This is a genomic window from Dactylosporangium sp. NPDC005572, from assembly GCF_040605515.1.
Taxonomy (GTDB): domain Bacteria; phylum Actinomycetota; class Actinomycetes; order Mycobacteriales; family Micromonosporaceae; genus Dactylosporangium.
This window is the reverse complement of sequence record NZ_JBEXCY010000086.1, coordinates 1-45,489: the sequence shown is the minus strand read 5'-3', so window position 1 is coordinate 45,489 and position 45,489 is coordinate 1. Positions and strand designations below refer to the sequence as shown.

The window sequence follows — 45,489 nt, the reverse complement described above, 5'->3', positions numbered from 1 at the left end:
TCGGCCCGCAGCGCCGCCTCGAACCGGTTGGGCCCCAGGCGAAGCAGGTCAGGGCACTCGGGATGCAGGGAACGGTGCACGTTCTTCTCCATGATCTGCGCCTACCGGAGGTGGTGGTGGGGAGTGGCGAACAGGGCCCGCACGACCGCGGCGATCGCGCCGTTGAACGTCGCGTCGACCGGCGTGGCGGCCGTGACGGTCGGTCCGGCGATCTTCAGGATCGCGTTCTTGCGCGCGGTGTCGAGCGTGACGTTGATGAGCTTCTTGCTCAGCGCATCGAGGTACGCGCCCGCGGTCGCCGGCGGGTTGGCGACCAGCGCCTCCGGCTTCTGCCAGGTGAACTGCCTGCGGCCGCCGACGACGGCGTTGTAGGCGTCGTTCCACTGGTTGACCATGGTCCCGGCCGAGGTCCACGCGACGTACACGTCGGCGTAGCCGTTGGGGGTCGGCAGCTCCATCGGCGCGTGCCCGTACTCCTCCAGCTTCCGCATGACGTCGGCCAGGCCCTGCACCATCGGGCTCACGTTCATGTTGTTCGACGTGAAGCCGGCCGGCGCGTCGGGGTTGACCTCCAGCGCCCGGTAGGTGGCGGTGAGGTACTCGCCGGGGCGGCGCACCTTCTGGCCGACGGAGGCCCAGAACTCGGTGCGGTTCAGCATCGTCATGAGCACGGCGGGGATGTTGCTCTTCTTGTCGATGTAGGTCTTCGCCATCGCGTCGACCAGCGTCTTCGGCGGGGTGTCCGAGACGAACCGGGTCGCGAGGTTCTGCGCCATGTACCGCGCGGTGTTCGGGTGCAGGGCGATGTACCGGAAGTACGCCTCCTGCACCGCCTCGCCGCCCTCGGCGGTGGGGTTGGCGTGGGAGAAGCCCATGATCTTCACCGGGCCGACGTAGTGCTGCTCGGGCCGGTAGACGTACTTGCCGTCGCGGATGCTGCGACCCGTCTGGAGCATGGCGGCCTGCCGGACGTCGACCTCGGTGTACCCGTTGAACGCGCCGACGGTGTAGAGCTCGAGGTTCTCGCGGGCCAGGTTCTCGTTGATCTGGTCCTTGGTGGAGGCCTGCTGGTCGAGGTACCGCAGCAGCGCCGGGTGGCTGTTGGCGGCGAGGAACATGTCGACGTAGTTGCCGAGCGCGTGCTTGCGGATCACGTCCCGCTCGAAGGCGGCCCGCACCAGCTCGTTCCCGTCGTGGAAGGCGGAGACGTGCAGGTAGTCGCCGAAGAAGTCGACCATCATCTCGAACAGCTGCCGGTCGGAGAACAGCTGCTTGGCGATGGTGTACTGGACGTTCTGGTTGTCGGCCTTGACGCCCTTCTTGTCCAGGTCGCTCTGCTGCGCCTTGAGCTGCTCGTACGTCATGTTCCAGGTGACCAGCTCGGCGTCGGCCTTCTGCTCGCCGCGGGTCAGCGGGATCGTCTCCGGCTTGAGCTGCTTGGCGATCCAGCCGTTGATCCCGAGCTTGTTGATGTCGCTGATCGTCTTCGTGTTCGGACCGAAGGTGAGCCGGCTGGCCAGGTGGCGGACCGGGTCCTTCTTCGGCAGCACGGTGTTGCCGACCACGACGGCGTTCTTGGCGGCGTCGGCCGGGGTGCCGAACGTGGTGCCGGTGGTCGGGGTGTTCTTGCGGACGCCGAGGCCGGCCTGGCCGTTCATCAGGCTCTGGTTCTGGTCGACGTAGGCGGGGGCGGCGGTGTCGACCGGCGTCTCGGCCTCGACGGGCTCGGTCCGGGTGCCCTCGCCGAAGAACTGGGTGACGGCGTAGGCGCCGCCGCCGATCAGCGCGGCCGCGCCGCCGCCGATGGCGATCATCGCGGTGCGGCGCCGCCAGTTGGAGGGCTCGTCCTCGTAGTCGGCTTCGTCGTCGATGTCCGGCAGCGGGCCGCGACCGCGGGACACCGGACCCGGGTCGTAGAAGTGCGGTCCGGAGCCGCCACGGTCGGCGCGCATGTAGCCGGTCTGGTCCTCATAACCGGACTCGTAGTACGAGTCGCGGTACGGGTCGTGGTCACCGCGCCTTCTGGGCACGTCTCGCTCGTTCATCTAGCAATCCCGATTCCGACGAGGTGGGGGCTCACGTGCGTCGATAGCGGAAGCTAGTAGCCGGTCCGACCAGGGACAACCCACGTCTGAAGCGCTCTGACCGGGACTTAAGGCGCCCGGGGGCGGGCAACATGCGCACATGCCTGTGCAAGCAGGTCTGAGCTGCGAAAACTCGCTCCGGCGGAGATCAAAAACGCGAGATCAGCACAGGTACATTTAAGGAGTAACACAAGGGCACGGCAGTGCGGAAATCATGCGAAAAGTCCGGCAAGTCGGATGTCGTGGGATGCGTCCGCCTGGCACGGCGGACCGGGCGTGATCGTCATGCGACGCTCGTCGAGATCCAGCAGTACCCCGAACAGCGACTCCGTCCGCTCCGCATCACTAGGAGCGTCGATGTCATGGCGGCAGATCGACTGTGGATGACCGCCGTGATCGGCCAGCACCGCCTGCAGGTGCTTCTCGTCGAGCGGCTCGCCGCCGAGCAGTCGGCGCGCCCGCGCGCTACGGAAGAACGTCGATCCCCCGAGGTCGCGCACGACATCGAAGACCGGCAGCGTCGCCTCGATGTGGTTGGCGTGCGTGATCACGCCGTCGACCGGGTTGAGCACGCCGACGTCACCCGGCACGACCTCGAGGTCCAGCACCTCACCCGGTACACCTGCGGCAAAGGCCTGACCGACCAGCAGGTTGATGCTCGAACAGCGTGGCGTCGCGCAGGCGACCTTGACCGCGTCACCGAGCAGGCGCGCTTCGAGCACGGCCCGGAGCAGCACGTGGTACGGCACGCCGCCGGAGCGCCGGTCGCGCGACGACCCGAGCAGGTTCACGCAGACACCGAGGCCGGCGTCGTTCAGGCCGGCCTTGGCCAGCATCCCGGCCTCCGTCAGCGCGAGCACCTGGGAGCCGCGCTCGTCCCGGGTCGCGAGGAGGAGGCTGTACGGGCGCTGCGCCGGATGCCAGTCCCAGTTCTGGGCGAGGAGTGTGTGGCCGGTGACGGTGCGTGTATCGAGCACCCCGATCGCCGTGCACTCCGTCCCGGCGTACATCAGCTCCGACCGGCCGTTCAGCGCGTAGATCTCGTTCACGTCGACGTCGGCACCCTCGGCCACGCCGTCGAGCATGTCCGCGACCCGCGGCGCGTGCTCGTGGGACGCCTCCCGGAACAACACGCCGTACCGCCGTACCGTCGAGCGATCGAGACCGGCGAATGACGCGAATCGCTCCAGATAGTTCGCCGTGTTCAGCCCGATGAGGTCGGCCGCCGCTTTGCCGTAGGCGACACCACACTCACCCGGCGTGCCCGACACGACGACCAGCGGCAACGGAAGGCTCATGCGAGCACGCTAAGCGTGACGACGCCCTGTCCGCGACCCTCGACCGCTTGACCGGGGCTGCCCGCGAACCACGTGGAGCTGTCGGGTAGCCGTCACTTCTCGCCGCAACGGGACCCTTCGCTGCGGTGTGTATGGCGCGTCAGTCAACGACAAGGAGGAGCAGTGTTGCGACTCACAAAAGTGGCGCTCGCGGTCGGCGCCACCGTAGGAGCGCTCGCGTTCGCCGGCCCGGCAGCGGCCGGCGAACCACCGGCGTCCGACCTCACGGTTTCGGCGGGCACCGCGCAGCTGACGCTTGCGGAGGGCGGCGGCTACGCGGGGGTGTTGCCGGTGCGGCTGAAGTACCGCGGCCAGGCGGCGGCCTCGGTGGACGTGATCGTGGCTCAGCCGGCGGGCATCCGGTTCGCCGGCGAGGAGGCCCTGCAACTGCAGACCTGCTTGCCGGACGCCGCGTACGGTGCCCGGGCGCTGCGGTGCGTCCTGATGGGCGGGATGACCAACGGCGAGGTGCGCGACCTGCGCATCAGGTTCACCTCGCTGGCCGGACCGCAGGCGAAGAGCCGCCTCAGCGAGCCGGCGACGATCGCGGTCGAGAACGTCGGCGGACCGGCCGATGCCTCGCCGTCGAACAACCGGGCCCAGTTCCGGGCCAGGTTGCGGGGCACCGGCTCCGGTGTCGAGCCGGGCACCTACCAGCCGGCCCCGACGCCGGACCTGTCCGTGCAGGCCGGGCCGACGACGTTCACCTCGAACGGCGACGGCACGTACACCGGTGAGCTGGTGGTCACCGTGAGCGGGGGCACCGACGCGGATCACGACGAGGTCGGCATCGCGTTGGCCGGGGTCGCCGGCACGCCGCGGGTGGTCGGCCAGCCGATCGGCTGCTTCGGCAGCCCCGAGTGGCCGTGCCGGATCGAGCCGGTCGGGAAAGGCGCGCAGCGGGTGGTCACGATCATGATCTGGACCAGCCAGCCGCCCGCGGACGGTGCGCAGCTGACCGTGTCGGTCACCGCGATGCGGAGCCTGTCCGCCATCGCGGACGCGAACCCGGCCGACAACGCGACGACCAGTACCGTCCACGTGAACTGAGCGCTGCGAGCGATGTGGCGGTGGGCACCGACGGGGGGCCCGCCGCCGTGCGCCTCTTGAAGGACACGATTTGAATACCGCAGCCTCGACGGCCTCGGCCAGTGCCGGCTTCGACGAGTTCTACGCCGCCAACTTCCACTCGTTGACGCTGCAGCTCTGCGCGTACACGGGTGACCTGGCCTATGCCCAGGATCTGGTACAGGAGGCGTTCTGCCGGGCGCTGCCGCGGTGGAGCACGATCGTGCTGTACGACAACCCGGGCGCCTGGGTGCGCCGGGTCGCCTGGAACCTCGCCAAGAACCGGTTCCGGCAGGCGCGCCGAGCGCTCGCCGCGTTCGCCCACCTCCGGCCCCAGGTCACCGACGGGCCGACGCCGGATCGCGTGGACCTGATCCGCGCGCTGGCAACCGTGCCGGCGAACGCGCGCCGGGTCTTCATCCTGTACTACATCGGCGATCTGTCCATCGCGGACATCGCCAGCCAGGAGCAGGTCGCCGAGAACACGGTGAAGTCGTGGCTGCACCGGACCCGCAAGATGCTGGCCGAGCAGCTGTCGGACACGTGGAAAGAGGACGACGATGCCCGAGCGTGAAACGCCCCGCGGGCTGCAGGACGCGCTCGACGACTTCCACGCCGAGTTCGCGCCGCGGGTCATGCCTCCGGGCTCGGCCGCCGTGCACACCATGGTCCGCCGTCGCCGGCGTCGCAACCGGGTCGTCACCGTCGCCGCGACGCTGGTGGCCGCCGGGCTGGGCAGCTACGCACTGCTCGGTGCGCCCGCGGAACGCGCGGTCGACCCGAGCACGTCGAACGACGCGTCGACGCCACCGGCGGCGTCCGCGTCCGCCTCCGCAACGTCGCCCTCGGCAGCGCCGCCGTCCGCAAGCGAGTCGGCGTACGGCCGGATGAGCCGCGAGGAGCTGGCCGCCGCGACGGTCGACCTGCCGGCCTGGTCGCAGGACGGCTGCCCGTCCGGCCGGTTCACCTTCCACGGCGAGTCGACCCGATCCGGGACATGGACCGTCAAGATCGAGAAGCTGGTGTACCCGGACGTCGACGGTGACGGGTCTGCGGAGACCGCGGCCCTGTTGAGCTGCACCGGAGGCGAGGCCGCCGGGCAGGTCGTGGTCTTCGACCGGGACTCGTCCGGCGCGGTCACCACGGTCGGCCGGGTCGTGCGCACCGGCGGCGCCGTCAAGGCGCTGTTCGACGTCGCGGCCTCCGGCGCCCAGGTGCAGGTCGAGCTGGGCGACTACCGGGGCTGCTGCGGCGAGTCCGAGCAACTGCCGCAGCACCAATGGCGCTCGTACACCTGGTCCGGCACGGCGTTCCAGCAGGTCGACGGGCCCAGGTCGTTCCCGCCCAACCCGAACGTCGCCGATCTCTCGGTCACCGCGACCGACCTGGTCTGGGGCACGCCCGACAGCAACCAGTCCGCGTACGGCACCGTGACCGTGACGATCCGCAACCACCGGGGCGGGACGCCCCAGAAGGCGGTCATCACGTTCCACATGAGCGGTGACATCTACCTGACCACCGAGCTGTACAGCGGCCTGACCGGCTGGAACGGCTGCACGTTCACCGACCCGCAGACGGCCCGGTGCCCGGTCACCCCGCCCGCACCCGGCGCCACCCGCGAGATGACGTTCGAGTTCCGGCACGGCGCGGTCCACGGCGGCGGATTCACCGAGTCGGTCCGCATCGACGCCCGGCTGCCGGACGGCACGACGGCTCCCGACCTCGACGGCGCCAACAACCAGGACCAGTTCATGACGCGGTAGTTTGGCCAAGATCACATGACAATGGGCCGGTCCGCGCTGAACAGGCCCTACGCTGAGCGACATGAACCCCGCGGTCGACGACTCCTGCGTCATGATCGACGGGCCGTGGTCACACCGGTTCGTCAGCGCCAACGGCACGAGGTTCCACGTCGTGGAGGCTGGCACCGGCCCGATGGTGCTGTTCCTGCACGGCTTCCCCGAGTTCTGGTACGCCTGGCACCACCAGCTCGCCGCGGTCGCCGACGCCGGCTTCCGCGCGGTCGCCATCGACCTGCGGGGCTACGGCGCGAGCGACAAGCCACCGCGCGGTTACGACGGGTACACGATGGCGGGTGATGTGGCGGGTCTCATCCGCGCCCTCGGCGAGCGCAGCGCGTTCCTGGTCGGCGCCGGCTACGGCGGCATGATCGGCTGGACGACCGCCGCGTTCCACCCGAAGCTGGTCCGCCGGCTGATCGTGCTCGGCGCCGCCCACCCGCTCCGGCTGCGCGCGGCGCTCGCCACCGACCCGCGCGGACAGCTGGCCGCCGCGAAGCCGGTGCTGCGGTTCCAGGTGCCGCGCTTCGAGCACATCCTGACCCGCGACAATGCGGCACTCGTGGGTGATTACTTACGGATGTGGGGTTCACCCGATTGGGTAGCTAGCGAGGCATTTTCCGACTACGAGCGCACCTGCCGCGAGGCGATGCGCATCCCGCAGGCCGCGTTCTGCGCGCTGGAGACCTACCGGTGGGCCGTGCGGGCGACGCTGCGCCTGCAGGGCTACCGCTTCGTCAAGCTGCTCCAGCAGCCGCTGACCGCGCCCACGCTGCAGCTGCACGGGGCGTTGGATCCGGCGGTACTGCCGAGGACCGCGCAGGGATCCGGGCGCTACGTCCTCGCGGAGTACGAGTGGCGGCTGCTCCCCGACGCCTCCCACTTCCCGCACCTGGAGCAGCCGGAGCTGGTCACCGGCGAGATCCTGCGCTGGGTGAAGGGGCTGTAGAACGTCCTAGACGCGCTGTTCGCGCAGCTCGGAGACCTCGGCCCGGGGCGCCCAGCCCTGGTACACGCCGTAGTCGAACTCCTCCAGGTTGAGCTCCGCGGCGACCGGCGCGCGCCCGCCGGTGTACTCCACGCGCAGCCACCCGTCGTGCTCCCCCAGCACGATGAACGGCTGACCGCGCCAGAAGCAGGTGGTACGCACGTACACGAGCTCGTCGACCTCGTTCAGCGCGACGATTCTGCGGTACCGCCCGGGCCGCACCTCGTCGAACCCGTCGGCCTGATCGGGCCGGTACAGGCGGACGTCGTCGCCGTCCGGGCTGGCCTCGTACTCGGCGCCCCGCCACCGGGCCGCGTAGCCGTCGCGGATCACAGCGCGCCGCCCTTGCGCCAGTTGGGGCCGTCGGCGTCGAGCCGCGCGATGAGCTCCTGCCGGCCGTCCCGGCGCAGCCGCCAGAGCTCGGCGTCGTGCGGCAGCCGGGCGCTGTCGACCTTGAACTCGGCGATCACGTCGCTGGTCTCGCTCGGCGCGAACCCGTTGCCGCGGAACGGCGGGCGCTCGATGACCCAGCCCTCCATGGCCCGCATGGCCTCCTGCGACGACCCGCCGTACGGGATACGGTAGAGATCACCGCGGTAGGCGATCCAGCGCAGCACGTAGGACTCGTCGGCGTCGGGCTTGAAGCTCGACCCCGCGTAGCCCAGGCCGAGCGCGTTGTACAGCTGCTCGGGCGTCTGGAGGTGGGCGACCTCGCCGGCGCGGTGCACGAACCCGGAGACCCGGTCGTAGTTGCGCTCCAGGTAGTAGCTGAGCTGCTCGGGCGAGATCGGCTTCTGCATGACCAGCTGCCCACCGGACGCCGGCGGCTCGAACGCGGGCCGCGGCTGGGCGGCCTCGTGCGGCTTCGACGATGCCTTCGACTCCTCGGGCTCGTCGACACCGAGCCCCATCTCGGCCGCCCAGGTGGCGAGCTGGATGACCTCGGAGCCGGGCAGGACCGCCCCCGCCGGCGACTCGGGGTTGATCGCGAACGCGAGCTGGTCGCCCGGCGGCCAGTGGCGGATCAGGCGGGTGAACTTGATCCAGCTGCCGAGCGCGTCCTCGCCGAGCCGGTCCTCCATCCGGTCCTGCGACGAGAACACGACCAGGTGGGGCACGCCGTTCATGTGCTCGGTGCGCCAGTTCTGCGGCTCGACGGAGCCTTCGCCGTCCCAGTAGGGCACGAGCACCTTCGCCAGCAGCAGGGTCGAGAGGAACCGGTCGGTGCTGTTGGCCTGGACGGCCTCGAAGAGGTCCTGCTCGGTGCTGTTGGCGGACTGGAAGTTCGCGATGGCGGCCGGGTCGGGCCGCTTGGGCGCGGTCTCCCGCTCGGCCGCCGCGGGGCTGCTCGCCGGGGCGGGGCTCGCGGCCGGCGGCTCCTGTTCCGGGGTCTGCCAGTCGGCGGCGGGCTGAGGCTGCCACTCGGCGACCGGCTCGGGCTCGGGCTGCCACTCGACCACCGGCGGCGACGCGGACTGGGGCTGCCACTCCGCGACCGGTTCCGGCTCGGGCTGCCACTCGACCACCGGCGGCGACGCGGGCTGAGGCTGCCACTCCGCGATCGGTTCCGGCTCGGGTTGCCACTCGACCACGGGCGGCGACGCGGGCCGGGCCTGCCATTCCGCGAAGGGCTCGGGCTCGGGTCGGACGACCGGGGCGGGCTCCTCCCAGGGGGTCTCTTGGGGCGCGGTCTGCCGCCAGGCGTTCGCCTGCCAGGACCCGACGGGCCAGCTGCCGGTGTCGGAGTCGGTACTCGGGACGACCACCTCGGCGTCGACGATCTCCCCGTGCAGCCGCACGGGGGCACTGTCGACGATCTCGGGCTCGTACACGGGCTCGCCCGGCCGGCTCGGCGCCTCCGGCTCCTCCTGCACCAGCTGCGCGCGCTCGGTGGCCCCGGCCTCGAAGAAGGACCGCAGCTCGGGCGAGGGATCCCGCCAGTCGCCGTCACCGTCGGCACCGCTGTGGGCGAGGGTGTCGACCCCGGAGGCGAAGGAGACCTGCCCCGGGTACTCGACCGGCTCCGTGGGCCCGTCCAGCTCCGCATCGGCCGCCGGCTCACGACGGCTGCCGAACAGCGACCCGCCGCCCGACGCCCCCGACTCGCCGCCGTTGCCGAAGAAGCTTGAGTCGCTCCCGGACGAGAAGAACGACCCGCTCTCCCGCTGCTCCGGGGCGGAGGTTTCCGCAAAGTACGGCGGCTCCTCGGCCGGGGGCTGGTCGATCGGCGAATCCGCGAAATACGACGACCCGGCCGACGGCTCACCAAAACGGGACGGCTGATCTTCGGGCTGCTGCCCAAGGTACCTCGGCGGCTCGGCAAGACTCGACGGCAAGCCCGAGGACTCGGCAAGATGCGGCGGCACCGCGGGTGGCTCGGCAAGACGGGACGGCAGGCCCGACGGCCCGGCGAGGTGCGCAGGCACGTCCGGCGGCTCCGCGAGGCGCGACGGCAGGCCCGCGGACTCGGCAAGGTGCGCAGGCACCGCAGGCGGCTCGGCGAGGTGCGCTGGCACCTGGGCGGCGGCCGGCGGTTGCCCGCCGCGCGGCGGAAGGTCCCCGAAACCGAACGCCCCGCTGTCGCCGCGCTCAGGCTCGGCGTCCGGCATCGGCGGCGAGAAGAACGACGACTGGCCCTCGACCCGCGGAAGGTCGGGCTCGTCGGCGAAGAACGGATGCTGATCGAGGTCGCTGTCGACGAACCCGGCGGCCCGAGCCCGCGACGCCACCTCCCCGAAGTCCGCCGGCTTCGCCGGTTCGTCAACCTCTGGCTGCTCGATGTCGAGCCGGTTGAACCCGGGCCGGTCGAACACCGGCCGCTCGAACGGCAGCAGCTCGTCGGCCGGCCGCCCCTCGGGCGCGCGGCCGGCGGGCTTGGCGAGGCTGGAGGGCCGTGCGTCGCCCGGGCCGTTCCATCCGATCGGCTGCGTCTGCTCGCTCGCCGGCGCCTCTGCGCCGGCCCCGAAGAACCCTCCGGCCGCCAGCGCGTCCTCGCCCCGCGCCGACCGCGAGGGCAGCCCACCGCGGGACGCCCCGAACCCACGATCACCGTCTTCGGCCTGCCGGGGCACGAACGCGCCCCCCGCACCGAACCCGCGATCACCGTCGTCACCCGGCCGCGCCGAGGCCGCACCAGCTTCACCGAAGCCAGGCCGGGACGGCAGCGAACCACTCTCACCAGGAGCGGAGCGCGGCGGCAGGGAACCACCTTCGGAACGGAACGGCAGCGAACCGCTTTCGGGCCGGAACGGCAGCGGGTCGCCTTCACCAAGACCCGGACGGGACGGCAGCGAACCACCGTCGCCAAACCCGGGACGCGGCGGCAGCGAACCACCCTCGGAGCGGGACGGCAGCGGACCGCCACCCTCCCCCGGCACCGGCTGAGCGGCCGGCCGCGGCGGCAGCGGACCACCGCTGCCAAGCGTCGACGGACGACCAGGCAGCCGCCCACCCGCCCCGAACGGCCGGTCCTCACCGGACCGGGCCCCGAACAGCCCGCTCTCCGAGGGCCGCGAGCCCTCGGCAGGACGCGACGGCAGCGGCGGCTCGGCAGGTCGAGACGGTAGCGGCGGTTCCCCCGACCGGAAGGCGGCCGGCGGCTGCGCCTGAGGCTGGCGGGTCGGCAACGGTGGCCCACCCAGGTTCGGCAGGTCCGGCGGCGGCTGCCAAGCGGCGGGCAGCACCGGCTCGGCATGCTCCGTATACACCTCGCCGAGGCTCCGCGCCGGATCCCGGCGAGGCCAGTACCGCCGCAGGTCCGCTTCCTCGCCCGACGACCCAGACGCCCCCGCCGGCCCGGACGACCCTGACGGCCCTGACGAGCCGGCAAACCGGGGCGAGTCAGACGATCCGGGCGTACGCGAAGGCAACCCGCCGGAATGCAGCCCACCCTCACCGGCACCGGGCCGGCGCGGAAGGTCACCCTCCCCGCCCGGCCGCCGCGGCAGGTCGGCGAACAGCTCCTTCTCCCCGGGCACGTCGATCGACCGGTGATCCTCGTCGTCGAACAGCCCGCGGCGCGGGAAGGTCGCCCGCCCGCGCGCCGGACTGTCGGCCGGAGGCGAGACGGGCGCCTGGGGTGGCGGCTGCGGTACCGAACGAGCACCCATCGTCCGGTCGAAGTTCACGGGACGGTCAGCCCGCGTGGGCAGGAAGGCGCCCGGTGGAGCCACATCCGGCGGCGGCACCTCGCGGCGTGGCGGCACGGCCGGCGGGACGGACGCGGGCGCCGGAGGTGGCGGGGGCGGCTGCTCGGCGGCCTTCATGCGCTGGCGCTCGATCGGCGTCGGGGCCGGCTGGTTGGGCACGGAGCGCAGCGGGACCTGGGCGACGGCGCGGGTGCGGTTGGTCGCCTGCTCCATGCGCGCCCGGGCGCCGAGCGTGCGACCCGGGAGGCGCGTGTCACCGCGGCTGATCTGGGTGACGAACCAGCTCGGGAGATACCCCTCGATGGGAAGGCCGGGATTGACCGCGAGCCACCAGTCGACGTTGGGCCAGATGGTCGCGAGGTCGCGGAACGGCACGCGCCGGTGGGTGCCGGGGTGCCCGGCCAGGCACTCGTGCAGCGCGCCCGGCGAGGTGAACGCGAGCACGTGCGTGCGGCCGTCGGTCGTCCATGTGCCCCAGCCGGCATCGCCGGGCCCGATCTGCTGCGGCGCGTCGGGCGCGATCGGCAGCAGCACGTCGGTGCGCGCGAGGATGCGGAAGTACTGCTCCTGGTCGTTCGCGCGCAGGGCATCACGCATGGCAACCTCGGCCTCGGTGGCCGGCTCCCACTCGGTCACGGCCACCCCCCTTGTCGGGCTCGAAACCGCCGCGTCGCCGAAACCTAACCTATATGGCCACGGCAATTCGAGGGGAGCGACGCGGGCAAGCGCTGCGGCCAGCATAGCGATCCCCCGGCGCTCGCTCACAACGCTGTCTCATTCGCGGCATCAGCACGAGGTCTGTGGTGGAGCGCGACCAGCACCTACGATCGGCTCATGCCGCGGGGGCGCCGAATGTCCGGTTCGGCCGCCCTGCTCAGCGCGGCTGCGTGCCTCATGGCCCCACCCGCCGGCGCCCACGCCCCGACCGCCTGCCCGAGCGCTTCCAGCCGCCCGGGACCGTCCGGAACGGCGTCGGTGCAGCAGCGGTACGACCAAGGGACGCTCGGCCGACTGGCCGACGGCCACGGAGTGATGATCGCCGTGATCGACTCCGGCGTGGACTCCGGCCACCCCCAGCTGCGCGGCGCCGTCGAGCCCGGCCCCGACCACCTCGACGGCGGCCTTTCCCGGCTGGATTGCGTCGGCCACGGTACCGCTGTGGCCGGAATCATCGCCGCCCGTCCCACGGATGGGGTCGCGTTCCGCGGCCTGGCACCGGGCGCGACGATCCTCGCACTGCGAGTGAGCGAACTGGTCGAGCTGGAGAACGGGGCCACGGCCGGCCGCCGGGGCACCGCCGCCGACCTGGCCGCCGCGATCCGCGAGGCGGTCGAGCGCGGCGCCCGCGTGATCAACCTGTCCCTGGTCTCGTACCGCGACGACCCGGCCGTCCGCGCGGCCGTCGCCTTCGCGGTGGCGCGCGACGTGGTCGTGGTCGCGGCGGCCGGCAACCGGTTCGCGGAGGGCAACCCGGTGCCCTACCCGGCCGCGTACGACGGGGTCATCGGGGTCGGCGCCGTCGACGAGGCCGGCCGGCGCCTGCCGTCGTCGCAGGCCGGGGACTATGTGGACCTGGTCGCGCCGGGAGCCGGGATCGTGAGCACGGTCCCGCCGGAGGGCCTGCGGGCGGGCGACGGCACGAGCTTCGCGACACCGTTCGTGTCCGCGACGGCGGCGCTGCTCCTGCAGTACCGTCCCGAGCTCACGGCCCGCGAGGTCGGCGAGCAGCTACGGGCGACGGCCGACGGCGGCGGGGCCGAGGGCTACGGCGCCGGCCGGCTCAACCCGCTGCGCGCGCTGACGGAGGTGTCCGGCCCCGGCACCAGGCCGCCGACGGTGGTCGGGCCGGCGGCCCGCCCGGCGGCGGGGGTCGGCCCGCCCGGGCCACTACCGCTGGCCGGTGCACTGCTGGCGGCCACGCTCCTGCTGGTGGCGACGGTGATCGCGCTGCCGCGGGCCCGGCGCCGCCGCTGGCGCCCCGGCGTTCAGCGCGCGCCAGGGAAGAGCTGACGGTTGCGGTGCTCGGTCTCGAGGTACCGCTGCATCGACTCGTCCAGGGCGAGCTTGATGTCCTTGAGCATGAGCGCCAGGTCGTTGCCGGCGCGTTCCCAACCGGCCTGCCGGGCCGCGTACGCCTCCCGGGCCTCCCCCTGCCAGCCGCTCGTCAGCCGCCGCCCGAGCTGGGAGACCTCGTCGAGCCGCGCGTTGAGCGTGTTGAGCGCGGTCTGGATCGACTGACCGGCGTGATCCATCGCGCCGAAGTTGACCACGAGCATGTCGTCCATGGCAGCCTCCGGATTCAGCCGAGCGCGGACAGGTCGGTGCGCGCCACGCGCCGCAGACGGTCATCGGCCTCGATGTCGGCCGCGGCGTAGTTCCGCCCCGCGGACCTGAGCCCGGCCGCGGTCTCGAGCAGGTTCTTGTGGAGCGCCTCCTGGTCGATCCGCCACGCCTGCTTGACGGCCTCGAACGACCGCCCACCGGCCCCCTGCCAGCCGCCGCGGGTGACCTCAAGCTCGCGCATGAGCGTGGAGAGCATGCCCTGCAACTCCCCGTTGACCTGCTCGAACCGCTGCGCTGCGGCATTGAGCTCGGCCTGCTGCGCCTGTGTGGTCTGCGCCATCGATACCCCCATTCCTCGATTCCGATCGATGCGAGGACCGTACTGGCCGTAGCCGCGCACTCACCAGACCCTTTCCGAGCCTGTGGATAACTTAGGATGTCGGCGTGGCGGAGGGCCGGTCGTTCATCAAGTGGGCCGGCGGGAAGACCCGCTACGCGGCCCGCCTGGTGGCGATGGCGCCCCCGTTCACCGGCCGCTACTGGGAGCCGTTCATGGGCAGCGCGGCCGTGTTCTTCGAGCTGCGCCCGGCCAAGGCCGTCCTGTCCGACGCCAATCCCGAGCTGGTGGCCTGCTTCCGCTCCGTCGCCGCCGACCCCGAGGCGGTCATGGCGCGCCTCGACACCCTGCCGAACACGCCGGAGCAGTTCGCCCGCGTCCGCGCCCAGCAGCCCGACCGCCTCGACGACGTCGGCCGCGCCGCGCGGGTCATCTACCTGAACAAGACGGCGTTCCGTGGCCTGTGGCGGGTGAACCGGCGGGGCGGCTTCAACGTCCCGTACGGCGCCTACGATCGCCCGTACTACAACCGCGAGACGCTGCTCGCCGCCTCCAAGGCGTTGATCGGTGTCGACATCCGCCGCTGCGACTTCACCGAGCCGCTGCGGGAGGCGACGGCCGGCGACTGGGTGTTCCTCGACCCGCCGTACCTGCCGGAGGGCGGGTTCGCGGACTTCAAGCGGTACACGCCGGGCCAGTTCCACGAGGCCGACCACGAGCGCCTGGCCGACGCGATGCGCGAGGCGTCGGCCCGCGGCGTGCTCCTGACGATGACCAACAGCGACACGGACGCGACCCGCCGCATCTACCGGGACTTCACCGCAATGCGGATGGCGACGCGACGGGACATCAACCTCCGCGCGGCTGCCCGCGACTCCGCGGATCTGGTACTGACCAACTACTGAGACCGGCCGGCCAGGGCCGGATCGAGCGCAGGCCCGGCCGGCAGCAGCCCGAGCAGCGCCGCAGGCACGGTGACGGGCTCCGCATCGGCGTACCCGAGCGCGGGCAGCACGCCGTCGTCCGGCACGGCGTGGCGCCGCCCGAGGTCGGTGACCAGGCTGAGCACCCCGGTGTCGGTGCGCACCAGCGCCCCGCCGCCGGCCGGCACGACGACGGTGTCGGCGAGCGCACCCCCGGCGGTGGACACGCCGGCGGAGACGTCGGGGAGCTTGACCCCCATCGTCACCTCGTCATCGACGCACATCGTCGCCGGGGGATCGTCCACGGTCGCCGGCGGCACGCTGTCGACGTCCGCCCCGGACGGGATCGCGTGCAGGAACGCCTGCGCGACGCTGACCTGGGCGCGGGTGCCCGGCTGACGCACGAGATGCTTCTGGTTGCGCCAGATGAGGTACACCTGATGCGCCGAACTCGTCGCGAGCACCCCGCGCTCGCCGAGCGGCTGCCCCTTCCCCGGCCGGCTCCCGATGAACAGCACCGACCCGCCGGGCGTCGAGCACACCGTCCACGGCTCGCCGCGCAGCTTGTCCTTCGGCGGCAACGACGCCGGCGCCCCGGGGATGCCGAGCACCGCCCCGCGCGGCGCGCCCCGCAGTCGCGCCCGGCTGACCGTGACGGTGTGCGCGTCGGGCGTGTTGAGCAGCAGCAACGCGGACGCCTGGTTGAGCACGGGGTGGAGCTGCGGCTCCCGGTACACGAACAGCGCCCCGGACTCCTGCTCGACGATGAGTGCCCTGTCGTCCCGCCAGTCGCTCGTGTCGCCGGGCCGGAGCAGGGCGTACGCGGCCGCCCCACCGACGCCGAGCGCGGCCAGCAGCACTCCGACCAGCGTGGCCCCGGCGAGCCGGCGAAAGGGCGGCTGCGCGGGGTCGCTCTCCTTGGCGACGAGCGCGGCCACGACTCGCTGCACCCCGAACTGGTACGACTGCACCTGCTCCTGCCGCGCCACCATCCGGCCCTCCGAAAGTGTCGTACCGGGGACATACGATAGGCGCCGAAAAACATCGGTGGGGGGCGATGTAATTGATGCGCACGAAGATCGTGTCGGCCCAGCTGGCACTGGCCGCCGTGGCCGCGGCATGGGCGGCCGCCTCACTCTGGCCCCTGCTGGCCGTCCCGGTCGCCGCGGCCCTGCTGACCCCACGCCCGCTGTCCCGCCGCCGCCCGGCACCGCACGACACCGCGGCGCTGCTGAGGCACCTCCATCCCGGCGGAGCCCTGACCGCGACGACGTTGGACGGCACGGAGCTCGCCGTGCTGGAGGACATAGACGGCCTGGCCGCGGTCCTGGAGCTGGGTGACCCGGTGACGTTGGCGAGCGAGCCGTTACCCCCGCTGCCCTTGCCGGCGGCGCTGCTACCGACGACGGCCGGCGACGCTCCGGAGATCCGGGTGCAGCTGCTGATCACGGTCACGCCCCCGACGGAGGACGCCGCATACCGCTCGTTGACGGGCGGCCGGGTCCCGGCCCGCCGACGCGTCCTGCTCACCGTCCGGGCCCGCCGGTCGGGCGGCTACGCGCGCGCCACCCTGGAGCAGTCCCTACTGGCGGCGGTCAAGCGCGCGACCCGCCAGTTGCAGCGCGCCGAGGTCCCGGTCCAGGCGCTGTCGACGGCGTCGGCGCTGGAGGCTGTGGAGGAGTCCGCGGGCTACACCCCGGATTCGCCGACGCCACTCCACGAGACCCGCTCGGCGGTCCGACTGGGCCCACACGACCACGCCGCCTTCGCCCTGACGTCCCCCGGCCACGCCGCGCTGCTCACGAAGCTCGGCGCCCTGCCGACGTCGAGCACGACGCTGGCGGTGACGGCCACGTCCCGCTCACCGGCCGTGGAGACCGCCGTCCGCCTGACCGCCCCGGCCGACACACCGGCGGCTTTACGTCAAGCAGAGGAGGCCCTACGGCAGGCCGGCGTGAGCCTCCACCGCCTGGCTGGCACCCGGCTGGAAGGCCTGTCCAGGACCCTGCCGTTCGGCGCCGCCGCCACCGGCCCGACAGCCGCGCTCACGGGCCTGCTGACCGACGACCGCCTGTTGGCCAGTGACCGCCTACCCAGCGGCCTGCCCAACCGTCGCCGCCGGAACGCGACTGATCACGGCTCAAGGACCGGACGCCCGCCGACCGGCGACCGACCGCCGACAGGCCCGGCGACGGCGTCCTCCGGCGAGTCGGCCGAGAGCGATGCCGGCCCGACGAGCCTGGACCTGGCGCTGGGTGGCGACGGCGTCGTGCTCGGCCTCGACCGCCACGCCGCCCCGATCCCGATCCGCCTGTTCCGCAGGCTCCCAACCCGGGTCACGCTGATCGCCACCCTCCGCTGCGCCCGGCTCCTGATCACCCGAGCGGCCACAACCGGCGCCGAGGTGGTGATCCAGTCCACCGACCCGAGGGCCTGGGCGCCGCTGCTCCAGTCGGGCAGGCCGACTTCGATCACGGTCGTAGACCGCGCCACCAACCTCCGAACGCCGACGCCGACCCGCCCGCAACTGGTCGTATTCGACAGCGGCCCGGCGCCCGCACCCCACCCGTGGCGCACGACCCTCCTGGCCCGCCCGCACCTGAGGCCCTCCGACGTCGAGGCCCTGCACGAGTCCGACCTGGTACTCCTCCAGTCCCTCCCCGAACCCCAGGCCATCCTCGCCGCCGACGCCCTGGGCCTGCACGAGTCGGCAGCCTGGCTCCCGAAGGTCGGCCCCGACATGCTGGCGATCGTCATCACCGGTCGGTCGATCCGCTGGGCCAACCTCGCCCCGCCCCGCCACAAAGGCCACGTCGCAAACCGCTGACGCCCACCACCCCGAGCCCCATGATCAAGGGAAACTTCTGGTCGCCATGACAGCCACCTGCTCCCCTCGATCATGAAAGCGGACCACCCGAGGGTGAGCAGCGGCTCGGGAAGTGGTGATAGTGGGGTGTTCTGGGCGGGGTTGTCCATGGCACGATCACCCGCATGGGAATCCTCATCCGGCTCGCCGTGAGTGCTTTCACGGTCTGGCTGGCCACGCTGGTGATCCCCGGCATCACCGTCGAGGGTGACACCGGGCGCAAGGTGCTCACGGTCATCGCGGTGGCAGCGATCTTCGGGATCGTCAACGCGGTGCTGCGTCCGGTCATCAAGACCATCGGCTGCTGGGCGTACCTGCTCACGCTCGGGCTCGTGTCGCTCGTCGTGAACGGGGCGCTGCTCCTGCTCACCAGCAAGATCGCCGACTGGCTGGATCTGGCGTTCAACGTCGACAAGTTCTGGCCCACGGCCATCCTCGGGGCGCTGTTCATCGGCATCGTCAGCTGGCTGATCAATTTCCTCATCCCCGACGGCGGCGACCGCGACCGCAAGAAGAAGGACGACTACCGCCGTCCGCAGCCGCCGCCCCGCCAGCAGTACGGCGGCTACCAGAACTATCGCTAGCCCGGTGAGGGGTGGACGGCCGTCCACCCCTTACGGTTGAGCCGTGGATCCGCTGCGCCGAGGGTATTTGTCCGCCCTGACCGCCAATGTCCTGTGGGGCGTCTTCCCGCTGTACTTCCGGGCGCTGCGCCCGGCCGGTGCCGTGGAAGTGCTCGCGCACCGGATCCTCTGGTCGCTCGTGACCGTCGCGCTGCTGCTGACCGCGCTGTGGCGCTGGCGACCGCTGAAGGCGATCCTCAGCGACGGCAAGCGGATGGCCGGCATCGCGGCCGCGGCCGTGTTCATCGCCGTGAACTGGGGCGTCTACATCTACGCCGTCGACACCAACCGCGTCATCGAGGCTTCCCTGGGGTACTTCGTCAACCCCCTCGTCGTCATCCTGCTCGGCGTGCTCGTTCTGCGCGAACGCCTCCGCCGCCTGCAGTGGATCGCGCTCGGCATCGGCGCGGCGGCCGTCGTGGTGCTCACGATCGACTACGGACGGTTGCCGTGGGTGGCGCTCACCCTGGCCGGCTCGTTCGGCGGCTACGGGCTGTTCAAGAAGCGGCTCGGCCTGCCGGCGGCCGATGGGCTGTTCCTGGAGTCCGCGGTCCTGACGCTCCCCGCCATCGTGTACCTCGGGTGGCTGACCAACGACGGATCGTCGACGTTCGGCACCGTGTCGACGTGGCACACGGTCTTGCTCGCCGGCAGCGGCCTGCTCACGGCCGTGCCGCTGCTGCTCTTCGCCGAGGCCGCCAACCGCGTGCCGCTGTCGGGCCTGGGCATCCTGCAGTACCTCACCCCGACGCTGCAGCTCATCCTGGGCGTCGCCGTCTTCCACGAGGCGCTGCCCCCGGGCCGGCTCGCCGGCTTCGTCATCGTCTGGTGCGCGCTGAGCATCTTCACCTGGGACGCGATCAGCGCGACCCGCCGGTCGCGGGCGGCGCAACGAGAGGAGGCGGCCGCCGTCGTGTCGACGGCGACCGCCCCCACCCGGTGAGTGAGACGAACGTTTCCTAGGTGGCGAGCGCCAGCAGCGGCGTGTCGTCGCCCTTGCGGATCTCGACCCGCGCGATGTCCGCGCGCGGGATGCTGGTACGGGCCTTGAGGTCGTACTCGTCGCCGTACCCGGCGGTCCACGAGTCGATCTCCTCCGGCTGACCGGACTTCGGCACGACGACGAGCTTGTACGTCCACTTGCCGTAGCCGCCACCCTTGTAGGCGCACTGCATGCGGACCACCGTCCCGTCGGCGGCGGGCTCGAGCGCCAGGCGCGCGGTCACCGGCACCGACTCGGCGACCTCCTCCATCGCGACGAACTCCGGCGTGTCCGGCTGGCCCACGCCCGCGGCCCGCACGCCGAGGACGCCCACCACGCCGAGGCACGCCGCGACGAGCGCGGTACCCACGGTCTGCCACCGCCGACGCCGCCGATCGGCCCGCTTCTGGTGCGCCGCGCGGTCAAGCACCCGAGGCAGCAGGGGGTCGGCTCGATGGCCGCTGGTTTCGCCGGAAGCCTCCATCACCGGCCCCGCCCACGACGGCCCGGCCCACTTGGCCCCGTCGACGGCCCCGTCGACGGCCCCGTCGACCGCGCCCGTAGCCGTCGTGCGGTCCAGGCGCCCGAGCAGGCCCGGCAGGTCGGCGAACTCCGCCACCTCCGCACGGCACTCCGCGCAGTCCGCGAGATGCCGCTCGTATGCCGCGCGCTCGGGCGGCGACAGCGCCCCGAGCACGTAGACACCCGAGTCATGGAGGTGCTCACACCTCATTGCGTCACCCCCAACTCCTCCAGTACGACCTTCAGCGAACGCAGTGCGTAGTAGGTCCGCGACTTGACCGTGCCGGGCGGCACGCCCAGCCGGTCGGCCGCCTCGGCGACCGAGCGCCCCTGGTAGAAGCACTCGACCAGGACCTCGCGGTGCGGTCGGGAAAGCCGCGACAACGCCTCGGCGATGACCCAGGACTCCACCGCGCGCTCGGTCTCGTCGACCACCACCGGAGTTTCCGGCAGCTGGTCGGTGAAGACCTCGCCGACCCGCGCGGTGCGCCGCCGCCACGCGTCGATGGCGAGGTTCCGCGCGGTGGTGAAGAGCCAGGCCCGCACCGAGCCACGGGCCGGGTCGAGCGCCTCGGGGTGCTGCCAGGCCCGCAGCAGGGTCTCCTGCACCAGGTCCTCGGCCCGTTGACGGTCGCCGCCGGTCAGTCGCATGGCATGGGCGAACAGTGCGTCTCCGTGCTCCGTATGGAGCGCCTTCAGCAGGTCAGCATCGTCTCTACTCACGCCTCAAGATGTTTCCGATCCCTTCCACCTGCTTCTACGCACTAATACGCAGAGCGGTTCAGCCGCACACCACATGTCGCGGATGTGACATGGCTTCAGATGGCTCGGGTCCGTGCAAGGCTCGACCGTCGCTCCCGCCAGACACCGCTCTTCTCGGCGCGACATCCGTCCCGCCGAGAAGACGCTGCCATCGCCGTCGTCCCAAGGACCCGCGACCTCCGGCCGCGCCGGACGTCCGCGCCCGGTACGCCCCGAGGTCCCGTAGCGGCCTACTCGGCGAGGACCGTCGCCAAGTGGTGCGCGGTGGCCAGCAGACGGGTCCGGACGACCTTCGCCGACGACATCAGCTCGGCCGGCGGCATGGCGCAGGCGAGCACGACCCGCCGATCCGGGTCCCGGTCGTTGATCACCATGACGGCGGCACACGCGAGACCCTGCCGGAACTGGCCGATCTCGATCTGCATGCCGCGCCGCTCGCCGGCGGCGAGGTCGGAGTCGAGCGCCTCGGGCGACGTGAGGGTGGCCGACGTGTACGCCTCCATGCCGGACTCCTTCAGGAACCGCCAGCGCTGGTCCGGGCTCAGCGTCGCGAGCAGCGCCTTGCCGAGCGCGGTTGCGTGGGCAGCCTCGTCGTAGCCGGGCACGAGGTCGTCGAACGGCGGCGTACGCGGCCCCTCGGCCGAGGCCGTGACCGCGATGCGGCCGCCGATGAAGCGCCCCAGGTAGTGGCTGTAGCCGGTCTCGGTCGCCGCCCGCCGCAGACGGTCGGTGACCGCGCTCGGACCGCGGAACGCCAGGACCAGCTCGCGGTAGCGGTCGGCGATCTCCAGCCCGACCACGTACGTGCCGTTCTCGCGGCGAATGACGTAGCCCTCGTACGCAAGGGTGCGCACCAGGTGATAGGTGGTAGCGACGGTGAACTCGCACCGCCTCGCGATCTGCTTGACCGTCAAACCGCGAGGTGATTGCCCTACCGCCTCCAACACTCGCAGTGCTCTCGACACGCTCCGGATGAGATCCGAGGGTTCGGCCTGTGGATCCCGCACCGCCGCCCTCCCCAGCCGCAGCAGTAACTGGAGTCACACCATATGAAACTGGAGAGGGTCAAGGGAACACTTTGATCATTTGTGCGGTGAGGTGGGGGAATGCCACGCGCCAACACATGGCGATGAATGGCCCAATCTGGACACCCCGATCGTGCAGCACCTCTCACGACACGCCGGAAGTCTTGAGTAACTATCACCATCGGTCGCAGGAGTCTGTGTAAGTAATGCCCAATCGAGTGAGTAGTCGGAACGCTGCCACCAAAACGCCGCTTCGGCCTGTTATCACCCCGTCGCGACTTGTCGCCAGACCGGGTACCGCCGCCACATGGCATTGAGCAAAGTGCCCCCTAGCAACAGCATGTGACGGTTGTCGCGGCAATCCGGAAATTTCCACGCCCACACCTTCACGGCCAGTGCTCGCCTGAAGAAGCGGAGAAGACGCTCTGCACGTTGCGGCCGCCCGGACCGGTATCGTCGGCGCACGGCAGCCTCGACGACGGCCGCTGCCCCACCCCACACCTTGGCGCGCCCCACACACTCGGTAGTCGCGCCGTTCGCCGATTTGGCGGCGGCGGGTACGTTGATGAGGCAGTCACGTCGACGGACGTAACTCACCTGTGAGGTCCGAGCCGGCAACGGACGACCACTCCGCCGACGCCAGTGGGAGCAGCTCGCCCGGGGTGAGGGTCCAACCGGCCGCCAACGACGCCAGCAGGAGCACCGCGTGGCGTCGAGACAGGTTTGGGCCGGCGCACGACCGACGCCGCCGAGCTCGCTGGCCACCCCACACCCGCACGGCCAGCGCTCTACCGGGAACACGCGCCACTCAGGCCCACAACGGCCCCTCACAGCGAAGGAGGGACTCCCACACGCACAAGCCCGCAACCCGGCGCCCGCACCGGCAACGCGCGTCACGCAGGCCCACACCGGCCCCTCGTGGCAGCGGAGCGATACCCCGCGCATCCGGCGCCCGTAGCGCCGCTCAGGGCACCCGGCGCCGTACCGGGAACGCGCGCCGCTCAGGCCCGCATTGGCCCTCGTGGCAGAGAGCGACGCTCCCGCGCCAAGAGCGCGCCTCGCCCGGGCCACACCGGACCGTCGCTGCGGTGGTGGAGACGAAGGTGACCGTGGAAGTCTTCGGTAGCTAGCGCTACTTCCACGGCCAACCAGGGAACGCGGCCTCAAGGCCGCGCGGGCGTCAGTTGGTGCGGTCGGCGATGAAGTCGCAGAGCGACTCGAGCGCTGCCCGGGCCGGGACGTGCGGCAGCGGGGCCAGAGCCGCGCGAGCGCGGTCGGCGTAGCCGCGGACGGTCTCGCGGGCCTGCTTCAGCGCCGCGGAGTCGCGCAGCAGGCCCAGGGCCTCGGCGTGCAGGGCGTCGTCGGTCACCGGGCCGGCGGCCAGGATCTCGCGCAGGCGGACGGACGCAGCGTCGTCGTCGGTCGAGGCCAGCGCGTACAGCACCGGCAGCGTCGGCACGCCCTCGCGCAGGTCGGTGCCCGGCGTCTTGCCCGACTGGGTCGACTCGCTGGCGATGTCGATCAGGTCGTCGGTGAGCTGGAACGCGATGCCGAACGTCTCCGCGAACGTCGCCAGGGCCTCGGTCTGCTCGGGCGGGCAGCCGCCGAACATCCCGCCGAAGCGTGCGCTGGTCGAGATCAGGGAGCCGGTCTTCTGCGAGATCACGCGGAGGTAGTGCGTGATCGCGTCCTCGCCGTCGAGCGGGCCGGCGGTCTCGGCGACCTGGCCGTGGACCAGGCGCGAGAACGTGCTCGCCTGGATCTTGACCGCGTCGATGCCGAGGTCGGCGGCGAGGGCGGCGGCGCGGGCGAACAGGTAGTCGCCGATCAGGATGGCGAGCGCGTTGCCCCAGCGGGAGTTCGCGCTGGGCGCCCCGCGGCGCACGGTCGCCTCGTCCATGACGTCGTCGTGGTAGAGGGTGGCGAGGTGGGTGAGCTCGACGACCGCGCCGGCCTTGACGACGTCCTCGTTGGAGGGGTCGCTGCCGAAGTGTGCGGCCAGGCCCACGAGCAGCGGCCGGAACCGCTTGCCGCCGGCGTCGACCAGGTGGCGGGCCGCCTCGGTCACTAGCGGGTTGGCGCTGTGCACGGCGTCGATGAGCACCGCCTCGACGTCCCGGAGGATCGCCGCGACGCTGGTCTCCAGCTCCGGATCGGCAAAGGTCAAGCCGACGGAGGCACTCGTCTGCACGGTTCCCGTACTCACCACAGCTCCAACGATGCCATACCCTCAACGGGCGCCTGATACAGGGACGTCCCCGCGTGGGAGGCCACCGGGGACGTCACTGTCGTTTTGCTCTTATCTGAGGAACGCACCGGCGTTCTGCGTCACTTCCAGCAGTGCCCCCGGTGCCACGCCGAGCACCAGCGTAGCGACCGCACCGATGACGAGCGCGGCGGCCGTCATGGCACCCGGGATGGACACGGCCGGCGTCGTCTCACCCGGCTCCGACAGCCACATCATCACCACGACCCGCAGGTAGGGGAAGGCGAGGATGGCGCTGCTCACCACGCCGGCGATGACCAGCCAGGTCTGGTCGCCGTCGATGGCGGCGGCGAAGACGCCGAACTTGGCGGTGAAACCGCTGGTCAGCGGTAGGCCGGCGAAGGCCAGCAGGATGAAGGTGAACAGCGAGGCGTAGAGCGGCGAGCGCCGCCCGAGCCCGGCCCAGCGGGACAGGTGGGTCGCCTCGCCGTCGGCGTCGCGGACGAGCGTCACCACGCCGAAGGCGGCCAGGACGGTGAAGCCGTACGCCACGAGGTAGAACATCGAGCTCGACAGGCCCTGCTCGTTCAGTGCGAGGACGCCGACGAGCAGGTAGCCCGCGTTCGCGATCGACGAGTAGGCCAGGAGGCGCTTGATGTCGGTCTGGGTGACCGCCAGGATCGCGCCGATGATCATCGTGATGACGGCCACAGTGCCCAGCACCGGCTGGATCGTCCATTCGGTGCCCTTGAACCCGACGTAGACCAGCCGGAGCAGCCCGCCGAACGCGGCGACCTTGGTGCAGGCGGCCATGAGCGCGGTGATCGGCGTCGGCGCGCCCTGGTAGACGTCGGGCGTCCACACGTGGAACGGCACGGCCGCGGCCTTGAAGAGCAGGCCGATCGCCAGCATGGCGAGGCCGACGTACAGCAGGATGTCGTCGTTCTGCGACGCCTGGATCGCGGTGTCGATCGCCTTGAAGTCGACCTGGCCGGCGTATCCGTAGATGAGCGCGATGCCGAACAGGAAGAAGGCCGACGCGAACGAGCCGAGGAGGAAGTACTTCATCGCGGCCTCCTGCGACAGCAGCCGCCGGCGGCGGGCCAGCGCGCAGAGCAGGTAGAGCGGCAGCGAGAAGACCTCGAGCGCGACGAACATGGTCAGCAGGTCGTTCGCGGTGCAGAACAGCAGCATGCCGCCGAGCGCGAACATCGTCAGCGGGAACACCTCGGTCGCGCCGTGGGCGCGCAGCGCCTGCTCCCGGTCGCGGTCGGTGTTGGCGGTGATGGCCGCCTGGGCGACGAAGGCGCCGCCCGGCTCCAGCGTCCGCTCACCGATCAGCAGCAGCGAGACGATGCCGAGCACGATGATCGCGCCGGATAAGAACAGGCCCGGCCCGTCGACGGCGACCGCGGTCTGCGCGGTGATGACCGCGGTGCTGCCCTGGCGGATGACCATGACGAGCGCCGCGACCAGGCCGAGCAGGGCCAGGGTCAGCTGGACCCGGTGCCGCACCCGCCGTGGCACGAAGCCCTCGACGAGCACCCCGATGCACGCGACGCCGAAGAGGATCAGCATCGGCGCCAGCGCCGCGTAGTCCAGATGCGGCAGTTGGAGTCTGTCGTTCACTTGCCGGCCTCCGTGTTGCCTGCGGTGGCTTTCGGGTCGGTCTTGCCGACGTCCTGCATGGTCGCCTTCACCGCCGGGTTGATCACGTCGATGACCGGCTTCGGGTAGAAGCCGAGCAGCAGGATCAGGGCGATCAGCGGCCCGACGACGACGGCCTCGCGCAGCGACAGGTCGCGGCTCATCGCCTTGATCTCCGCCAGCTTCGGGTTGGGCGTGCCCTGGGTGGTCCGCTGGATCATCCACAGCACGTAGCCGGCGGCGAGGACGATGCCGGCGGTCGCGATCACGGCCACGGTCTTGTTGACCGTGAACGTACCGATCAGCACCAGGAACTCGGAGATGAACGGCGACGTGCCCGGCAGCGCGAGCGAGGCGAGACCGGCGATGAAGAAGACCCCGGCGAGGACCGGCAGCGCCTTGCCGGCGCCGCCGAAGTCGGTCACCAGCGCGCTGCCGCGGCGGGCCACCAGCATGCCGACGACCAGGAAGAGCAGGCCGGTCGCGAGGCCGTGGTTGACCATGTACAGCACCGAGCCGGTGCCGGCCTGGGTCGTGAACGCGAAGATGCCGATGCCGATGAAGCCGAAGTGGGCGATCGACGTGTACGACACCAGCCGCTTGAGGTCCTGCTGGCCGATCGCAACCAGCGCGCCGTAGATGATGCCGACGAGCGCGAGCGTGAGCCCGAGCCAGGCGAAGTACTTCGAGGCGTTGGGGAACAGCGGCAGGCAGTACCGCAGAATCCCGAACGTGCCGACCTTGTCGAGCACGCCGACCAGCAGTGCGGCAGCGCCGGCCGGGGCCGCGCCACCGGCGTCGGGCAGCCAGGTGTGGAACGGGAAGAACGGGGCCTTGATCGCGAAGGCGACGAAGAAGCCGAGGAACAGCCAGCGCTCGGTGTTCACCGAGAAGTCGGCGTTGACCAGGGACTGCCAGTCGAAGGTGTGACCGCCGACGACCCACAGCCCGACCACCGCGGCCAGCATGAAGAGGCCACCGAGCAGCGAGTACAGGAAGAACTTGACCGCCGCGTACTGCTTCTGGTGCCCGCCGTAGGAGCCGATCAGGAAGTACATCGGCACGAGCATGACCTCGAAGAACACGTAGAACAGGAACACGTCCTGCGCGGCGAAGACGCCGATCATCGTGCATTCGAGGGCCAGGAGCAGCGCAAAGTACGCCGGGACCGACCGTTTGCTGTGGTCCGCGTCGTGCCAGGACGCCAGGATGACCAGCGGGACGAGCAGCGCGATCAGGGCGATCATCACCAGGGCGATGCCGTCGATCGCGAACGTGAACTTGGCGCCCCATTGTGGGATCCAGGTCCACGAGTCCTTCAGCTGGAACCGCTCGCCGTTGGCGTCGAACTGCGTCCACAGTCCGACGGTCAGAGCCAGGACGACGACCGACCAGCCCAGCGCGACGCGCTTGGCCAGCTCGGGCTTGTCCTTGGGCAGGAACGCGATCCCCGCCGCGCCGACGAGCGGCGCGGCCGTCAGGACGGTCAGGTATGGGAAGTGGCTCATCCGAACCTCACCGCGAGCGTGGCGGCCACGATGAGCACCGCACCACCGAGGATGGACATGGCATAGGAGCGCACGAACCCGGTCTGGGCCCGGCGTAGTCGGCTGGACCCGCCACCGACGCCTGCGGCGAGGCCGTTGACCAGCCCGTCGATGCCGCGGTTGTCGAGGTAGACCAGGGCGCGGGTCAGGTAGCGGCCCGGCGCCTCGAAGACCGCCTCGTTGAAGGTGTCGGTGTAGAGGTTGTTGCGGGCGGCGGTCACGAGGACGCCGGCCGGCTGCTCCTCCTTGGCCGTGCCCTTGTTGAAGAGCAGGATCGCGAGGCCGGCACCGGCGAACGTCAGCAGTAGCGACAGCCACGTGACGGCGACGTGGCCGAGGGCGCCGTGGACGACTTCCTCCTCCTCGTGGCCGAAGGTCGGCGTCAGCCAGTCGGGCACCGAGGTCGACAGCAGGTAGCCGGCGCCGACCGAGCCGATCGCGAGCAGGATCAGCGGGATCGTCATGACCGGCGGCGACTCGTGCGGGTGCTTGATGTCGTCGGTCCACCGCTCCGGCCCGTGGAACGTGAGCCAGAACAGGCGGGTCATGTAGAACGCGGTGAGACCGGCGCCGAGCAGCGCCGCCCCGCCGAACACCCAGCCGCGCCAGCCCTCCTGCTCGAAGGCCGCCGCGATGATCGGCTCCTTCGAGAAGTAGCCGGACAGGAACGGGAAGCCGATGATCGCGAGCCAGCCGAGGCCGAAGGTCACCCAGGTGATCTTCATGTACTTCCAAAGCCCGCCGAACCGCCGGATGTCGGTCTGGTCGTTCATCCCGTGCATGACCGAACCGGCGCCGAGGAACATGCCGGCCTTGAAGAAGCCGTGCGCGAGCAGGTGGATCAGCGCGAGCGCGTAGGCCGCGCCGCCGAGCCCGACGCCGAGGAACATGTAGCCGATCTGGCTGACCGTCGACCAGGCGAGGACCCGTTTGATGTCGTCCTTGGCGCAGCCGATGATGCAGCCGATCAGCAGCGTCAGCGCGCCCACGATGACGACGACGAGCTGCGCGTCGGGCGACAGGTCGAAGATCGGGCGCGAGCGGGCGATCAGGTAGACGCCGGCGGTGACCATCGTCGCGGCGTGGATCAGGGCCGAGACCGGGGTCGGGCCCTCCATGGCGTCGGGCAACCATGCCTGCAGCGGGAACTGGCCGGACTTGCCGGCCGCGCCGAGCAGCAGCAGGAGCGCCATCGTGGTGACCACGCCGGAGCTGAGCTTGTTCGCGCCGTTGAAGACCTCGGCGTAGTCGACCGTGCCGAGGTAGGCGAACATCATGAAGACCGCGATCGCGAATCCCGCGTCACCGACGCGGTTCATGAGGAATGCCTTCTTGCCGGCCGTGGCCGCGCTCGGGCGCAGGTACCAGAACGAGATCAGCAGGTAGGAGGCGAGACCCACGCCCTCCCAGCCGAAGTACAGCATCACGTAGTTGTTGCCGAGGACCAGCAACAGCATCGCCGCGATGAACAGATTGAAGTACCCGAAGAACTTCCGCCGGCCCGGGTCGTGCGCCATGTAACCCACCGCGTAGAGGTGGATCAGCGAACCGACGCCGGTGATGAGCAAGACGAACATCGCCGACAGCGGGTCGAAGAGCAGGCCCAGGTCGACGTGGAAGTCCCCGACGCCGATGTAGTTCCAGAGCTTGATCTCGACGCCGTTGCGGTTCTCGAGCCCGCGCAGCGCGAAGAAGTAGGTGAGGCCGAGGACGAACGACGCAGCGACGCTGAGCACGCCGAGCCAGTGACCCCAGCGGTCGGCCCGCTTGCCGAGCAGCAGCAGGATCGCCGCGCTGGCCAGTGGAATCGTCGGGAGCAGCCAGAACGAGCCCAGCCACCCGGTCGCCACCGAGTAGGTGATTTCTTCCACCACCCGCTCCTTAGTACTTCAGCAGGTTCGCGTCGTCGACGCTGGCAGAGCGTCGAGTCCGGAAGATCGACATGATGATCGCCAGGCCGACGACGACCTCGGCCGCCGCCACGACCATGACGAAGAACGCCATGATCTGCCCGTCGAGCGTGCCGTTGATCCGGCTGAACGTGACCAGCGCGAGGTTGGCCGCGTTCAGCATCAACTCGATGCACATGAACAGCACGATCGCGTTCCGCCGGATGAGCACGCCCACCGCGCCGATCGTGAACAGGATCGCCGCGAGGACGATGTAGTACGTCGGAGTCACTTCTCGGTCCCCTTTGGTGCGACGTCGGCGGACGTCAACTCCCGGGTCGGGAGGATCTTGGAGATGCTGCGGTCCGACGGGGTGCCGTCGGGCAGGCGGGCCGGCGTCGCCACCGAGTCGGAGCTGGCGAACACGCCGGGGCCGGGCTTCGGCGCCGGGTAGTTGCCCGGGCGGAACCGCGCCACCATGCGCTGCGGCTGGCTGATCTTGTCTTCCTTGCGCTTCTCGATGTGGGCCAGGATCATCGCGCCCACCGCCGCCGTGATCAGCAGCGCCGAGGTGACCTCGAAGACGAAGACGTACTTGGTGAACAGCAGACGCGAGATGCCGATCACGTTGCCGGCCGCGTTGGCCTCGGTCAGGCCCTGCGGGGCGCTGTCGCCGAGCGCGCGGTACAGCCCGATGCCGAGCAGCAGCGCGAGGCCGACGCCCATGGCGATGGCGGCCAGCCGCTGCCCGCGCAGTGTCTCGATGAGCGAGTCGGACGAGTCGCGGCCGACCAGCATGAGCACGAAGAGGAACAGCATCATGATGGCGCCGGTGTAGACGATGATCTGCACCATGCCGATGAACGGGCCGGCCTGCAGGACGTAGAACACGCCCAGACAGAGCATGGTGATCACCAGGAACAGCGCCGAGTGGACGGCGTTGCGGGCCCAGACCATGCCGATGGCGCCGATGACCGCGAACGGGGCGAGGATCCAGAAGGCGACGGCCTCGCCGCCCTTCACGTCACCGGCCGCGGCCAGCAGCTGCAGCGAGGTGTTCACGAGTGGACTCCCTTGTAGCGCTCGGCACCGGCCGAGGTGCCCGGGTTCTCCAGCGCGCCGACGTAGTAGTCCTTCTCCGTGTCGCCGAGGCGCATGGCGTGCGGCGGGCGCTCCATCCCCGGCAGCAGCGGCGCGAGCAGCTGCTCCTTGGTGAAGATCAGGTCCCGCCGGTTGTCCCGGGCCAGCTCGTACTCGTTGCTCATGGTGAGCGAGCGGGTCGGGCAGGCCTCGATGCACAGGCCGCAGAAGATGCAGCGGGCGTAGTTGATCTGGTACGTCTGGGCGTAGCGCTCACCCGGCGAGAAGCGCGCGTCGTCGGTGTTGTCGGCGCCCTCGACGAAGATCGCGTCCGCCGGGCACGCCCACGCGCACAGCTCGCAGCCGATGCACTTCTCGAGCCCGTCCGGCCAGCGGTTGAGGATGTGGCGTCCGTGGTACCGCGGCGCCGGAGGCTTGCGCTTCTCCGGGTACTCCTCGGTGACCACCTTCTTGAACATGTGCGAGAAGGTGACCCCGAAGCCCTTCAGAGTCCCACCGATGCTCATGTCTCTCAGCTCTCCTTGCTGGTCGAGACGGGCTCCCGCTCGACGATCACGCGCTTGGCCCGGGGGCTCGGCGGCACCTCGAGGTTCATCGGCGGCAGCGGGAAGCCGTCCTTGCCGCCGACCCGACCGCCGGGGTCCGGCTTCGGGACGTCGGCGAGCACGTCCTTGCGGCCGCGCTGCATGCCGACCATCACCAGGACCAGCACCACCAGCGCCACGATCCCGATGATCACGCCGACCCGGCTGCCGGTGCTGATGTTGTCCTTCTGGAGCAGGCGCACGCCCGACAGGGCCAGGATCCAGACCAGGTTGGCCGGGATCAGGACCTTCCAGCCGAAGCGCATGAACTGGTCGTACCGCAGCCGCGGCAGCGTGCCACGCAGCCAGATGAAGACGAACAGCAGGAGCAGCACCTTGATGGTGAACCAGAGCACCGGCCACCAGCCGGTGTTCGCGCCGTCCCAGATCGAGATCGGCCACGGGGCGCGCCAGCCGCCCAGGAACAGCGTGGCGCACAGGCCCGAGACGGTGACCATGTTGATGTACTCGGCCAGGAAGAACAGCGCGAACTTCAGCGACGAGTACTCGGTGTGGAAGCCACCGACCAGCTCGGACTCGGCCTCGGGCAGGTCGAACGGCGCGCGGTTGGTCTCACCGACCGCGGACGTGAAGTAGATGATGAAGCTCGGGATGAGCAGGATCGCGTACCAGGCCGGGGCGTCGAACGTCCAGCCGCCGATGCTCACCGTGCCGTTGCCGGCCTGGGCCTCGACGATCTGCGAGGTCGACATGGTGCCGGAGACCAGGAAGACGGAGACGATGGACAGGCCCATCGCCACCTCGTACGAGATCATCTGGGCGCTCGAGCGGAGACCACCGAGCAGCGGGTACGTCGAGCCGGAGGCCCAGCCACCGAGCACGATGCCGTAGATGCCCATCGACGAGCAGGCGAGCACCAGCAGCACGGCCACCGGGATGTCGGTGAGCTGCAGCGGCGTCCAGTTGCCGAAGACCGACACCGTGGGGCCGAACGGCATCACCGAGAAGGCGGTGAACGCGCAGATCGTGGAGATCACCGGCGCGAAGAAGAAGACGACCTTGTCGGCCATCTTCGGCATGATGTCTTCCTTGAACGCCAGCTTCAGGCCGTCGGCGAGCGACTGCAGCAGACCGAAGGGGCCGTTGCGGTTCGGGCCGGGCCGGACCTGCATCCGGGCGACGACCCGGCGCTCGTACCAGATGGCGAAGAGCGTCATGACGACCAGGAACGCGAAGATGATGACCACCTTCGCGAGCACCAGCCACCACGGGTCCTTGCCGAACTGGTCGAGGTTGGTGTAGTTCACTTCGCTGCACCCCCAGTGCTGATCTCGACCAGCGCACCCTCCGTCACGCCGAGCGTGCGGCGCAGCGTCGAGCCTGGTGAGTTCGTCGGGATCCACACGACCCCGTCGACCATGTCGGTGACGAGCGCCGGCAGGGTGATCGCACCCCGGTCGGTGCCGACCGTCACCGCGTCGCCGTCGACCACACCGAGGTCAGACGCGGTGCTCTTGGAGATCCGGACCACCGCGGGGCGCGCCGTGCCGGCCAGGTGGCCGTCGCCGTCCTGCAGCGAGCCGTTGTCGATCAGGTGGTGCCAGGAGGCGAGGATGGCCTGGCCGCTCGCCAGCCGGCGGACCGCGCCGGGCGTGACCGCCGGGGCCGCGCCGCGCGCCGTGCCGCCCGTGCCGACCGCGTCGGCGCCCGGCATCGGCAGCGAGGCGAGCCCGGCCAGCTGCGTGCGCACCGCGGCGACGTCGCTGACGCCGAGGTCGACGCCCAGTTCACGGCCCAGCGTGTCGAGCACGCGGGCGTCGCTCATCGCCTGGGTCTTGAGCACGGTGCCGAACGGGCGGACCCGGCCCTCCCAGTTGACGTACGAGCCGGTCTTCTCGACCGCCGCGGCGACCGGGAACACCACGTCGGCCCGCTTGGTCACCGCGCTCGCGCGCAGCTCCAGGCTGACCACGAAACCGACCCTGTCGAGGGCCTCCTCGGCCCCCGCCGGGTCGGACAGGTCGTTGGGGTCGACGCCGCCGACGACGAGCGCGCCGAGCCGGCCCTCGCGGGCGGCGGCGATGATCGCGTCGGTGTCGCGGCCCGAGGCGCTGGGCAGCACGCCCGCGTCGAGGTTCCACGCCTGAGCGAGCTCGGCCCGCGCCGCCGGGTCGAAGACCGGGCGGCCGCCGGGCAGGAGCGTCGGCAGGGCGCCGGCCTCGACCGCGCCGCGGTCGCCGGCCCGGCGCGGGACCCACGCGAGCCGCGCGCCGGTCGACTCGGCCAGCTGCGCCGCGGCGGACAGGCCGCCCTCGACGTTGCCGAGCCGCTCGCCGACGAACAGGATCGCGCCTTCAGCCGACAGTGCCTCGCGCAGCTGCTCGGACGTGCCGAGCACCTCCGCCTCGGCACCCGGGGCGGTGAGCAGCACGGTGGTGCCGAGCTTCTCGAACCCGCGGCTGACGAACGGCGCGACCGCGAAGCTCGGCAGGCCGCGCTTGAGGTACGTCTTGCGGGCCCGCAGGAAGATGATCGGGCACTCTTCCTCGGGCTCCAGCCCGACGAAGACCACCGCGGGTGCCTGCTCGATGTCGGCGTAGGTCACGTCGGCGCGGCCGACGACGTGGGAGCCGAGGAACTCGGTCTCCTCCGCCGACAGGGGCCGGGCGCGGAAGTCGATGTCGTTGGTGCCCAGGGCCACGCGGGCGAACTTCGAGTACGCGTAGGCGTCCTCGAGGGTCACTCGCCCGCCGGCGAGCACGCCGACGCCGCCGTTGTCCTTGGCGGCCCGCAGGCCGGCCGCGGCGACCGACAGCGCCTCGGGCCAGCTCGCCGTGCGCAGCTCACCGGTCTTGGCGTCGCGCACCAGCGGGGTGGTCAGGCGGTCGTTGGCGTTGACGTACTGGAACGCGAAGCGGCCCTTGTCGCAGTTCCACTCCTCGTTCACCGCCGGGTCGTCGCCGGCCAGGCGGCGCATGACCTTGCCACGGCGGTGGTCGGCCCGCTGGTCGCAGCCGGCCGCGCAGTGCTCACACGCGTTCGGCGTGGAGACCAGGTCGAAGGGGCGGGCACGGAAGCGGTACTGCGAGCTGGTCAGCGCCCCGACCGGGCAGATCTGGATGGTGTTGCCGGAGAAGTACGAGTTGAACGGCGCGTCCGCGGTCGGCGAGTCGGGGTCGCCCCGGAAGACGCCGATCTGCTCGTTGGACGAGCGCTCCATCAGGTCGATGAACTTGTCGCCGGCGATCTCGTCGGAGAACCGGGTGCAGCGCTGGCACAGCACGCACCGCTCACGGTCGAGCAGCACCTGGGTGCTGATCGGCAGCGGCTTCGGGTACTCCCGCTTGTGCTCGACGAAGCGCGACTCGGCCTGGCCGTTGCTCATCGCCTGGTTCTGCAGCGGGCACTCGCCGCCCTTGTCGCACACCGGGCAGTCGAGCGGGTGGTTGATCAGGAGGAACTCCATGATGCCCTCCTGTGCCTTCTTGGCCACGTCGGAGGTCACCTGGGTGTGCACCACCATGCCCTCGGCCACCGGCTGCGTGCACGACGCCACCGGCTTGCGCTGGCCCTCGATGTCGACCAGGCACTGGCGGCAGGCGCCGGCCGGGGCGAGCAGCGGGTGGTCGCAGAAGCGCGGGATCGAGATGCCCATCTGCTCGGCGACGCGGATGACGAGAGCGCCCTTGGGTGCCTCGACCTCGATGCCGTCGATGGTCAGCTTGACCGTGTCGACCTTGGGAACCACGTCGGTCATCAGTGGGCTCCTACCAGCTCGCCCTTGAACATCGGCGCCTTGCGGCCCTCGATGTAGTCCAGGTAGTCCTGCTTGAAGTACTTGATCGAGGACGTCACCGGGCTGGTCGCGCCGTCGCCGAGTGCACAGAACGAGCGGCCCAGGAGGTTGTCGCAGGCGTCCAGCAGGGTGTCGAGGTCCCGATGGGTGCCCTGGCCGGCGAGGATGCGGTGCAGGATCCGCACCATCCAGTAGTTGCCCTCGCGGCACGGGGTGCACTTGCCGCAGGACTCGTGGTGGTAGAAGGCGATCCACCGGTACGTCGCGTAGACGATGTCGTCCTGGTCGGAGAAGACCTGGACGGCGGTGGTGCCGAGCATCGTGCCGACGCCCGCCATGCCCTCGAAGTCCATCGGCGTGTCGAGGTGCTCGTCGGTCAGCATCGGCGTCGACGAGCCGCCCGGCGTCCAGAACTTCAGCTCGTGGCCCGGCTGCATGCCGCCCGCCAGGTCGATGAGCTGCCGCAGCGTGACGCCGAGGCCGCACTCGAACTGGCCCGGGTTGTTGACCCGGCCGGAGACCGAGTAGATCTTCGGGCCCGGCGACTTCTCGGTGCCCATGCTGCGGAACCAGGCCGAGCCGCCGAGCACGATGTACGGCACGCTCGCGATCGTCTCCACGTTGTTCACGACCGTGGGCGAGGCGTAGAGGCCGTGCGTGGCCGGGAACGGCGGGCGGAGGCGGGGCTGGCCACGGAACCCCTCGAGGGAGTCCAGCAGCGCGGTCTCCTCGCCGCAGATGTACGCGCCGGCTCCACTGTGGACGACGAGGTCCAGGTCGAAGCCGCTGCCCAGGATGTTGGTGCCCAGGTAGCCCTTCGCATACGCCTGCTCGACCGCGGCGCGCAGGCGCCGGGCCGCGTGGACCGCCTCGCCGCGGATGTAGATCGCGGCGAAGTTGGCCCGGATGGCATACGACGCGATGATCACGCCTTCGACCAGCGCGTGCGGGTCGGCCATCATGAGCGGCAGGTCCTTGCAGGTGCCCGGCTCGCCCTCGTCGGCGTTGACCACGAGGTAGTGCGGCTTGCCGTCGTTCTGCGGGATGAAGCCCCACTTCATGCCGGTCGGGAAGCCGGCGCCGCCGCGGCCGCGCAGGCCCGAGTCCTTGACCAGCTGGATCAGCTCGTCGGGGTGGGCCTTGAGCGCCTTGCGCAGTCCGGTGTAGCCGTCGAGCCGCTCGTAGACGTCGATCTTCCACGCGTCGGGAGCCAGCCAGCGCTTGGTGAGCACCGGCGTCAGCTTGGACAGCGACTCCTGCGAGGGCTGGTAGTCGAGCGTCATCAGGCCTTCGCCTCCTTCTGCGGCAGCGGTCCGTCGCCGGCCGGCTTGGCGTCCGAGGCGGGCTTCGGCGTGGACGCGGGCGCCGCGGGGGGCGGCGTCTCCGCCTTCTTGGCGATCGGTGTCGCCGGGTCGAAGCCCGGGACGGCGATGCCGAAGCGCTCGGCGAGCCGGTTGCCGGCGAGGGTCGGGCCGCCGGCCGGGCCGTCGGCGATGACGTCGTCACCGCGGTCATCGGCGAAGCCGGCGAGCTGGACCGCCATCTCCTTGAGCGTGCAGAGCCGGGTGCCGCGCGTGGGCTGCGGGCGCTCACCGTTCTGCAGCTGCTTCACCAGGGTCAGCGCGCTGTCCGCGTTGACCTGGTCGAAGAACTCGTAGTTGACCGTCATGACCGGCGCGTAGTCGCAGGCGGCGAGGCACTCCGCGTGCTCCAGCGTGATCTTGCCGTCGGCAGTGGTCTCGTCGTGGCCGACGTCGAGGTAGTCGCTGAGCGCCTGGTAGGCCTTGTCGCCGCCGAGCACGCCGCACATGGTGTTGGTGCAGACGCTGACCAGCCAGTCGCCGGTCGGCTTGCGCTTGTACATGGTGTAGAACGTCGCCACCGCGCCGACCTCGGCCTTGGTCAGGCCGAGCACCTCCGCGCAGAACGAGATGCCGTCCGGCGAGACGTAGCCCTCCTCGGACTGCACCAGGTGCAGCAGAGGCAGCAGCGCCGAACGCGACCGGCCCTCGGGATAGCGCGCGATGATCTGCCGCGCACGGTCGCGCGTGAGCTCACTGAACACCATTAACGATCACACCCACCCATGACGGGGTCGAGCGAGGCGCCACCCACGATGACGTCGGCGAGCAGCCCGCCCTCGGCCATCGCCGGAATCGCCTGCAGATTGACGAAGCTGGGCTCGCGGTAGTGCACGCGGAAGGGGCGCGTGCCGCCGTCGGAGACCGCGTGCACGCCGAGCTCGCCGCGGGGCGCCTCGATCGGCACGTAGACCTGGCCCGCCGGCACCCGGAAGCCCTCGGTCACCAGCTTGAAGTGGTGGATCAGGGCCTCCATGGACTGGCCCATGATCTTCGCGACGTGCTCGAGCGAGTTGCCGAGGCCGTCGCCGCCGATGGCCAGCTGGGCGGGCCACGCGATCTTCTTGTCCGCGATCATGATCGGGCCCGGCTCCAGGCGGTCCATCGCCTGCCGGACGATCTTCAGCGACTCGCGCATCTCGTTGAGCCGGACCTTGTAGCGGCCCCACGCGTCGCCCGTCGGCTCGGTCGGGACGTCGAAGTCATAGGTCTCGTAGCCGAGATACGGCTGCTGCTTGCGGATGTCCCAGCCGAGGCCGGCCGAGCGCAGCACCGGGCCGGTGATGCCCAGCGCCAGGCAGCCGGCCACGTCGAGCACGGCGACGCCCTGCGTGCGCTCGCGCCAGATCGTGTTGCCGGACAGCAGGTCCTCGTACATGTCGATGCGGTCGGGCATCCAGCCCAGGAGCTCGCGGATCTTCACGACCGCCTCGTCGGGCAGGTCCTGCGCGACGCCGCCGGGCCGCACGTAGGCCATGTTCATCCGCAGGCCGGAGACCATCTCGAAGATGTCGAGGATGTACTCCCGCTCACGGAAGCCGTAGATCATCATCGACAGGGCGCCGAGCTCCATGCCGGTCGTGGCGAGCCAGACCAGGTGCGACGAGATCCGGTTGAGCTCCATCATCAGGACGCGGATGGTCGTGGCCCGGTCGGTGATCTGGTCCTCGATGCCGAGGAGCTTCTCGACCGCCATGCAGTAGCCGGTCTCGTTGAAGATCGGCGCCAGGTAGTCCATGCGGGTGACGAACGTGGTGCCCTGGGTCCAGTTGCGGAACTCCAGGTTCTTCTCGATGCCGGTGTGCAGGTAGCCGATGACGGTGCGCGCCTCGGTGACCGTCTCGCCTTCCAGCTCGAGCACCAGCCGGAGCACACCGTGGGTCGACGGGTGCTGCGGCCCCATGTTGACGACGATGCGCTCCTCGGAGCCGGCCTCGTTGACGACCGTGTCCCAGTCGCCACCGGTGACCGTGAAGACCCGGCCCTCGGTGGTCTCGCGCGAGCTCGCGTAGTCGGTGGTCACTGGTAACTCCTCCGCTGGTCCGGCGGTGGGATCTCCGCGCCCTTGTACTCGACCGGCACGCCGCCGAGCGGGTAGTCCTTCCGCTGCGGGAAGCCCTCCCAGTCGTCCGGCATGAGGATCCGCGTCAGGTTGGGGTGGCCGTCGAAGACGATGCCGAACATGTCGTACGTCTCCCGCTCCTGCCAGTCGGCGGTCGGGTAGACCTGGGTGACGCTCGGCAGGTGCGGGTCGTCGGCGGTGATCGCGCACTCCAGCCGGATGCGCCGGCGGAAGGTCAGCGACGTCAGGTGGTACACCGCGTGGAGGCGGCGCACGTCGGAGCCGAGGTAGTCGACGCCGGAGACCGACGAGAGCAGCTCGAACCGCAGGGCGGGGTCGTCGCGCAGCGACTGGCAGACCTCGGCGATGCGCTCGGGCACGATGTGCAGCGTCAGCTCGCCGCGGTCGACGACGATCCGCTCGATCGCGTCGTTGAAGCCCGGGTAGGCCTCCTCGAGCGCGTCGACGACCTCGTCGAACTCGCCGCCGAACGGGCGCGGGGAGTCGACGTCGACCGCCCGGCGGCGGCGCAGGCCGCCGAAGCCCGACGTGTCGCCGGTGCCCTGGACGCCGAACATGCCTCGCCCGGCGCCGCCCGACGGCGGCTGCTGCGCGGGGGCACCCGGCTCGGCGCCGACCGGCTCAACCTCAGTCACTTCGTACCTCCGGACAGGTTCGCCCGCTCTTCCATCCACTTCTGGATGCGCAGCTGCTCCTCGCGACCCTGGGCCGCGGCCTTGATCCACTCGGCGCGCTTGGCCTTGTCGAAGCGGTAGCTCGACGGCATCGCGCCCGGCGCCACGACGGGGGCCCCCTCGCGCTCGACCCGCGCCTCGATCATGCGGCGGCGCCGGTCACCCAGCGGCTCGGCCATGACCTTGTCATGCAGCCGCAGGATCGCGTCGATGAGCATCTCCGGCCGCGGCGGGCAGCCCGGCAGGTACATGTCCACGGGGACGACGTGGTCCACGCCCTGGACGATCGCGTAGTTGTTGAACATGCCACCGCTGGAGGCGCAGACACCCATCGACAGCACCCACTTGGGGTCGGGCATCTGGTCGTAGATCTGGCGCAGGACCGGGGCCATCTTCTGGCTCACCCGGCCGGCGACGATCATCAGGTCGGCCTGGCGCGGGCTGGCCCGGAACACCTCCATGCCGAAGCGCGCCAGGTCGTAGCGCGCGGCGCCGGTCGCCATCATCTCGATGGCGCAACAGGCCAGGCCGAAGGTGGCGGGCCAGAAGCTGGCCTTCCGCGACCAGTTGACAAGCTTCTCGACGGTCGTCAGCAGGACGCCGGTCGGTACCTTTTCCTCGATGCCCATGGCTCAGTCCCAATCCAGCCCGCCGCGGCGCCACACGTAGGCGAACGCGACGAACACGGTGACGATGAACAGCACCATCTCCACGAACCCGAAGAGGCCGAGCGCGTCGAAGTTCACGGCCCACGGGTACAGGAAGATGATCTCGATGTCGAAGACGATGAACAGCATCGCGGTCAGATAGAACTTGACCGGGAAGCGCCCACCGCCCACAGGCTGGGGAGTGGGCTCGATGCCGCACTCGTAGGCGTCGAGCTTCGCCTTGTTGTAGCGGCGCGGCCCGACGAAGGGGGCCGCCGCCACCGAGAACAGCGCGAAGGCTGCGGCGAGGGCGAAGAGCCCGAGGATCGGTACGTACGGCGCGAGCGACATCGTGCTGCTCCGTCCTTTCGGCGAGCCCGACGCGGCCGTCTGCCCGGTCGGGACCACTCAAGCTGTATGCGGTTTAACACTATTCGGTGATGTCCGGACGGCTTCGTCCGGGGGCACCCCAAATGCGGCCTTGGGCTGTGCGTTTGCGGTCAGGCGGCCGGTGCTAGGCGGGTCATCGCGTTGATCACGCGGTCCATCGCGTCTCCGCCGCGGGGATCGGTGAGGTTGGCGAGCAGCTTGAGCACAAATCGCATGAGGGTGGGGTGTGGCATGCCGTGCTTGGTGGCCACCCGCATGATCTGCGGCTGGCCGATGAGCTTCACGAAGATGTTGCCGAGCCGGTAGTAGCCGCCGTAGCGGGCCTTGAGCTCGGCCGGGTAGTGGGCGAGCGCACGCTCCCGCGCGGTGCCCTGAGGCCGGGCGAGCCCCTGGACGGCGATCTCCGCCGCCAGCTCGCCGGACTCCATCGCGTAGGCGATCCCCTCGCCGTTGAAGGGGTTGACCATGCCGCCGGTGTCGCCGACGAGCAGCACGCCCCGGGAGTAGTGCGGCACCCGGTTGAAGCCCATCGGCAGGGCGGCGCCCTGCGGCTTGCCCTCGGCATTGGCCGGGTCGGACAGACCCCAGTCGGCCGGCGTGTTGTCGACCCAGTCGGTCAGCAGCTGGCGATAGTTGGTCTTGCCGTAGGCCACACTGCTGTTGAGCACGCCGAGGCCGACGTTGACCCGGCCGTCACCGAGGCCGAAGATCCAGCCGTAACCCGGCAGGAGCTTGTCGCCCGACTCGCGGCTGCGCAGCTCCAGCCAGGACTCGAGGTAGTCGTCGTCGTGGCGGGTCTCGCTGCGGAAGTATTGCCGGACCGCGACGCCCATCGGGCGGTCCTCGCGCTTGGCGATGCCCAGGGCCAGGGCGAACCGGCCCGAGACGCCGTCGGCGGCGATGGTCAGCGGCGCACGGAACTCCAGCGGCTCCTTGTCGGGCCCGGTGGCGGTCACGCCGACCACGCGGCCGGTGCGGTCGAGGATCGGGCCGCTGACGTTGGTGCCCGTGCGCAGGATCGCGCCGGCGTCGGTCGCGGCCGTCGCGAGCATCTGGTCGAAGTCCATGCGCGTGCGGGTCAGCCCGTAGTCGGGGAAGCTCGCGAGGTCGGGCCAGTCCAGCTCCAGCCGGATGCCGCCACCGATGACGCGCAGGCCGCGGTTGTGCAGCCAGCCCTTGTCCTCGGTGGTGTCGATGCCCATCTTGATGAGCTGCTTGACCGCGCGTGGCGTCAGCCCGTCGCCGCAGACCTTCTCGCGCGGGAACTCGGTCTTCTCCAGCAGCAGCACGCGCAGGCCGTGGCGGGCCAGGTGGAACGCGGCGGACGAGCCGCCAGGTCCGGCGCCGACGACGATGACATCCGCGTCGTTCCCGGTGTCGGTCACAGCCGTCACACCTCCTTGCCCGTTCTCGTGCTTCGGTCTTTGGGGGCTCGTGAAAGTCTTCACAAAGTCCCTCGGGGGGAGTCTAGAACCGTGAGGTCGCGCAGTGTCAGTTAGGCGACCCTAATTTCTCACCCAGACCGGTCACCTAGATCGTCACTTCGGACGACAGCGCCCCTGATCGATGGGCGTTTCGCCGGACAAATAGAGATCATGGGCCCGGGTTATCCACAGGAAATTTCTCCGGATCGACAGCTGGCAACGGCGTGACGATCCTCGGTCATCATGAACGCCGGACAGCCGGGCCGCGACCGGCTCGATGAACACGCCGGGGTCCAGCACGGACTTTTCACCCGGATCCAGGCCGTGACCTGCGGATACAGCGCCTACCGAATCAGGATGAGAATCCGGGACGGCGACTGGGTGAGCGTCGTGCGCGACGTCTTCACCGACCGCGGGCGGGAGATCACCCCGACAGTTCGCGACAGAGCCTCGCTCCTGGCCTTGCCGGGCGCGGTCCTGGCCGGGCCGTCGGCCGCCCGCTGGCACGGCATCACGGTGCCGAGCGACGAGACCGTGGTGATGACCCACCCGCAGCGGGTCCGGCGGCGCGGGATTCAGGTGCTGTACGAGCAACCGGCGCTGGAGGACGTCTGCACGGTCGACGGCGCCACGGTCACGAGCGTCCCGCGCACCGTCTACGACTGCGCCCGCCTGCTACCCGACGCCGTGGCCCGGGCGGTTCTGGCCAAATCCCTGGAGGAGAGCTGGATCACGATCCCCGAGCTGGCCGGGCGCATCCGCGCGGCGACGGGCCGCCACGGCACCCCGCGGCTGGTCCGGCTGCTACGGCAGGCGGCCCACGGCGAGGAGCAGGCGACGCTGCGCCTGATCAGGAAGCTGCTGCGGCACGCCGGCATCTGGGGCTGGCAGGAGCAGTTGCCGATCAAGGACCGCTGGGGCCTCATCGGCCTCGGCGACCTGGTGTTCCCCGAGGTGAAACTGCTGCTGGATCTCAAGCGCGATCCCGCCGCACTGCCGGAGGCGATGCGGGAGGAGCGCCGCACCCGGCTGGCGGCCGAGGGCTGGAGCGTGTCGGAAATCACCTGGCACGACCTCACCACACGTCCCGACGAGTTCGTGGCAGAGCTGCGGGCCAGCCTCGACCGGCTGGGCTCAGTCAGGTGGTAGCCGGGTCAGATCCGGAAGCCGCGGTGCATGGCCACGACGCCGCCGGTCAGGTTGCGCCAGGCCACCTTGCGCCAGCCGTTCGCGCCGATGCGCCCCGCCAGGCTCTCCTGGTCGGGCCAGGCGCGGATCGAGTCGGCGAGGTAGACGTAGGCGTCGGGGTTGCTCGACACCCGCTTCGCCACCTGCGGCAGCACCTTCAGGGCCGGGCCCATGTAGGCGGCGCGGAAGGGCCGCCAGGTCGGGTGGCTGAACTCGCAGACCACCAGCCGTCCGCCCGGCTTGGTCACCCGGGCCATCTCGCGCAGGGCGGCGTCGGGGTCCTGGATGTTGCGCAGCGCGAACGAGATCGTCACCGCGTCGAAGGTCTCGTCCGCGAACGGCAGCTGCAGCGCGTCGGCGGCCAGCAGCGGCACCGTCGGGCGCTTCTCCCGGCCGGCCTGCAGCATGCCGACCGACAGGTCAGCGCCGACGGCGAAGGCGCCCGACTTGGCCAGCTCCAGCGTCGACACACCGGTGCCGGCGCCGAGGTCGAGCACCCGCTCGCCCGGCTTGAGGCCGAGGGCCAGCCGGGTCTCGCGGCGCCAGATGCGGTCCTGGCCGCCGGAGAGCACGGTGTTGGTGAGGTCGTAGCGGCGGGCGACGCCGTCGAACATGGCCGCGACCTCGTGCGGCTCCTTCTCCAGCGAGGCGCGGGTCATGAGTTCACCGCCGTCAGGGGCAGGGAGCGGCCGGTGCCGCCGCCGGGCAGGGCGATCGACGAGAAGTGCGACTGCACCCGGTCGTCGGTCGGGTCGTCCTCGGGCGTCCAGTGGACGCGCATGTGGCGGTATTCGGTGTCGCGCTGCGCCGGGATGCGGTCGGCGTCGCGGATCATCTGCACCAGCTCGGTGAGGCGGGAGCGGTGACGGGCGCCCGCGGAGGAGATCACGTTCTCCTCCAGCATGATCGAGCCGAGGTCGTCGACGCCGAGGTGCAGCGACACCTGACCGACGTCCTTGCCGGTCGTCAGCCACGACGACTGGAGGTGGGCCACGTTGTCGAAGAACAGCCGGGCGACGGCCACCAGGCGCAGGTATTCCAGGCTGGTGGCCTGGGTGCGGCCCTTCAGGTGGTTGTTCTCCGGCTGGTAGGTCCACGGGATGAAGGAGCGGAAGCTGCCCGCGTAGTTGCCGGCGACCGCCCGGTCCTGCACGTCGCGGATCATCCGCAGGTGCTCGATCCGCTCGGTGTTGGTCTCGCCGGTGCCCATCATCATGGTCGCCGTCGACGAGATGCCCAGCCGGTGCGCGGTCTCCATGACCTCCAGCCAGCGCTCGCCCGACTCCTTGAGCGGCGCGATCGCCTTCCGGGGGCGGGCGGGCAGCATCTCGGCGCCCGCACCGGCGATCGAGGCCAGGCCGGCCGCCTTGATCCGGTTGATCGACTCCTCGATCGAGACGCCCGACACCTTGGCCATGTGCAGCACCTCGGACGGCCCGATGGAGTGGATGACCAGGTCCGGGTAGGCGGTGTGGACGGCGGAGAAGAGCTCCTCGTAGTACTCGACGCCGTAGTCGGGGTGGTGGCCACCCTGCAGCATCACCTGCGTGGCGCCGAGGTCGACCGCCTCCGCGCACCGGCGCAGGATCTCCTCGGTGCCGTGCGTCCAGCCCTCGGCGTGCTTCGGCGCCCGGTAGAACGCGCAGAACTTGCACGCCGTCACGCAGACGTTCGTGTAGTTGATGTTGCGGTCGATGATGTAGGTGACGATGTTGTCCGGGTAACGCCGGCGGCGCACGGTGTCGGCGGCCTCGCCGAGCTCGTGGAACGGCGCTTCGGTGTAGAGCAGCAGCGCCTCCTCCGGGCTGATCCGGCCGCCGTCGGCCGCACGCTGGAGGATCTCGCTGATCGCCGGTGTCTCCGTCACATCCCAGAGCGTACCCAGCGGGTGAGCCCCGGCGACCGGGCGTGCCTAGGATCACGGGAGTGACTGATATGCGCTATCGCCGCCTCGGCAGGTCCGGGCTCACCGTCTCGGTCGTCGGGATCGGTTGCAACAACTTCGGCGGGCGGATCGACGCCGACCGCGCGAACGAGGTCGTCAGCGCCGCGCTCGAGCTCGGCGTCACGCTGTTCGACACCGCCGACGTCTACGGCAACTCCCCCGGCGACTCGGAGCGGGTGCTCGGCGCCGCCCTCGGCGGCCGCCGCGACGAGGTGATCGTGGCGACGAAGTTCGGCATGGACGTCCGCGGCGCCTACGGGCCGGACTGGGGCGCCCGCGGCAGCCGGCGCTACATCGCGCGGGCCGTCGAGTCGTCGCTGCGCAACCTGGGCACCGACTACATCGACCTCTACCAGCTGCACGCGCCCGACCGGGCCACGCCGATCGAGGAGACCCTCGACGCGCTGAACGACCTGGTGCGGGCGGGCAAGGTGCGGTACATCGGGCACTCCAACTTCACCGGCTGGCAGACCACCGACGCGGCCTGGACCGCCGAGACCCGCCACCTGACGCCCTTCGTCAGCGCCCAGAACCGCTACTCCCTGCTGCACCGCGCGCCGGAGCACGATCTGGTGCCGGCGCTGGAGAAGTTCGGGCTGGGCCTGCTGCCGTACTTCCCGCTGGCGATGGGGCTGCTCACCGGCAAGTACCGCCGGGGCGAGTCGGCGCCGGTCGGCTCCCGCCTCGACCGGGTCGGGTTCGCCAAGGTGCTGGCCGAGGCGCCGTGGGACACGATCGAGCGGATCGAGGGGTTCGCCCAGGAGCGGGGTGTCGACGTGCTGACGCTCGCGATCGGCGCGCTGGCCGCCAAGCCCACGGTCGCCAGCGTGATCGCCGGGGCCACCACGGCCGAGCAGGTGAAGGCCAACGTCGCCGCCGGCTCCTGGGAGCCGACGGCGGACGACCTGGCCGCCCTGGAGGACCTGCTCGACAACGCCTGAGCGCCGGCCGCACCGACCCGGAAGGATCGGTGCGGCCGTCAGCGCATCACAGCGGCAGGTCGAGCCTCTCGACCAGCGGCAGCGTCGGCGCGTTCGAGCCCTTTTCCGGCTCTATCGTGATGCCGAACTGCGGCTCCAGCTTGTCGATGTAGAAACGGCCCTTGCCGAGGGCCGACAGACCGACCGGCCTGGCGTTGTTGGACGAGTCGATCATCCACAGCTGGTACGCCTTGCCGTCGCCCGGCCGGCGCATGTCCTCCAGCACGGCGACCGCCGCGTCACGCGAGGGCGAGAGCACCATCGTCACCCGGCCGCCGGCCACGTCCTTGGTGACCAGCCGCGCGTCCGCGGCCGCCAG

The 45,489-nt window shown here is 70.8% G+C and carries 39 protein-coding genes and 2 pseudogenes; 11 read left to right on the top strand and 30 right to left on the bottom strand.

Annotated features, from left to right (window positions below; translation table 11 throughout):
• Nucleotides 1–101: 101 nt before the first annotated feature.
• The gene (locus tag ABZS66_RS33015; RefSeq protein WP_354764572.1) at nt 102–2,030 is read right to left on the bottom strand and encodes a DUF1800 domain-containing protein; all 1,929 of its coding nucleotides are present in this window, start codon (nt 2,028–2,030) and stop codon (nt 102–104) included.
• Nucleotides 2,031–2,296: 266 nt separating this feature from the next.
• The gene (locus ABZS66_RS33010; RefSeq protein ID WP_354764570.1) at nt 2,297–3,382 is read right to left on the bottom strand and encodes a C45 family peptidase; all 1,086 of its coding nucleotides are present in this window, start codon (nt 3,380–3,382) and stop codon (nt 2,297–2,299) included.
• Nucleotides 3,383–3,544: 162 nt separating this feature from the next.
• Here ABZS66_RS33010 and ABZS66_RS33005 point away from each other — a divergent pair, with 162 nt between their 5' ends.
• The 4 genes from ABZS66_RS33005 (at nt 3,545) to ABZS66_RS32990 (ending at nt 7,237) form a co-directional block, all read left to right on the top strand.
• Nucleotides 3,545–4,471 carry a hypothetical protein gene (locus tag ABZS66_RS33005; RefSeq protein WP_354764568.1) on the top strand — a complete coding sequence of 309 codons (927 nt, stop codon included), beginning with the start codon at nt 3,545–3,547 and terminating at the stop codon, nt 4,469–4,471.
• A 70-nt stretch (nt 4,472–4,541) separates the two neighbouring features.
• The gene (locus ABZS66_RS33000) at nt 4,542–5,063 is read left to right on the top strand and encodes a sigma-70 family RNA polymerase sigma factor (RefSeq protein WP_354764566.1); all 522 of its coding nucleotides are present in this window, start codon (nt 4,542–4,544) and stop codon (nt 5,061–5,063) included.
• Nucleotides 5,050–6,252, top strand: a complete 1,203-nt coding sequence (locus ABZS66_RS32995) for a hypothetical protein (protein ID WP_354764564.1) — start codon at nt 5,050–5,052, stop codon at nt 6,250–6,252. The genes ABZS66_RS33000 and ABZS66_RS32995 overlap by 14 nt, the downstream gene beginning before the upstream one ends.
• A 61-nt stretch (nt 6,253–6,313) precedes the next feature.
• Complete coding sequence (locus tag ABZS66_RS32990) at nt 6,314–7,237, top strand: alpha/beta hydrolase (RefSeq protein ID WP_354764562.1); 924 nt, start codon at nt 6,314–6,316, stop codon at nt 7,235–7,237.
• Nucleotides 7,238–7,243: 6 nt separating this feature from the next.
• Here the strand turns inward: ABZS66_RS32990 and ABZS66_RS32985 are convergent, their stop codons facing one another.
• The 3 genes and pseudogenes from ABZS66_RS32985 to ABZS66_RS32975 all read right to left on the bottom strand — a co-directional run.
• Nucleotides 7,244–7,609, bottom strand: coding sequence for a hypothetical protein (locus tag ABZS66_RS32985; RefSeq protein ID WP_190251948.1), 366 nt, complete (start codon nt 7,607–7,609; stop codon nt 7,244–7,246).
• A complete protein-coding gene (locus ABZS66_RS32980) occupies nt 7,606–9,885 on the bottom strand; it encodes an SseB family protein (RefSeq protein ID WP_354764582.1) in 2,280 nt (759 codons plus the stop codon). Before ABZS66_RS32980 ends, ABZS66_RS32985 begins: the two co-directional genes overlap by 4 nt.
• Nucleotides 9,886–11,628: 1,743 nt before the next feature.
• A pseudogene (locus ABZS66_RS32975) lies at nt 11,629–12,060 on the bottom strand (SseB family protein); the annotation flags it as partial.
• A gap of 198 nt (nt 12,061–12,258) precedes the next feature.
• Between ABZS66_RS32975 and mycP the strand changes: the two are divergent.
• Nucleotides 12,259–13,434, top strand: a complete 1,176-nt coding sequence (gene mycP, locus ABZS66_RS32970) for a type VII secretion-associated serine protease mycosin (protein ID WP_354764560.1) — start codon at nt 12,259–12,261, stop codon at nt 13,432–13,434.
• Here mycP and ABZS66_RS32965 read toward each other — a convergent pair.
• Together ABZS66_RS32965 and ABZS66_RS32960 are read right to left on the bottom strand one after the other, a co-directional pair.
• Entirely contained in the window at nt 13,410–13,709 is a 300-nt protein-coding gene (locus ABZS66_RS32965; protein WP_354764558.1) for a WXG100 family type VII secretion target, read from the bottom strand. The genes mycP and ABZS66_RS32965 overlap by 25 nt on opposite strands.
• A 14-nt stretch (nt 13,710–13,723) precedes the next feature.
• Nucleotides 13,724–14,047: a WXG100 family type VII secretion target gene (locus ABZS66_RS32960; RefSeq protein WP_354764556.1), complete on the bottom strand. Its 324-nt coding sequence runs from the start codon at nt 14,045–14,047 to the stop codon at nt 13,724–13,726.
• Between the two features lie 104 nt (nt 14,048–14,151).
• Between ABZS66_RS32960 and ABZS66_RS32955 the strand changes: the two genes are divergently transcribed.
• Nucleotides 14,152–14,949, top strand: a complete 798-nt coding sequence (locus ABZS66_RS32955) for a Dam family site-specific DNA-(adenine-N6)-methyltransferase (protein ID WP_354764554.1) — start codon at nt 14,152–14,154, stop codon at nt 14,947–14,949.
• Here the strand turns inward: ABZS66_RS32955 and eccB are convergent.
• Entirely contained in the window at nt 14,943–15,959 is a 1,017-nt protein-coding gene (gene eccB, locus ABZS66_RS32950; protein ID WP_354764552.1) for a type VII secretion protein EccB, read from the bottom strand. The two genes, ABZS66_RS32955 and eccB, sit on opposite strands and share 7 nt — an antisense overlap.
• A 74-nt stretch (nt 15,960–16,033) precedes the next feature.
• Here eccB and ABZS66_RS32945 point away from each other — a divergent pair, with 74 nt between their 5' ends.
• The 3 genes and pseudogenes from ABZS66_RS32945 to rarD all read left to right on the top strand — a co-directional run bounded on the left by ABZS66_RS32945 (nt 16,034) and on the right by rarD (nt 19,399).
• Nucleotides 16,034–17,794: a hypothetical protein gene (locus ABZS66_RS32945; RefSeq protein WP_354764550.1), complete on the top strand. Its 1,761-nt coding sequence runs from the start codon at nt 16,034–16,036 to the stop codon at nt 17,792–17,794.
• Between the two features lie 164 nt (nt 17,795–17,958).
• A pseudogene (locus ABZS66_RS32940) lies at nt 17,959–18,318 on the top strand (phage holin family protein); the annotation flags it as partial.
• Nucleotides 18,319–18,460: 142 nt separating this feature from the next.
• The gene (gene rarD / locus ABZS66_RS32935; protein ID WP_354764548.1) at nt 18,461–19,399 is read left to right on the top strand and encodes an EamA family transporter RarD; all 939 of its coding nucleotides are present in this window, start codon (nt 18,461–18,463) and stop codon (nt 19,397–19,399) included.
• 16 nt (nt 19,400–19,415) lie between these two features.
• On the opposite strand, the gene ABZS66_RS32930 is transcribed toward rarD, so the two are convergent.
• The 19 genes from ABZS66_RS32930 to ABZS66_RS32840 form a co-directional block, all read right to left on the bottom strand.
• Complete coding sequence (locus ABZS66_RS32930; protein WP_354764546.1) at nt 19,416–20,171, bottom strand: zf-HC2 domain-containing protein; 756 nt, start codon at nt 20,169–20,171, stop codon at nt 19,416–19,418.
• On the bottom strand, nt 20,168–20,662 hold the full coding sequence (locus ABZS66_RS32925; RefSeq protein ID WP_354764580.1) for a sigma-70 family RNA polymerase sigma factor: 495 nt from the start codon (nt 20,660–20,662) through the stop codon (nt 20,168–20,170). The genes ABZS66_RS32930 and ABZS66_RS32925 overlap by 4 nt, the downstream gene beginning before the upstream one ends.
• 290 nt (nt 20,663–20,952) lie before the next feature.
• Complete coding sequence (locus ABZS66_RS32920) at nt 20,953–21,729, bottom strand: IclR family transcriptional regulator C-terminal domain-containing protein (protein ID WP_354764544.1); 777 nt, start codon at nt 21,727–21,729, stop codon at nt 20,953–20,955.
• A gap of 1,198 nt (nt 21,730–22,927) precedes the next feature.
• Nucleotides 22,928–23,914 carry a polyprenyl synthetase family protein gene (locus ABZS66_RS32915; protein ID WP_354764578.1) on the bottom strand — a complete coding sequence of 329 codons (987 nt, stop codon included), beginning with the start codon at nt 23,912–23,914 and terminating at the stop codon, nt 22,928–22,930.
• Between the two features lie 132 nt (nt 23,915–24,046).
• Entirely contained in the window at nt 24,047–25,582 is a 1,536-nt protein-coding gene (nuoN, locus tag ABZS66_RS32910) for an NADH-quinone oxidoreductase subunit NuoN (protein ID WP_354764542.1), read from the bottom strand.
• Nucleotides 25,579–27,108 carry an NADH-quinone oxidoreductase subunit M gene (locus ABZS66_RS32905; protein ID WP_354764540.1) on the bottom strand — a complete coding sequence of 510 codons (1,530 nt, stop codon included), beginning with the start codon at nt 27,106–27,108 and terminating at the stop codon, nt 25,579–25,581. Before ABZS66_RS32905 ends, nuoN begins: the two co-directional genes overlap by 4 nt.
• Nucleotides 27,105–29,021, bottom strand: a complete 1,917-nt coding sequence (gene nuoL / locus ABZS66_RS32900; protein ID WP_354764538.1) for an NADH-quinone oxidoreductase subunit L — start codon at nt 29,019–29,021, stop codon at nt 27,105–27,107. The genes ABZS66_RS32905 and nuoL overlap by 4 nt, the downstream gene beginning before the upstream one ends.
• A gap of 7 nt (nt 29,022–29,028) precedes the next feature.
• Nucleotides 29,029–29,328: an NADH-quinone oxidoreductase subunit NuoK gene (gene nuoK / locus ABZS66_RS32895; protein ID WP_190254991.1), complete on the bottom strand. Its 300-nt coding sequence runs from the start codon at nt 29,326–29,328 to the stop codon at nt 29,029–29,031.
• On the bottom strand, nt 29,325–30,098 hold the full coding sequence (locus tag ABZS66_RS32890; RefSeq protein WP_354764535.1) for an NADH-quinone oxidoreductase subunit J: 774 nt from the start codon (nt 30,096–30,098) through the stop codon (nt 29,325–29,327). Before ABZS66_RS32890 ends, nuoK begins: the two co-directional genes overlap by 4 nt.
• Nucleotides 30,095–30,643: an NADH-quinone oxidoreductase subunit NuoI gene (gene nuoI / locus ABZS66_RS32885; protein ID WP_354764533.1), complete on the bottom strand. Its 549-nt coding sequence runs from the start codon at nt 30,641–30,643 to the stop codon at nt 30,095–30,097. Before nuoI ends, ABZS66_RS32890 begins: the two co-directional genes overlap by 4 nt.
• A gap of 5 nt (nt 30,644–30,648) precedes the next feature.
• Entirely contained in the window at nt 30,649–31,989 is a 1,341-nt protein-coding gene (gene nuoH, locus ABZS66_RS32880) for an NADH-quinone oxidoreductase subunit NuoH (RefSeq protein ID WP_354764531.1), read from the bottom strand.
• A complete protein-coding gene (locus ABZS66_RS32875) occupies nt 31,986–34,439 on the bottom strand; it encodes an NADH-quinone oxidoreductase subunit G (RefSeq protein WP_354764529.1) in 2,454 nt (817 codons plus the stop codon). Before ABZS66_RS32875 ends, nuoH begins: the two co-directional genes overlap by 4 nt.
• A complete protein-coding gene (gene nuoF / locus ABZS66_RS32870; protein ID WP_354764527.1) occupies nt 34,439–35,761 on the bottom strand; it encodes an NADH-quinone oxidoreductase subunit NuoF in 1,323 nt (440 codons plus the stop codon). Before nuoF ends, ABZS66_RS32875 begins: the two co-directional genes overlap by 1 nt.
• Nucleotides 35,761–36,546 carry an NADH-quinone oxidoreductase subunit NuoE gene (gene nuoE, locus ABZS66_RS32865; protein WP_354764525.1) on the bottom strand — a complete coding sequence of 262 codons (786 nt, stop codon included), beginning with the start codon at nt 36,544–36,546 and terminating at the stop codon, nt 35,761–35,763. The genes nuoF and nuoE overlap by 1 nt, the downstream gene beginning before the upstream one ends.
• Entirely contained in the window at nt 36,546–37,862 is a 1,317-nt protein-coding gene (locus ABZS66_RS32860; RefSeq protein WP_354764523.1) for an NADH-quinone oxidoreductase subunit D, read from the bottom strand. The genes nuoE and ABZS66_RS32860 overlap by 1 nt, the downstream gene beginning before the upstream one ends.
• On the bottom strand, nt 37,859–38,479 hold the full coding sequence (locus ABZS66_RS32855; RefSeq protein ID WP_354764576.1) for an NADH-quinone oxidoreductase subunit C: 621 nt from the start codon (nt 38,477–38,479) through the stop codon (nt 37,859–37,861). Before ABZS66_RS32855 ends, ABZS66_RS32860 begins: the two co-directional genes overlap by 4 nt.
• A gap of 74 nt (nt 38,480–38,553) precedes the next feature.
• Complete coding sequence (locus tag ABZS66_RS32850) at nt 38,554–39,225, bottom strand: NADH-quinone oxidoreductase subunit B family protein (RefSeq protein WP_354764521.1); 672 nt, start codon at nt 39,223–39,225, stop codon at nt 38,554–38,556.
• Between the two features lie 3 nt (nt 39,226–39,228).
• On the bottom strand, nt 39,229–39,594 hold the full coding sequence (locus tag ABZS66_RS32845) for an NADH-quinone oxidoreductase subunit A (RefSeq protein ID WP_354764519.1): 366 nt from the start codon (nt 39,592–39,594) through the stop codon (nt 39,229–39,231).
• A 149-nt stretch (nt 39,595–39,743) separates the two neighbouring features.
• Nucleotides 39,744–41,018: a geranylgeranyl reductase family protein gene (locus tag ABZS66_RS32840; protein WP_354764517.1), complete on the bottom strand. Its 1,275-nt coding sequence runs from the start codon at nt 41,016–41,018 to the stop codon at nt 39,744–39,746.
• A 396-nt stretch (nt 41,019–41,414) separates the two neighbouring features.
• Here ABZS66_RS32840 and ABZS66_RS32835 point away from each other — a divergent pair, with 396 nt between their 5' ends.
• Nucleotides 41,415–42,206: a hypothetical protein gene (locus tag ABZS66_RS32835; protein WP_354764515.1), complete on the top strand. Its 792-nt coding sequence runs from the start codon at nt 41,415–41,417 to the stop codon at nt 42,204–42,206.
• Between the two features lie 5 nt (nt 42,207–42,211).
• Here ABZS66_RS32835 and ABZS66_RS32830 read toward each other — a convergent pair whose 3' ends face one another.
• Both ABZS66_RS32830 and mqnC read right to left on the bottom strand, forming a co-directional pair.
• Complete coding sequence (locus ABZS66_RS32830; RefSeq protein WP_354764513.1) at nt 42,212–42,904, bottom strand: demethylmenaquinone methyltransferase; 693 nt, start codon at nt 42,902–42,904, stop codon at nt 42,212–42,214.
• On the bottom strand, nt 42,901–44,112 hold the full coding sequence (mqnC, locus tag ABZS66_RS32825; protein WP_354764512.1) for a cyclic dehypoxanthinyl futalosine synthase: 1,212 nt from the start codon (nt 44,110–44,112) through the stop codon (nt 42,901–42,903). Before mqnC ends, ABZS66_RS32830 begins: the two co-directional genes overlap by 4 nt.
• A 68-nt stretch (nt 44,113–44,180) precedes the next feature.
• Between mqnC and ABZS66_RS32820 the strand changes: the two genes are divergently transcribed.
• The gene (locus ABZS66_RS32820; RefSeq protein ID WP_354764574.1) at nt 44,181–45,131 is read left to right on the top strand and encodes an aldo/keto reductase; all 951 of its coding nucleotides are present in this window, start codon (nt 44,181–44,183) and stop codon (nt 45,129–45,131) included.
• A 46-nt stretch (nt 45,132–45,177) separates the two neighbouring features.
• Here ABZS66_RS32820 and ABZS66_RS32815 read toward each other — a convergent pair.
• The coding region (locus ABZS66_RS32815) for an anti-sigma factor (RefSeq protein ID WP_354764510.1) at nt 45,178–45,489 on the bottom strand (312 nt) is incomplete at its 5' end.

Excerpts from the sequence above, each read along its gene's own strand:
- ABZS66_RS32905 (WP_354764540.1), bottom strand. The coding sequence starts at position 27,108 with ATGAGCCACTTCCCATACCTGACCGTCCTGACGGCCGCGCCGCTCGTC.
- nuoE (WP_354764525.1), bottom strand. The coding sequence starts at position 36,546 with ATGGTGTTCAGTGAGCTCACGCGCGACCGTGCGCGGCAGATCATCGCG.
- ABZS66_RS32855 (WP_354764576.1), bottom strand. The coding sequence starts at position 38,479 with ATGTTCGGCGTCCAGGGCACCGGCGACACGTCGGGCTTCGGCGGCCTG.
- ABZS66_RS32995 (WP_354764564.1), top strand. The coding sequence starts at position 5,050 with ATGCCCGAGCGTGAAACGCCCCGCGGGCTGCAGGACGCGCTCGACGAC.
- nuoI (WP_354764533.1), bottom strand. The coding sequence starts at position 30,643 with ATGAGCATCGGTGGGACTCTGAAGGGCTTCGGGGTCACCTTCTCGCAC.
- ABZS66_RS32830 (WP_354764513.1), bottom strand. The coding sequence starts at position 42,904 with ATGACCCGCGCCTCGCTGGAGAAGGAGCCGCACGAGGTCGCGGCCATG.
- ABZS66_RS32875 (WP_354764529.1), bottom strand. The coding sequence starts at position 34,439 with ATGACCGACGTGGTTCCCAAGGTCGACACGGTCAAGCTGACCATCGAC.
- ABZS66_RS32835 (WP_354764515.1), top strand. The coding sequence starts at position 41,415 with ATGAGAATCCGGGACGGCGACTGGGTGAGCGTCGTGCGCGACGTCTTC.
- ABZS66_RS32930 (WP_354764546.1), bottom strand. The coding sequence starts at position 20,171 with ATGAGGTGTGAGCACCTCCATGACTCGGGTGTCTACGTGCTCGGGGCG.
- mycP (WP_354764560.1), top strand. The coding sequence starts at position 12,259 with ATGCCGCGGGGGCGCCGAATGTCCGGTTCGGCCGCCCTGCTCAGCGCG.
- ABZS66_RS32850 (WP_354764521.1), bottom strand. The coding sequence starts at position 39,225 with ATGGGCATCGAGGAAAAGGTACCGACCGGCGTCCTGCTGACGACCGTC.
- ABZS66_RS32965 (WP_354764558.1), bottom strand. The coding sequence starts at position 13,709 with ATGGACGACATGCTCGTGGTCAACTTCGGCGCGATGGATCACGCCGGT.
- ABZS66_RS32945 (WP_354764550.1), top strand. The coding sequence starts at position 16,034 with ATGCGCACGAAGATCGTGTCGGCCCAGCTGGCACTGGCCGCCGTGGCC.
- eccB (WP_354764552.1), bottom strand. The coding sequence starts at position 15,959 with ATGGTGGCGCGGCAGGAGCAGGTGCAGTCGTACCAGTTCGGGGTGCAG.
- nuoF (WP_354764527.1), bottom strand. The coding sequence starts at position 35,761 with ATGACGCTCGACTACCAGCCCTCGCAGGAGTCGCTGTCCAAGCTGACG.
- ABZS66_RS32990 (WP_354764562.1), top strand. The coding sequence starts at position 6,314 with ATGAACCCCGCGGTCGACGACTCCTGCGTCATGATCGACGGGCCGTGG.
- ABZS66_RS32845 (WP_354764519.1), bottom strand. The coding sequence starts at position 39,594 with ATGTCGCTCGCGCCGTACGTACCGATCCTCGGGCTCTTCGCCCTCGCC.
- ABZS66_RS32960 (WP_354764556.1), bottom strand. The coding sequence starts at position 14,047 with ATGGCGCAGACCACACAGGCGCAGCAGGCCGAGCTCAATGCCGCAGCG.
- ABZS66_RS33010 (WP_354764570.1), bottom strand. The coding sequence starts at position 3,382 with ATGAGCCTTCCGTTGCCGCTGGTCGTCGTGTCGGGCACGCCGGGTGAG.
- ABZS66_RS32980 (WP_354764582.1), bottom strand. The coding sequence starts at position 9,885 with ATGCCGGACGCCGAGCCTGAGCGCGGCGACAGCGGGGCGTTCGGTTTC.
- ABZS66_RS32820 (WP_354764574.1), top strand. The coding sequence starts at position 44,181 with ATGCGCTATCGCCGCCTCGGCAGGTCCGGGCTCACCGTCTCGGTCGTC.